The sequence below is a fragment of the Cellulomonas chitinilytica genome, from assembly GCF_016862675.1.
GTDB classification, from domain to species: domain Bacteria; phylum Actinomycetota; class Actinomycetes; order Actinomycetales; family Cellulomonadaceae; genus Cellulomonas; species Cellulomonas chitinilytica.
Map to the genome: position 1 here is coordinate 57,672 of NZ_BONK01000006.1, position 57,671 is coordinate 115,342.

The 57,671-nt window shown below is 69.5% G+C and carries 50 protein-coding genes, 1 tRNA gene and 2 riboswitches (2 of these 53 cut by a window edge); of the genes, 25 read left to right on the forward strand and 26 right to left on the reverse strand.

Translation table 11 applies throughout. From position 1 onward, the window contains the following. Window positions 1–496 carry the 5' portion of a uracil phosphoribosyltransferase gene (gene upp, locus Cch01nite_RS09915; protein WP_203752449.1) on the reverse strand. 140 nt of this gene lie to the left of the window's left edge, so the window shows 496 of its 636 coding nt (coding positions 1–496); its start codon is at window positions 494–496; its stop codon lies beyond the left edge, outside the window. Window positions 497–578: 82 nt separating this feature from the next. Between upp and Cch01nite_RS09920 the strand changes: the two genes are divergently transcribed. Beyond that, window positions 579–1,073, forward strand: a complete 495-nt coding sequence (locus Cch01nite_RS09920) for a nucleoside deaminase (RefSeq protein WP_239070235.1) — start codon at window positions 579–581, stop codon at window positions 1,071–1,073. 3 nt (window positions 1,074–1,076) lie between these two features. Here the strand turns inward: Cch01nite_RS09920 and Cch01nite_RS09925 are convergent, their stop codons facing one another. Continuing rightward, on the reverse strand, window positions 1,077–1,931 hold the full coding sequence (locus tag Cch01nite_RS09925; protein WP_203752452.1) for an NAD-dependent protein deacetylase: 855 nt from the start codon (window positions 1,929–1,931) through the stop codon (window positions 1,077–1,079). A gap of 89 nt (window positions 1,932–2,020) precedes the next feature. Here Cch01nite_RS09925 and Cch01nite_RS09930 point away from each other — a divergent pair, with 89 nt between their 5' ends. Then, window positions 2,021–2,833 carry a DUF4241 domain-containing protein gene (locus Cch01nite_RS09930; protein WP_203752455.1) on the forward strand — a complete coding sequence of 271 codons (813 nt, stop codon included), beginning with the start codon at window positions 2,021–2,023 and terminating at the stop codon, window positions 2,831–2,833. 46 nt (window positions 2,834–2,879) lie between these two features. Next, window positions 2,880–2,969, forward strand: a tRNA-Ser gene (locus tag Cch01nite_RS09935). Between the two features lie 23 nt (window positions 2,970–2,992). Here Cch01nite_RS09935 and Cch01nite_RS09940 read toward each other — a convergent pair. The 7 genes from Cch01nite_RS09940 to Cch01nite_RS09970 form a co-directional block, all read right to left on the reverse strand. Beyond that, window positions 2,993–4,240 carry a tyrosine-type recombinase/integrase gene (locus tag Cch01nite_RS09940; protein WP_203752458.1) on the reverse strand — a complete coding sequence of 416 codons (1,248 nt, stop codon included), beginning with the start codon at window positions 4,238–4,240 and terminating at the stop codon, window positions 2,993–2,995. A 39-nt stretch (window positions 4,241–4,279) separates the two neighbouring features. Continuing rightward, on the reverse strand, window positions 4,280–4,459 hold the full coding sequence (locus tag Cch01nite_RS09945) for a helix-turn-helix transcriptional regulator (RefSeq protein WP_203752461.1): 180 nt from the start codon (window positions 4,457–4,459) through the stop codon (window positions 4,280–4,282). A gap of 1 nt (window position 4,460) precedes the next feature. Beyond that, window positions 4,461–5,939 carry a replication initiator gene (locus Cch01nite_RS09950; protein ID WP_203752464.1) on the reverse strand — a complete coding sequence of 493 codons (1,479 nt, stop codon included), beginning with the start codon at window positions 5,937–5,939 and terminating at the stop codon, window positions 4,461–4,463. 92 nt (window positions 5,940–6,031) lie between these two features. Beyond that, window positions 6,032–7,429, reverse strand: coding sequence for an FtsK/SpoIIIE domain-containing protein (locus tag Cch01nite_RS09955; protein ID WP_203752467.1), 1,398 nt, complete (start codon window positions 7,427–7,429; stop codon window positions 6,032–6,034). 107 nt (window positions 7,430–7,536) lie between these two features. Then, window positions 7,537–7,863: a hypothetical protein gene (locus tag Cch01nite_RS09960; protein WP_203752470.1), complete on the reverse strand. Its 327-nt coding sequence runs from the start codon at window positions 7,861–7,863 to the stop codon at window positions 7,537–7,539. Window positions 7,864–7,922: 59 nt separating this feature from the next. Continuing rightward, window positions 7,923–8,348, reverse strand: coding sequence for a plasmid replication, integration and excision activator (locus Cch01nite_RS09965; RefSeq protein WP_203752473.1), 426 nt, complete (start codon window positions 8,346–8,348; stop codon window positions 7,923–7,925). An 85-nt stretch (window positions 8,349–8,433) separates the two neighbouring features. Further along, entirely contained in the window at window positions 8,434–9,252 is an 819-nt protein-coding gene (locus Cch01nite_RS09970) for a GntR family transcriptional regulator (RefSeq protein WP_239070236.1), read from the reverse strand. A gap of 59 nt (window positions 9,253–9,311) precedes the next feature. Between Cch01nite_RS09970 and Cch01nite_RS09975 the strand changes: the two genes are divergently transcribed. From Cch01nite_RS09975 to Cch01nite_RS09985, 3 genes are read left to right on the forward strand one after another with little or no spacing between them, the layout of a single operon-like run. Beyond that, complete coding sequence (locus tag Cch01nite_RS09975) at window positions 9,312–9,773, forward strand: NUDIX hydrolase (RefSeq protein WP_203752476.1); 462 nt, start codon at window positions 9,312–9,314, stop codon at window positions 9,771–9,773. Between the two features lie 58 nt (window positions 9,774–9,831). Further along, the gene (locus Cch01nite_RS09980) at window positions 9,832–10,836 is read left to right on the forward strand and encodes a protein NO VEIN domain-containing protein (RefSeq protein ID WP_203752479.1); all 1,005 of its coding nucleotides are present in this window, start codon (window positions 9,832–9,834) and stop codon (window positions 10,834–10,836) included. Between the two features lie 55 nt (window positions 10,837–10,891). Beyond that, window positions 10,892–11,473 (forward strand): hypothetical protein, encoded by a 582-nt coding sequence (locus Cch01nite_RS09985; protein ID WP_203752482.1) that lies wholly within the window; start codon window positions 10,892–10,894, stop codon window positions 11,471–11,473. Here Cch01nite_RS09985 and Cch01nite_RS09990 read toward each other — a convergent pair. The 6 genes from Cch01nite_RS09990 to Cch01nite_RS10015 form a co-directional block, all read right to left on the reverse strand. Continuing rightward, the gene (locus Cch01nite_RS09990; RefSeq protein ID WP_203752484.1) at window positions 11,470–11,703 is read right to left on the reverse strand and encodes a hypothetical protein; all 234 of its coding nucleotides are present in this window, start codon (window positions 11,701–11,703) and stop codon (window positions 11,470–11,472) included. The two genes, Cch01nite_RS09985 and Cch01nite_RS09990, sit on opposite strands and share 4 nt — an antisense overlap. 37 nt (window positions 11,704–11,740) lie before the next feature. Beyond that, window positions 11,741–12,520, reverse strand: a complete 780-nt coding sequence (locus tag Cch01nite_RS09995) for a nuclease-related domain-containing protein (RefSeq protein ID WP_239070239.1) — start codon at window positions 12,518–12,520, stop codon at window positions 11,741–11,743. 591 nt (window positions 12,521–13,111) lie between these two features. After that, window positions 13,112–14,494, reverse strand: coding sequence for a 5-methylcytosine restriction system specificity protein McrC (locus tag Cch01nite_RS10000; RefSeq protein WP_203752490.1), 1,383 nt, complete (start codon window positions 14,492–14,494; stop codon window positions 13,112–13,114). Window positions 14,495–14,669: 175 nt separating this feature from the next. Further along, window positions 14,670–16,421 carry an McrB family protein gene (locus tag Cch01nite_RS10005; protein WP_203752493.1) on the reverse strand — a complete coding sequence of 584 codons (1,752 nt, stop codon included), beginning with the start codon at window positions 16,419–16,421 and terminating at the stop codon, window positions 14,670–14,672. A 37-nt stretch (window positions 16,422–16,458) separates the two neighbouring features. Continuing rightward, window positions 16,459–19,692: an Eco57I restriction-modification methylase domain-containing protein gene (locus Cch01nite_RS10010; RefSeq protein ID WP_203752510.1), complete on the reverse strand. Its 3,234-nt coding sequence runs from the start codon at window positions 19,690–19,692 to the stop codon at window positions 16,459–16,461. After that, window positions 19,689–22,958, reverse strand: coding sequence for a helicase-related protein (locus Cch01nite_RS10015; RefSeq protein WP_203752513.1), 3,270 nt, complete (start codon window positions 22,956–22,958; stop codon window positions 19,689–19,691). Before Cch01nite_RS10015 ends, Cch01nite_RS10010 begins: the two co-directional genes overlap by 4 nt. A gap of 296 nt (window positions 22,959–23,254) precedes the next feature. Here Cch01nite_RS10015 and Cch01nite_RS10020 point away from each other — a divergent pair, with 296 nt between their 5' ends. Beyond that, window positions 23,255–27,703 (forward strand): protein NO VEIN domain-containing protein, encoded by a 4,449-nt coding sequence (locus Cch01nite_RS10020; RefSeq protein ID WP_203752516.1) that lies wholly within the window; start codon window positions 23,255–23,257, stop codon window positions 27,701–27,703. A 206-nt stretch (window positions 27,704–27,909) separates the two neighbouring features. Here Cch01nite_RS10020 and Cch01nite_RS10025 read toward each other — a convergent pair whose 3' ends face one another. The 3 genes from Cch01nite_RS10025 to Cch01nite_RS10035 are packed head-to-tail and all read right to left on the reverse strand — an operon-like array spanning window position 27,910 to window position 29,725. Then, complete coding sequence (locus tag Cch01nite_RS10025) at window positions 27,910–28,341, reverse strand: hypothetical protein (RefSeq protein WP_203752519.1); 432 nt, start codon at window positions 28,339–28,341, stop codon at window positions 27,910–27,912. Further along, window positions 28,338–29,369, reverse strand: coding sequence for a putative T7SS-secreted protein (locus tag Cch01nite_RS10030; protein WP_203752522.1), 1,032 nt, complete (start codon window positions 29,367–29,369; stop codon window positions 28,338–28,340). Before Cch01nite_RS10030 ends, Cch01nite_RS10025 begins: the two co-directional genes overlap by 4 nt. Next, window positions 29,366–29,725: a hypothetical protein gene (locus Cch01nite_RS10035; protein ID WP_203752525.1), complete on the reverse strand. Its 360-nt coding sequence runs from the start codon at window positions 29,723–29,725 to the stop codon at window positions 29,366–29,368. The genes Cch01nite_RS10030 and Cch01nite_RS10035 overlap by 4 nt, the downstream gene beginning before the upstream one ends. A gap of 562 nt (window positions 29,726–30,287) precedes the next feature. Here Cch01nite_RS10035 and Cch01nite_RS10040 point away from each other — a divergent pair. Both Cch01nite_RS10040 and Cch01nite_RS10045 read left to right on the forward strand, forming a co-directional pair. Then, window positions 30,288–30,473 carry a hypothetical protein gene (locus tag Cch01nite_RS10040; protein ID WP_203752528.1) on the forward strand — a complete coding sequence of 62 codons (186 nt, stop codon included), beginning with the start codon at window positions 30,288–30,290 and terminating at the stop codon, window positions 30,471–30,473. Between the two features lie 333 nt (window positions 30,474–30,806). Further along, entirely contained in the window at window positions 30,807–31,571 is a 765-nt protein-coding gene (locus Cch01nite_RS10045) for a hypothetical protein (RefSeq protein ID WP_203752531.1), read from the forward strand. 3 nt (window positions 31,572–31,574) lie between these two features. On the opposite strand, the gene Cch01nite_RS10050 is transcribed toward Cch01nite_RS10045, so the two are convergent. Then, window positions 31,575–31,991 (reverse strand): TIGR03668 family PPOX class F420-dependent oxidoreductase, encoded by a 417-nt coding sequence (locus tag Cch01nite_RS10050; RefSeq protein ID WP_203752554.1) that lies wholly within the window; start codon window positions 31,989–31,991, stop codon window positions 31,575–31,577. A gap of 1 nt (window position 31,992) precedes the next feature. Then, entirely contained in the window at window positions 31,993–32,844 is an 852-nt protein-coding gene (locus tag Cch01nite_RS10055; RefSeq protein ID WP_203752557.1) for a L,D-transpeptidase family protein, read from the reverse strand. A 160-nt stretch (window positions 32,845–33,004) separates the two neighbouring features. On the opposite strand from Cch01nite_RS10055, the gene Cch01nite_RS10060 reads away from it, so the two are divergent. After that, a complete protein-coding gene (locus Cch01nite_RS10060; RefSeq protein WP_203752560.1) occupies window positions 33,005–33,529 on the forward strand; it encodes an SRPBCC family protein in 525 nt (174 codons plus the stop codon). A 187-nt stretch (window positions 33,530–33,716) separates the two neighbouring features. Continuing rightward, on the forward strand, window positions 33,717–34,136 hold the full coding sequence (locus tag Cch01nite_RS10065) for an HIT family protein (RefSeq protein WP_203752563.1): 420 nt from the start codon (window positions 33,717–33,719) through the stop codon (window positions 34,134–34,136). A gap of 204 nt (window positions 34,137–34,340) precedes the next feature. Here the strand turns inward: Cch01nite_RS10065 and Cch01nite_RS10070 are convergent, their stop codons facing one another. Then, complete coding sequence (locus tag Cch01nite_RS10070) at window positions 34,341–35,537, reverse strand: NAD(P)-binding domain-containing protein (protein WP_203752566.1); 1,197 nt, start codon at window positions 35,535–35,537, stop codon at window positions 34,341–34,343. Between the two features lie 213 nt (window positions 35,538–35,750). Between Cch01nite_RS10070 and Cch01nite_RS10075 the strand changes: the two genes are divergently transcribed. From Cch01nite_RS10075 to Cch01nite_RS10110, 8 genes are all read left to right on the forward strand, one after another. Continuing rightward, window positions 35,751–39,197, forward strand: a complete 3,447-nt coding sequence (locus Cch01nite_RS10075; protein WP_203752569.1) for a 1,3-beta-D-glucan phosphorylase, GH149 family — start codon at window positions 35,751–35,753, stop codon at window positions 39,195–39,197. Window positions 39,198–39,560: 363 nt separating this feature from the next. Further along, window positions 39,561–39,684, forward strand: a riboswitch (SAM riboswitch). Between the two features lie 226 nt (window positions 39,685–39,910). Beyond that, window positions 39,911–41,068, forward strand: coding sequence for an LLM class flavin-dependent oxidoreductase (locus Cch01nite_RS10080; protein ID WP_203752573.1), 1,158 nt, complete (start codon window positions 39,911–39,913; stop codon window positions 41,066–41,068). Continuing rightward, the gene (locus Cch01nite_RS10085; RefSeq protein ID WP_203752575.1) at window positions 41,065–41,664 is read left to right on the forward strand and encodes a GNAT family N-acetyltransferase; all 600 of its coding nucleotides are present in this window, start codon (window positions 41,065–41,067) and stop codon (window positions 41,662–41,664) included. Before Cch01nite_RS10080 ends, Cch01nite_RS10085 begins: the two co-directional genes overlap by 4 nt. 5 nt (window positions 41,665–41,669) lie before the next feature. Continuing rightward, window positions 41,670–42,737: an amino acid ABC transporter permease gene (locus Cch01nite_RS10090; protein WP_373309919.1), complete on the forward strand. Its 1,068-nt coding sequence runs from the start codon at window positions 41,670–41,672 to the stop codon at window positions 42,735–42,737. Continuing rightward, on the forward strand, window positions 42,734–43,501 hold the full coding sequence (locus Cch01nite_RS10095; RefSeq protein WP_275407189.1) for an amino acid ABC transporter ATP-binding protein: 768 nt from the start codon (window positions 42,734–42,736) through the stop codon (window positions 43,499–43,501). Before Cch01nite_RS10090 ends, Cch01nite_RS10095 begins: the two co-directional genes overlap by 4 nt. A gap of 39 nt (window positions 43,502–43,540) precedes the next feature. Next, a complete protein-coding gene (locus tag Cch01nite_RS10100) occupies window positions 43,541–44,539 on the forward strand; it encodes an ABC transporter substrate-binding protein (protein ID WP_203752578.1) in 999 nt (332 codons plus the stop codon). Window positions 44,540–44,617: 78 nt separating this feature from the next. Continuing rightward, window positions 44,618–45,895, forward strand: coding sequence for an FAD-dependent oxidoreductase (locus Cch01nite_RS10105; protein WP_275407190.1), 1,278 nt, complete (start codon window positions 44,618–44,620; stop codon window positions 45,893–45,895). Next, on the forward strand, window positions 45,892–47,088 hold the full coding sequence (locus Cch01nite_RS10110; protein WP_203752581.1) for an LLM class flavin-dependent oxidoreductase: 1,197 nt from the start codon (window positions 45,892–45,894) through the stop codon (window positions 47,086–47,088). Before Cch01nite_RS10105 ends, Cch01nite_RS10110 begins: the two co-directional genes overlap by 4 nt. A gap of 191 nt (window positions 47,089–47,279) precedes the next feature. Here Cch01nite_RS10110 and Cch01nite_RS10115 read toward each other — a convergent pair whose 3' ends face one another. Beyond that, complete coding sequence (locus tag Cch01nite_RS10115; protein WP_203752585.1) at window positions 47,280–47,864, reverse strand: flavin reductase family protein; 585 nt, start codon at window positions 47,862–47,864, stop codon at window positions 47,280–47,282. Beyond that, window positions 47,861–48,424 (reverse strand): NADPH-dependent FMN reductase, encoded by a 564-nt coding sequence (locus Cch01nite_RS10120; protein ID WP_203752587.1) that lies wholly within the window; start codon window positions 48,422–48,424, stop codon window positions 47,861–47,863. The genes Cch01nite_RS10115 and Cch01nite_RS10120 overlap by 4 nt, the downstream gene beginning before the upstream one ends. Before the next feature lie 16 nt (window positions 48,425–48,440). Continuing rightward, window positions 48,441–48,557, reverse strand: a riboswitch (SAM riboswitch). A gap of 97 nt (window positions 48,558–48,654) precedes the next feature. Between Cch01nite_RS10120 and Cch01nite_RS10125 the strand changes: the two genes are divergently transcribed. From Cch01nite_RS10125 to Cch01nite_RS10135, 3 genes are all read left to right on the forward strand, one after another. Then, complete coding sequence (locus tag Cch01nite_RS10125; protein WP_203752590.1) at window positions 48,655–49,476, forward strand: tyrosine-protein phosphatase; 822 nt, start codon at window positions 48,655–48,657, stop codon at window positions 49,474–49,476. Window positions 49,477–49,614: 138 nt separating this feature from the next. Then, window positions 49,615–51,483 carry an AAA family ATPase gene (locus Cch01nite_RS10130; RefSeq protein ID WP_203752603.1) on the forward strand — a complete coding sequence of 623 codons (1,869 nt, stop codon included), beginning with the start codon at window positions 49,615–49,617 and terminating at the stop codon, window positions 51,481–51,483. 9 nt (window positions 51,484–51,492) lie between these two features. After that, window positions 51,493–52,422 (forward strand): Fpg/Nei family DNA glycosylase, encoded by a 930-nt coding sequence (locus Cch01nite_RS10135; RefSeq protein ID WP_203752606.1) that lies wholly within the window; start codon window positions 51,493–51,495, stop codon window positions 52,420–52,422. A gap of 3 nt (window positions 52,423–52,425) precedes the next feature. On the opposite strand, the gene Cch01nite_RS10140 is transcribed toward Cch01nite_RS10135, so the two are convergent. The 3 genes from Cch01nite_RS10140 to Cch01nite_RS10150 are packed head-to-tail and all read right to left on the reverse strand — an operon-like array spanning window position 52,426 to window position 54,165. Further along, entirely contained in the window at window positions 52,426–53,265 is an 840-nt protein-coding gene (locus Cch01nite_RS10140) for a hypothetical protein (RefSeq protein ID WP_239070242.1), read from the reverse strand. Next, complete coding sequence (locus Cch01nite_RS10145) at window positions 53,262–53,921, reverse strand: DUF1684 domain-containing protein (protein ID WP_203752609.1); 660 nt, start codon at window positions 53,919–53,921, stop codon at window positions 53,262–53,264. Before Cch01nite_RS10145 ends, Cch01nite_RS10140 begins: the two co-directional genes overlap by 4 nt. 58 nt (window positions 53,922–53,979) lie before the next feature. Next, window positions 53,980–54,165, reverse strand: a complete 186-nt coding sequence (locus Cch01nite_RS10150) for a hypothetical protein (RefSeq protein ID WP_203753365.1) — start codon at window positions 54,163–54,165, stop codon at window positions 53,980–53,982. Between the two features lie 63 nt (window positions 54,166–54,228). Between Cch01nite_RS10150 and Cch01nite_RS10155 the strand changes: the two genes are divergently transcribed. The 3 genes from Cch01nite_RS10155 to Cch01nite_RS10165 all read left to right on the forward strand — a co-directional run. Continuing rightward, window positions 54,229–55,173: an LLM class F420-dependent oxidoreductase gene (locus Cch01nite_RS10155; RefSeq protein WP_203752612.1), complete on the forward strand. Its 945-nt coding sequence runs from the start codon at window positions 54,229–54,231 to the stop codon at window positions 55,171–55,173. Window positions 55,174–55,531: 358 nt separating this feature from the next. Beyond that, window positions 55,532–57,241 (forward strand): glycosyltransferase family 2 protein, encoded by a 1,710-nt coding sequence (locus tag Cch01nite_RS10160; protein WP_203752615.1) that lies wholly within the window; start codon window positions 55,532–55,534, stop codon window positions 57,239–57,241. Then, window positions 57,238–57,671 carry the 5' portion of an efflux RND transporter periplasmic adaptor subunit gene (locus tag Cch01nite_RS10165; RefSeq protein WP_203752618.1) on the forward strand. 298 nt of this gene lie beyond the right edge of the window, so only the first 434 of its 732 coding nucleotides appear in the window; it begins with the start codon at window positions 57,238–57,240; its stop codon lies beyond the right edge, outside the window. Before Cch01nite_RS10160 ends, Cch01nite_RS10165 begins: the two co-directional genes overlap by 4 nt.

The following is a 57,671-nucleotide window of genomic DNA, read 5'->3' on the forward strand; positions in this document are numbered from 1 at the left end:
GGCCCTCGGGGGCGGCCAGCAGGCACACCGCGGTGACGTCACGCGCGCCGCGCTGCAGCAGGTAGTCGATCGCCGCGACGAGCGTGCCGCCGGTCGCGAGCATCGGGTCGAGCAGGAAGCACTGCCGCCCGGACAGGTCCTCGGGGAGCCGGTTCGCGTACGTGATCGCCTCGAGCGTCGTCTCGTCGCGCTGCATGCCGAGGAAGCCGACCTCGGCCGTCGGCAGCAGCCGCGTCATGCCGTCGAGCATCCCCAGACCGGCGCGCAGGATCGGGACGACGATCGGGCGCGGGTACGCGAGCTTCACACCCTGCGCGGCCGTCACCGGCGTCTCGATCTCGACCGTCCGGGTGTGCACGTCGCGCGTCGCCTCGTACGCGAGGAGCGTCACGAGCTCGTCGACGAGGAGCCGGAACGTCGGCGACGGGGTGTTCCTGTCCCGCAGGACGGTGAGCTTGTGGGCGACCAGCGGGTGGTCCGCGACGTGCAGGCGCATGCGCACAACCTACCGGTCGTCCATCTGGTGGACATCGCCTCGCGCCTCTTCCGTCAGCGGGCCGGTGCGGGATCATGGCGCGATGACGGACGGAGAGCCACGGCGGGCGGTGCTGGATGTGGACGCGTGGGCGATGGGGCTCGCGCTCGACGAGGCCCGCCGCGCGTCGCTCGCCGGCGACGTGCCCGTCGGCGCGGTCGTCGTCGGGCCGGAAGGGACCGTCGTCGGGCGCGGGCACAACGTCCGCGAGGTGCGTGCGGACCCCACCGGGCACGCCGAGATCGTCGCGCTCCGCGCCGCCGCGGACCGGCTCGGACGGTGGCGTCTCGACGACTGCACGCTCGTCGTGACCCTGGAACCGTGCCTCATGTGCGCGGGGGCGATCGTGCTCGCCCGCATCCCGCGGCTCGTGCTCGGCGCATGGGACCCGAAGGCCGGCGCGTGCGGGTCGCAGTTCGACGTGGTGCGCGACCGGCGGCTCAACCACCGGGTCGAGGTCATCGGCGGCGTGCGCGGGGACGAGGCCGGGTGGCTGCTGCGGGCGTTCTTCGACGCGCAGCGGGAGAACGGGTTCTGACGCCTACCGGGGCGTCGGCAGGGACTCCGCCAGGTCCGTCAGGGTCTCGGACGTGCCCGCGTCGAGCGTGACCGTCGCGTACCTGTCGCCGCGCGTCGCGCCACGGTTCACGACGACGACCGGCTTGCCCGTCTGCGCCGCGTGCCGCACGAACCGCAGCCCCGACTGGACGGTCAGCGACGACCCGGCGACGAGCAGCGCGTCACCCTCGTCGACCAGCGCGTACGCCCGCTCCACCCGCTCCCTCGGGACCGTCTCCCCGAAGTAGACGATGTCCGGCTTCAGCATCCCCCCGCACTTGGCGCAGTCCGCGACCTTGAAATGGCTGGTCTGCTCGATGACGGCGTCCGCGTCCGGGGCGATCTCGATGTCCGCCACCACGTCGTCCACGAAGTGCGGGTTGAGCTGGTCCAGCCGTGCCGCGAGCTCGCTCCTCTCGACGACCGTGCCGCAGCTCAGGCACACGACCCGGTCGTAGCGTCCGTGCAGGTCGATCACGTGCCTCGACCCCGCCGCCTCGTGCAGCAGGTCCACGTTCTGCGTGATCACCCCGTGCACCACCCCGCGGTGCTCCATCTGCGCGAGGGCCCGGTGGCCCGCGTTCGGGAGCGTCCGGTGCACGTGCCGCCACCCCACGTGGTTCCGCGCCCAGTAGTGCCGTCTGAAGGCCTCGTCGCCCGTGAACTGCTGGAACGTCATCGGGGTGCGCTGCGGGGAGTTCGGGCCGCGGTAGTCGGGGATGCCGGAGTCCGTCGAGACGCCCGCGCCCGTGAGGACCGCCAGGTGGTGGCCGCTGAGGGTCTCCACGACGTCCGCGAGAGAGCCGGCGGTCAGCTTGCGGGCGTCCGTGGTGCTCATCCGTCCACGGTAGGCCGGTCGGGGCATCCCCGGCATCGCTCGTGGTGTTCTCGCGTCCGACGCACGTCGAGTGCGGCATGGTCATGCCCGTGAGACGTCCCGCGGTGGTCTGCGCGCTCCTCCTCGTCGTGCTCGTCGGCGGCTGTGCGTCGATCGCGGACGAGCCGCAGACGCTGGAGCCCACGCCGTCCTCGTCGGTCGAGCAACCGACGTTCGCCGCGTGCGACCGGGAGGCCGCCGACCCGTCGAGCACGAACCTGCGACCGAGCGTGCTCTCCGCGGCGGAGCTCGCGATCGTCGCCGCGTGGGACGACGGGTGGGCCCCCGACGGCCAGCTCGTGGTCGAGCACGCCACAGACCTGCTCCTGCCCGCGGGCCAGATCGGGTTCGGCAACGGGTACGAGGCCTCCACAGGGTGGGTGGAGTCCCAGCGGGTCGCACCGGACGGCACGACCGCACCGGTCTCGCTCGCGGTGCTCGACAGCCCGTCGTCCGGCCGGCGGGTCGCCTTCGTCGAGGTGCGGGTCTCGCCCGCGCCGCCCGTCCGATGGGACGAGGTGCCAGACCTCGGGTTCGTGACCGACGGCGGCGACGGCGGCGTGCTCGCGCTGCCGTCAGGCGAACCCCCGTTCGTCGAGGACCAGGCCGCGTTCGACGCGATCGAGGCGATGTACCCCGGCGGGGACTCGGCCTCGGGCACCGTGTGCGTGCTCAGGTCCGTCGGCGCCGTCGTGACCGGGGTGCAGTTCTCCGCCGGGTGGGGCGACGGCGGGTACCCCACGTTCCTCGGGTACGACGACACCGACCGCGTCGTCAGCGCCGTCTCGTACGGGGCGGTGCTGCCGTGGTCGCTCAGCGGGCTGCCCGGCGTGCCGCCTGAGGGCATCGACGGGGTGGGCTGACCGCCGATTCGGAGCACCGCCTCCGACCGGGTACTCTTCTCCGCGAGGTAGCGTGTCCGAGCGGCCTAAGGAGCACGCCTCGAAAGCGTGTGTGGGTGAAAGTCCACCGTGGGTTCAAATCCCACCGCTACCGCCACACGAAGGGCCCCACCCGCATGATCATGCGGAAGTGGGGCCCTTCGTCGTTGGGGCCACTCCCTTTTCACTCCCCGTTGCGTCTTCTGACGCCTGCGACACCAGCTGGTCGATGACCATCCGGAGGTCCGGAGCCACGCTGATCCGCTGCACGTAGTGCCGGGCCGTCGTCATCTCGTCGGCGTGCCCGAGCAGGGCCGTCGCGTTCGCGAGGGTGGTCGCGCGGGCCACCTGGGTCGCCACGGTGCGGCGGAAGTCGTGGGGTGTGACATCGAGGTCGACGTCCTCGAGCGCCTGCTTGAGATGGTCGCGGACATGACTCGGAGCGCGCGGCGTGGCCCTCGTCGTCGGGAAGACGAGGTCGTCCGGTCCGCCGTCGAGCTCGAGCGCGATCGCCTCGCTCAGTGCGGTTACGACGAACGACGGGAGCGTGATCGTGCGCCGCGACGAGTCCGACTTCGGCTTGGACTGACGCACCAGCTTGCCGTCGTTCCTCACGACCGTCCCCGTCACGGTCAGCGTGGGGATGTCCGCGTCCAGGTCGAGGTCCTCGATGCGGAGCGCCAGACACTCGCCGATCCGCACACCGGTGCCCAGCATCGTGTCGACGATCTGCGGCAGGAGCGTGATGTTGCGCCGTCCCCGGATCGCGGCCGGCCGGTCCTCCCACTCCCGGACCGCCTTGCGCAGCAGGGCGATGTCCTCGAGCGCGATGGTCCGGACGGCTGCGCGCTTGGGCTTGCGGACCGTCACGGCATCCCGGACGGGGTTGACCGGTGCTGCGCCGTAGCGGACGCACATCATCATGACCTGGGACATCACGTTGCGGGCCTGGCGGGCGGTGTCGAACTTCTGCGCCTGGCTGAGCGCCAACAGCATGCGGTTCACGGCCACCGGCGTCACCTCTCGCACCCTTAGGGCTCCGAAGGCCGGACGTAGGTCGTGCTCCAGGATGCCGAGGTACGTCCTCAACGACTGGGGGGTCACCTGCCCCTCGACCCGCTTCTCGACGACCCACTGGTCGAAGACGACGCTCATCCGTGTGTCGGGTGCGATCGTGCCGGCGCCGGTGATCATCCCGGCGCTGCTCGCGTTGTGGAGCTTGTCTTCGAGCCGGCGCTGTGCCGCGGCGCCGGACGGTCCTCGCGCCTCGAGCTTGTGCAGGACGCCGGCGAAGTCCCGGAACTTGGCCTGCGCGCGCCAGACGCCCGGCGTGAGCTCCCTACGGGAGATGTGACCCCAGCGGCCGGGCTTGATGGGTTCCCGCGGCACGGGTCATCCCTCGTCCTGGTTGTCGGTGATCCGGTCGAGCTACTCGTCGACGTCGTCGGGCCGGTAGCGCAGTCGGGCACCTACGCGAACCACCTTCGGTCCGCCGCCGCGGCTGGACCAGGCGTAGACGCAGTGCTTGGTCACCCCGAGGTAGTCGGCCAGCTCGTCCGGCGTCCAGAGACGCCTGCGGGTCGTCGGTCCCGCGCTTGTGGTGCTCATCTCAGATCCCCCTGCTCGTTCGTACTGTCGTTGGCTTGTCCTGTCGGTTGTCGCTGGTGCGCGCATGGCGTTGCTCGGCTCGCCACTTCGCATACTCGCGGGCCCGCGACGCGGCGGCGTCGGCGAGTGCCTTGTCGCCGGCGCGCGGCCAGCCGGAACCGTCGTAGGCCCAGGTGCCGATGACCAGCGTCGTCTCTTCGTCGTCTGCCATGAGCTGGGCCTCGAGCGCACGGGTGTCGAGGGGCGTCGCGCGGCGCCTGGCCTCGACGGTCAGGCTCTGGAAGCGCCGACGAGCGCGGCGTAGAGCACCGAGGGTGACCGAGTACCGGCGTGACTTGGTCGAGAAGTGGCCGCGGAAGCCGAGCATCGAGGCCCATCGCCCGAGCAGCGCGTACGGGCTCTGAGCGCACTTGCCGCACAGTCGCGGGTGCCGGTCGCCCGCTCGCTTGTCGCACGCGAAGGGGCAGCCGGCCATGGCGCGAGCGGCGAGGGCTCGGCACGACTCCATGAGGTTCGCCAGGTGGGGAAGAGGGTGCCTCGGGTCGACTCCGGCCGACTTCGTCGAGTACTTCGCCAGGTAGGCCGCAACCTGCTCGGTGGTGATGTGGTCGCCGCCGGCGAAGCCATCGCGAACGATCCTGACGTCCGTCTGGGCCCCGAAGCGCAGGATCCGCTCGACGTCTCGGTCGTCGAGGGGCGCTGCGGCGCAGCGCACTGTGCTCACGGCGTGACGCACGGCTTCGTGGAGCCTGGCGGCGGCGACGGGTGCAGGAGAGCCCGGACCGTCCGGTCCGTCGATCCGCACGAGAGCGTGGAAGTGGACAAGGCCGCGCGTCTGGAACTCGGCGACCTTGGCGTACTCGAGTCTTGCGTGGTGCTTGAGATCGTGGTCCCGCACCCCGAGCTCGGCAGCCAGCTGGCGACGCAGCGCGATGGTGAAGCGGCGCCACAGTTCTGGCGCGTGCCACTGCCAGATGATGGCCGAGTCGGTGTCGTAGCACTCGCGGCACAGCGGAGCGCCGACCCGGGGGTCGTCGGCGTCGTGGTGTGCCCAGCAGGTCAGCCGGCGGCCGTGCGGGCACCACGCCAACCGGGTGCGCGGGTGGCAGGGCTGCTTTCCGTCGCGGACTCCGTGGACGAGTCCGAACGACGGCGCCGTCAGCGTCACGAACAGCAGCGGGCTTGCGTTGACCGTGGCTGGGACGCCCTTGCCACCGTTGAGGCCGGTAGAGATCAGCTCGAACGTGTCGCGCGCGTAGATGCGCGAGCACGACGCGCACACCGACTCGCGACGGTTGCCGCACGGCTTGTAGAGCAGACCCAGCGGCTCGTCGGCCGAGCGGAACGTCTCCACGATCTCGCCCGTCCGCAGATCGACGGTCTCCGATCGTCCGACCAAACGGACCGGGTGTGCGCAGTTGCCGGCCCTGGAGATCGTGTCCGCGAGAGCTGGCATGGTGCCGTCGCTGAGGCGTCCCATGATGGACTCCACCTCAGCCAGCGCCAGGTGGTCCAGGTCGAGTGGTGCGTCAGGCCCGTGACCTCGAAAGCCGGTGCGAGTTGCCCTCGTCATCACGCCACCTCGGAGTCCTTGGGCGTGCGAGGGGTGCGAGGAGTCCGCCGGCGCGGAGCCGATGCCTGCTCGTCGACGTCCGGAGTGACCACGGAGACCAGCTCGTCCAGTGCATCGTCCTCGACGGCCTCGACGGCCTCGACGGCCTCGACGGCCTCGACGGCCTCGATCGGCACGGGCGGTGCCGGGTAGCACTGCGCAACCATGCGGATGACGTCGTCTGGCCAGAAGTCGGCACGGACCCGCTCGACGGCGCCGTCATCCCTCACGACGTAGCCGGCGCCCGGCATCGTCCGGTCGATCCAATGAGCCGGGGCCAGGTCGCCGTAGCCGTCACCCAGCACCATCCGTGTCTCGGAGGACGACGCGAGCCGCAGCGCGATCGTCTGAGTGGACAGCTCGCGCATGCCCACGGTCTCCTTGCGCGGGTCCTGCACGAACGCCACGACCATCACGCCGAGTGCGCGCCCCTGGGTGAGGATCCTCTTGAGCAGGGAGCTCGCCTCGTTCACGACGTCCCGCGACGCGTACGCGGTCAGGACAGCGAGCTCGTCAATCAGGAGCAGGTGCACTGGATCGCCCTGGGACGGCGTGAACTGGCGCGACAACCCGCGCATGACCGTCTGCCGCTCGGCGATCACCTGATGCAGGGAGTGCAGCAGTCGCAGCGCGGTCTGCTCGTCCATAGCGACCGACGAGAACATGCCGGCGCCCACCGCGACCTCGACACCGCCCTTGAGGTCGATGCCCCAGAGCCGCACCAGGCCCGCGTGAGCGGCCGGAGCAAGGTTGCCGGCGATGCCCCACAGGATCGACCCCTTGCCGGCTCCCGACCGTCCGACCACGAGTGTGTGGAGGCCGTTCAGCTCGAGCCGCCACGGTGACCCGTCGGAGCGCCGGCCGAGGGTCACCGCCTCCGTCTCGAGCTCGGAGGGAACCGGCGCGGTCGTTGGCTGGTGGAGCAGCTCGCGCATCGCCAGGACCATCTCTACGACGCCCGGCCCCACCCGACGTGAGTCCGCAGACTCCGCCCCAAACGCCGTCGCGATGGCCTCAACGGCGCCGTCCAGGTCGTCAACGGTCTGACCGACGGCGGCACGAACGCGCAGCGTGAGCATGTTCCCGCTCGTCCGCACCTTCAGCAGTCTTGAGATCGTTGGCGGCTCGTCGGTGGTCCGGCGCGACGCCAGCCCGCACCGCTCAGCGACCCGGTCCCATCCCTTCCGCACTCTGCGCCGCCACGCGCGCCGGCGGAGCGGGCCACCGAGCGCCGTCTCGTACGTCAGCGGGCTCACGGCCTCCCAGACCGCGCGGACCAGGCTCCAGGCCGGGACGAGCCAGAAGACGACGACCCCCGCCGCCTCGTGATCGGCGATCACCAGTACGTTGCCGATCACGAGGCAGACGAGGACCGTGCGCCATGACTGGACGGTCCAGGACACGAAGCGCCGGCACGCGCGGCCCAACCGCCTCAGCACGAACCAGACGACCCGGAGACCAGCCATCACGCAGCCCGGCCAGTGGTCGTGTTCGCGACCGCCGGAAGCTCGCGGCAGGGGAACGTGCGCAGCGGCGGCACCAGGTCGCCCCGGCAGAACACCTTGAACTCCGCCTCGGGCCACTCACCGCCGCTCCAGACCGCGAACCCGTGGCACGTCCTGGTCGGCTCGTAGGTCGTGACGCGGTCGAGGGCGAGCCGCCATGCCAGGTACTCGGCGGCCGCCTGGCAGGTGACGTGCACCGACACGATGCCGTGGCCGACGTCGGTCGATCGCACGTGACCGTCGACCATCGCCACCACGTCGGAGGCCATGGTCAGCAGCTCGAGCATCGTCGGCCCCACTTCGACTGGCGCGCTCTCGGTCCGTCCAACGGCGATGAGCTCGGACATCACGCCGCCGCCTTCGGCTCCCCGACCTTGACCTGCTGGCCGGGCGTGACGAAGCCCTGCGCACGGAACGACCACGCGATCCGGGGCCGCTTGCCCGAGTCGTCGACGTACGGCAGCGCAGTCAGCCCGACGAACTCCACGGGCGTCCACGGGAGCGGCGAGGTGTTCTTCGGCGGCACCGGCTGGACCTCCGCGGCGAACTTCACCGTCACACCGATCTCGCGTCGGCCGGCCTCGTCGTCACCGTCGATGACCGTGCACTGCCACAGCCGCAGGCCGCTCTCCTTGTCGTGCTGCTGGGGCCGCGACCCGTCCGGACGCTGCTCGGCCTGGAAGTCCGTCACGGGCTCGACCAGCCCGCGCAGGTAGGCCCCGTTGGGGAACACCGTCTTGTGGGCGATCTCGAAACGCTTGGCGATGGCCATGATCCCGACTCCTTCACTCGACTAGAGCAGTTCTCTGCTCGCGTCCAGCGAACCACTCATCTAGAGGAGTGGCAAGGGTTCGGGATCACTCAGCGGGGAACCGGTACTCCAAGACGTAAGCCGGAGCTGCCTTCACGGTGTCGGTCGTTTCGACGGGCACCCCGTCCTTGCGGAACGCGATTCGCCGGACGGTGAGCACGGGCGTGCCCTCGGGAAGCCGGAGACGCCGCCGTTCCTCCGGCGTCGGCATCCGTGCAGCGACCTCCTCGGTGAACTCTGCGAGGTGGTGGCCGTTCTCCTCGAGCCGCGCGTACACGCCGCCGGGGCCGGTGTGGCGCTCCTCGATCGGCGTCCCCTTGGCTAGGTCTGCCGGCACGAATGTCTGCGCCAGCTCGACCGGCTCGCCGTCGAGCAGGTACCGCCGGCGCCGGGCCAGCACCTTGGCGCGCGAGCCGAGAGCCAGCGCCTCGCGGACATGGGGGAGTGCGGTCTCGTACCCCACCTCGAGCTCGTCGACGCTCGGAGCGCCCACACCCTGAGCCTCCGCGATGAACGCCGCTTGGCCGGCCTCGCGCTGGCGGCGTGCGAAGCGGTCCGACGCAACGCGCCGGACGACAGGCCGCGCGCGGACGAACACCCCGCGGCCATGCTCGGCGACCAGCAGCCCTTCGGCCTTCAGGAGCGCGAGCGCCTGGCGCACGGTCATGCGCGCAACCTGGTACGACGCCATCAATTGCGTCTCGGAGGGCACCTTGTCGCCCGGCCCGAGCTGTCCCGCGATGATCTGCGCGCGCAGCGAATCCGCGATCTGCCTGAACAGCGGGCGGTCGGAGTCCTTGTCGAGAGCCGCGCCGGAGGAACCGACGATGTGCAGGCGCGCTGCACGGTTCTCTTGGCTGTTCACTCATACTCCTGTAGACGTGTGTAGTTCCTACACTGGCACAGACGGGAGGTGGGCCACAGATGCCGACGCCCCAGCACTCAGTCAGTGCAGCGGGGATCGTGCTCGACGCCAGCGGCACACGCATCCTGCTGATCCACCGCCGCGACAACGGGCGGTGGGAACCGCCCGGGGGCGTACTCGAGCTGGGCGAGACGATCGAAGATGCAGTCATCCGCGAGGTCGAAGAAGAGACCGGCGCGCAGGTCGAGGTCGAACGACTGACCGGCGTCTACAAGAACATGCGCCAGGGGATCGTCGCCCTCGTGTTCCGCTGTCGGCTCCTCTCTGATCCGGTGTCGCAGACCGACGAGGCACGAAACGTCGCGTGGATGGAAATCGACGACGTCCCCAGTCTGATGAAGCCCGCCTACGCCGCCCGAGTACTCGACGCACTCGGCGACGACGTCCATGTTCGCGCGCACGACGGCGTCGATCTTCTACCTGACTCGGCGATCAGCCCGATCCATCGAGCCCACGGGTGACGCTCTACACCGGCCCGAACACCTCCCTTGAGCCTCACTTCCGGGCAAAATATCGCCCGTGGCGATCAATGAGTGGTGGGCGTCCGACGCGAGTCAGCGTTTCTGGATGGAGATCACGGACCGCGAAGACCTCGGCGCTGATCTTTTCGCTCCGGTCACCGACGGCAGTGGTCGACCGTATTGGGGCTACGAGCTTGTCACCTACGTCCAGCCCGGCGACATCGTCCTCCACTGGCACAAGACGCTCGCGGGTGAGCCTGGCATTGTCGGGTGGTCTCATGCGACCGGCGCATACGAGGAGACCGATATCTCGTGGCAGGCGCACGGATCGGTCGGTCGAACCCGGGGAACACTTGTGCCGCGTCCTGCGTGGCGGATGCCGCTACTGAGCTACACGCCCCTCGCTAGTCCAGTCCTCATCACCCAGGTTCGGGCACTGGAGCCCCAGCTACGCGCGGCTCAGCGAGATCTGAAGGCGCGGTACCCCGACGGAAGGCTGTACTCGCCGTTCCAGTTCAGCGACAAGCGCGAGTTGCGGGCGCAGCAGACGTACTTCGTAAAAATGCCGCGCGAAATGGCTGTCTTGTTGTCTCTGGACGAGGTAGGCGCGTCGGCGCGCGTTGCGGCGCCGCCGGCGAAGGCCAGGGCGACGAAGCGTGTCGGCAGCGGCTACATTGCGGACTCCGCTGTCCGGGCCGCTATCGAGTGGCGAGCCGTCAACCTTGCGACCGAGGCCTACCGAGCAGCTGGCTACCGCGTCGAATACACCGGTGCCTCAGAGTCTTTTGACCTGGTTGCGACCAAAGCGGGTGCGGAACGTCACGTCGAGGTCAAGGGCTCATCGGGTGCTGCGCTTCACGTCGAGCTCACTATCGGGGAGGTCCGAAACTCGCGCGACTGGACCGCGACCGACCTGTACGTGGTCGATGGCATTCGGTGGTGGCGTGAATCTGACGGTGCTGTCCGCGCCGACGGTGGAGACGTTCGGTGGTGGATGGATTGGACCGCGGAGGAAGGTCGACTGGATGCGATCCGCTACCGATACAGGCTTCCCGAAATCTAGCCTCATTGCCCCGGACCCCACCAAAGTGTCTGCGCCCCGCTGTACGGTCTCGGCCGTGCGCAAAAACTGGGTCCTCGACTACACCGCCGCCTGGCATGACACCTGGGAGATCATCGGCGCCTTCGCCACGTTCGTTGCCGTTGCCCTGGCCCTGGTGGGCTTCTGGTTCGAAGCCAGACGGGCACAACGAGCCGACGCCCGAGCCGAGGCCGCAGAGGCGGGCCGAGCCGCAGATCGGGCCGCCACGGACGCTGACCGCGCCGCTGCGGACGCCGCGCGGATAGCCCGAGAGCGGCGCGCCCAGGCGCTGCTCGTTCTCGCGTATCCGGAGTGGCATGAAGAGCACCGCGGCCTAGGCGGAAGAGCGGTCGGGCACTGGCGCGTTCGGCACGGGAACTACTCCGCTTCACCGATATTCGACGTCTTCGCTCAAGCGTTCGTCGGCTCGGCAGTAGACTCAGAGATGACCAGTTCCGTCCTCGTTCCGGGCGGAGCTGGTGATTTCCTGACGACAGCGACGGACAATGCCGCACCGCCTGTGGCCGTCATCTTCTTCCGGGATCTCGCCGGCGTGCGTTGGAAGCGTTTGCAGACCGGTGAGCTGATAGAGGTGGACGAGAACCGTCGTCCGATCTAGCTCGGCTGGACGTCGCTCACCTTGAATTGCAACCGCCCGAGCCCGGGGCGGTCCAGGCCGTCGCTGACAGCGCGGACCAGCAGGGCCAGGATCGCGACATTGGGCTCCAGCTCGATGTCAACAACGCTCTCGTCGCCGGGACTGACGCCGCGCACCGGGCCGATGGTCGCCGCCAGGGCGCCGACGTCGTCGACCTCGACCGAGCCTGCGATCGTGAACGTGTAGCGCATCGGCCTGTGCTCTCCCTGTCGACTCGGTGTGTAAGCCTTAGGCGATCGGGAACGCTGTAGCGACTCGTCGATGGATTTCGTCCACCTGACCGGCGGTGAGCGCGCCGTCGCGGTTGAGCAGTTGCGCGGCCTTCTTCGGCCAGAGCACGTCGACTTCGTGAATGGAGAAGGCGCCACCGACCAGGGGCCAGTCGGCGTCGACGAAGCACAGCATCCCGCGCACCCGTGCCTCTGGGTACGACGGCGCAAGAGCAGCGGCGACGAGCTCGACCTGGCCGCGAACCCCGGCCACCAGCCGAGTGGAGTCCCGACCACCAACGGTTAACGTGAAGCTGCGAGGCCGCAGAATCCCACCCTCGACCTTCAGATCGGGCCGGCCGGTATAGCGCTTGGCATCGATGACATAGACACCGGTGGGCGCGACGGCGATGTGGTCGATGTTCGCCTTCGTGCCGGGGATCCGCCGGTCGTGCAGAACGCGCACGTGGTCTCTGGACCACTTGGCCAGGCTTCGAGCGACGACCTGCTCGCCTTTCGCCCCGGCACTCCACGCGCGGGAGCTCTGGGGCTCCTCGGTCAGCGCGAGGATCATGCCTGCAAGTCTCGGATGCGCGGCGCGGATGCGGTCCTCGCGTTTGGTCGCCCGCCGATCGTGCTCGCGCTGCGCCGAAGCCCCGGCATTGCCGATCTCAGGGACAGCCAACGGCGAAAATACCCGGGGCGCTTCCGTGCCGAACGCCGTGCTGACGCAGAAAGCACAGCGAATCGTCTTCGTTGCGCGCTCGTAGACGGCACTCTCGCCCACGCGCAGCTGCACGCCGCACAGGCGGCATGTCCCGGCAAAGCGCAAGCGCATAGCCTTGTCGGCAGCGCCCCCTGCGTCCCTGCCACTCATGGCGGCTGCATCGGCATATTGTCTCGATGACCTGAGTCGGTACGGCCGCCACGTCGCCTAGCGACCGGTGGGCTTCGCCGTGGCCGGTCCGGTTCACGGCCAGCCCCTCGCATGGCACGGGCACTCCGCCGCGCCGAACGCCTAGAAGTGCTGACATGCGCCAAGCTCGACGGCGTCACGTCCGCAAGACGCTGCCCGCGCTGGGCTTCACCCTCGCGGTAGCCTGCGCAGTGTGCCTGCGCCGACCACACGCAGCTGCAAGCGTTGCGGCCGACCGCTATCTTCGAGCGCGCGCCGGGATGCCAAGTTCTGCAGCAGCGCGTGCCGGCAAGCTGACTATCGGGCGCGCGCCGGGCAGAACGCTCCGCCTCAAGCCGAGCGCGAGAGTCCCCGCGAAGAGTAGTCCAACTCCGCCCTCGGCAAGTCGACGTGCATCGAGGCCGCCCGGCTCGAGCTCGGACTACGCGGCGCCGGGCGGAGTCCCATCGGACGCCACTCGCCGTTCGTGCGCGTTTACTCGAAGACCGGCGCCAAGCCAGCCGGCTGGTCCGACGTTCCTGCCTCAGGACGTGAAGCGATGCCCTGCAATCCCAGCTCCAGCGCGTCCGCTAGCCGCCGCAGGTAAGATTTCCATGCGACATCGGAGCCAAGATCGGACGGCGCAGGAAAGGGCAGACCCAGCAGCCTCGCTTCGTAGTTTGGCGCAGTCGCCCGGCGTAGCCGGCGACCGCCCAGCCGCCCGCCATAAATCGAACCAGGGGATCGCGAGGGGTACAAAATGGCTGCAGCATCCGACAACCTGCCGTTCGTGCCGCTGCGCGCCGTGTGACTGTACGCGAACACCTGATATCCGTCGCCGGCTGCCAACGCACCGCTGTTCAGCTTGTATTTGGCGTCGGCAATGATGGTCGCGCCGCGAAGTTCAAACATCAGGTCGACGTGCCGCGTCTTTTCTTCTTGGGACGATGCGTCAAGACTGTCGTCCGCTGGGCTCTCGTCCGCGTCCAGTGGTTCATTTCCCCTTATTTCGATCCAGGGTGACGGCACAGGAACCTGTTCGAGAACGCTTCCGCGATCGGCAAGAATCCGAAGTGCACCCGCGAGGCACTGTTCCCACCACTTATCCATGTAGAGACTGACAGCTACCGCGTGCGTCGACCGTGCCCGTCCGGGTCGCGGCAGTACCGTCCTTCGCTCGAGCACCTCGTTGGCGAGCTCAACCGTCCGCAACCAGGGCCGATCCAGCGGCGTCAAGACGAGACGCCGAACGGCTGCGAGGGCACGCTCGCGATCAAGAAGGGCCACGCTGTCCATTTGACGCGCCAGTGCGATCGCCCGCATCCGCGTCGGCGCAGCGAGGTTCCCAAATAGCGATGGGCAAGGATCAGTAGCCACCACACGGAGGCCAGCGAGCACAATCCTTAGCACCGTCGTGTCCGTCGAGAGTTCATCAAACCTCGACTCTATTCGCGGTCGACCTGTATGTAGAGCCAACGCCAAGCTCGTAGCTTCAAGACGGCCGCGCGGAGCTGCCAGGACCTCGACGCATTCTCGATATGCAGGCCGGGCTCGGCCGACCACACGCCCGACCTCGTCGACAAACATGCGATGGGTGACGAGTCTCAACAACGATTCAGCAGGGTCGCCGGTGTATCCCGCGCCGTCCAGTGCCCGATACTGGTGCCGCGCAAGCAGCATGAGGTGAACCAGGTCAACAAAGTCTGTTTTCCGGACTCCTTCGGAGGGAAATTCCAAGCTACCTGTACCATCTTCCGCGCGTACAAGTTGGAGAAGGTTCGCCTGGCTGCCTGCACGGGCAATCTCTAGCGCCCCACTCGCGAAGCTGTTAACGACGCTCTGCGTCGTATCGAGTTGAACAACGTCGCCCTCGAACATCGAAACGTGGGTCGACTCGCCCGGCCGGTGTTCGAGAAGGTGACGGCGGGGACTACTAGCCGGCGCCCAAGGCTCGGGCAGGACCGTCAGTGTCAGGACGCCGCCGCATCCGTCAGCCAAGACCGCAAAGCCAGTGCGAGTTCCGAATGGACTGGCTCTGAGCGCAATTCGAGACCTAGCCTGCACTTTCGCGAGCGCTTTCGTCATCGGGTGCGCTTTGCTGTGCGAGGTCGGATCCACCATCCCTATCGACCACAGCATCCCCTTGGGCACCGACATCCCCGTCGGCACCGACGTCCCCGTCGGCCACAACGTCCCCGCCAGCCACAACATCGCCGTCGGCCACAACGTCCCCGCCAGCCACAACGTCGCCGTCGGCCAGAACATCCTCGCCAGCCACAACATCCCCGCCGGCACCGACATCCCCGCCGGCCACAACGTCCTCGATCAAGAGGCCGCTCGACAGTCCGTGCCCGGCCTGCACGATCTCGAGGAGCAGCACGTCCTTCAGAAACCTGTCGAAATCGCCGAAGGCTTGAGAGACTTCATCCTTGGCACTATCGGGCAGGTTGTCCTGTATCCACGTCTGCCGCAGCTTTGCGATTAGCAACTCTGGCACGAACGCTTGACTTACCGTCTCGATAAGCTGCGGCAGCACCAGGAATCTCCAGACGTCGCGTTCACCACCGTCGCCACGAATCGCGCGATCCGTGCCAAAACGGCCAAAAGCGCGAGTCGTGGCCGGCCATGTGTAATCGGATCGTTCGACAAACGTCGCCAGCACGTCGTCTTTGGCGCCGTTGAACGGTACGTACTCCAACCGGACCTGCCGGTGACCATTCGGCGCCCAAACCATGACTCCATCGTTCATTGTACGGAATGGGAGCCGGGTCCCATGGGCGGAGAACCGGACGTTCCCTGCGGTTGGATTCTCAAGGCGGACGCCTGTGTAGATATGTCCAGAATACTCAACATCGAGTTCGACAGCCGTTCCGGGGCGATTAATGCTCTCATCCGGCGCTACGGCAGCCAAGAGCGCCGATGCCCAATCTATTGTCAGCTGGAACTGTGACCCCGTCTGTGTCGACGAATTGTCGGCCTGTATCCAGAATCTAACATCCGACGCGCGACCGTCGATCTGGAACAAGTAGCTATGGCCGAGCATCGCGTCCGGCCCTAGCGCCAAACGGAGCGCGCGATTCACGGAATCCAGCGCTTGCGCTGATCTCTGAAGCACTTCATCCCCGATTCTGGGCAAGGCGTCCTTCAACTCCCCCAGCAGCTCTTCGCCCGCCAGCGGCGATACTCGAACAAACGCGAATCGACGACGCAGTGCCGAATCCAGCGGTGCGATGGATCGATCCGATGTGTTCATCGTCGCCAGCACGTAAAGGTTGTCCGGCACACCGAGAAGCTTGTTGGAGTACGGGAGCTGAGTCCGCGCGCCCCCTGACCAGCACGCCCCGTGCCTTGCACCGGTCCGAGTGCACGCCGGGTCGTGGTGCAGTCGCTTGGTGGACTCCAGAAGAAGCAGCAGGTCACCCAGGACCTTGGGGACATTGGCGCGGTTGATCTCATCGATTAGGACAAGAAAATCCGAATCTGGCTCGGAAAGCGCGGCTCGAATCCACTTCCGAAAAACGCCAGACCTCAGCTCGAAACCGCGCGGCTTCGCCGTCGCCGGTGTGGTGCCAGAGGTGGCTACTCGCTTGGGATTGTATCGAATTCCCTCCACGAACTCTTCGTAGCTAGTGCTCGGATGGAACGTCACCGCCCATTTTCCGTCGCCTGCGCCGAGCAGCCGCCTCGGCCACGAACCGGCAATTTCAGCCACGGCGAACGACTTGCCAGTTCCGGGCGGGCCCTCAAGAATTACGTTCTTAGAGAGCTCAAGGGCCGCCAGGGCCTCCTTGACAGCCTTCGTCATTTCGGTTCCATTTCAACTCGAGGGCCTGGGCAGCAGGTCAGGCGCCTTCTCCGGAAGGCAGGGACGTAGCGGCAGCGTTCGCTCTCGCCTTAGCTGGGTCGTGCCGCAATGTGCCCGGTCGCTCGCCTGTCGGCTTATAAGCGCAGTAGTAGGCATGCTCCAGCGCGGGAAGAAGGTCGGCATAACCCAGCTCTTCGGCGAGCACGGCATCTATTCGATCGGTGATATCGCGCATTTCGGAGTGGACGTAGTTGCCCATCCATTTGCCGGCGTACTTAGTGAAGGCGACATGGTTCCCGAAGTCAGCGACGAGTTCGTCGGCGAGCTCTATAAGGCGCCTCTTGGCGTCGGCCGACAGCGCTCCGACGTTGATCGGGATGTTCCTGAGGATCTCGCCTGTTACGTCGAAGTCATCGCCCGTGCAATACCACCACACGAGCCCATATTTGGACGCAGTGATGGCAAGGCCGATCTTGGCGTCGTTCTCCGTCGCAAACGCAATACGGCCAACTTTGGTCTGTGCAGTGGGTGTGTAGTCGAGCTCGTACGCGGGTGGATCGTTCAAAAAGACTGACAGCCAATACAGTGCGGTCGTCTTGAATCCGATCGTGCTGCCCCCGCGAGCGGCGATCTGTGAAAGGCGTTGCTTGGGAACGGTTCGGGCGTAGAGATTCGCGACGTTGTCATCCACGAGACGGATCCACCCTGCATGCGGTCGAACGGCGTTGGCGTTGACGTAGCTGAGAGTCTCGAAGAGTGCAGGGCGGTAGTCATCGAACCAGCGATGGGTTTTCGTTACGTGGAGGGTATTGCCCTCTGTGCCGTCTCCTGCCCCAACGACGATCGTCGAGCGCACACCGAGTCCAGCCGAGAAGAGTGCCGCGGGGTTCCGGGAGAACGTGCTGACCCACAGATGTGTGAATCGCCCCTCGAGGAACTTGCGGAGGTCAGTAAAGTCAGCTCCGAACTGTGCGGAGATCGGAACGATAAGAGTCATGCGACCGTCGGGGCGGGTGATCTGTGCGGCCCGTTCAGTACACGGTGCATAGATGTCAGGCGTCCCGTCGGTGACGAAGCCACTGAAGCTGTAGGCCTTGATCTTGTTTCGGTTCACGTACGGCGGGTTGCCGATTAGTACGTCAAAACCGCCCTCGGCGAACACTTCGGGATATTCGATGAACCAGTGAAACGGCGAATGAGTTCGCAGCCATGTCGGGAGCGACATGCGAATGCCACGAACCGAGTGGTAGTGCTCGTTGACGATGCCACGAACCTCGGAAAGTAGCGCCGCTAGGGCGTCGCGGGCACTCTTGACGGCGGTTGGGTCGCCTGACTCCTGAATATTGCGAAACTCTCTGTAGGCAGCGCTCACGGCACTAGCCTTCTCCACCACCGCTTCGATGGTTTGCTCCGCGAAGAGGTCGGTGGTGTCCTGTATTTCCTCGACGGTGCGAGCGCCAACGAGCATATTGCCCGACTTGATATTGAAATCCAGGTCCGGCAAGGGCTCTAGATGCTCACGGTCGTCGATCGCTGACACCAACTTTAGGAACAGCCGGAGACGCGCAATCTCAGTGGCTTCCTTCATGAGATCGACGCCATATATGTTGTTCAGGGTGGCGTGCTTCAGGATGAAATACGTCTGGTTTGCGTGCTTGTCTACTTCTGCAAGAAGCGCCCGAAGCTCGGGGTCAGATGAGGTGACCGCGTGAGCCCGAGCCGCATCCAAAACGGCGTCGTAGAGCTCGAGCAGGATTTTCAGCGCGGCAAACAGAAAGGCCCCCGAACCGCACGTCGGGTCGATGATCTTGAGATCCGTCAGGATTCGCCAGGCGGCGACGACGTTGCCCGGCGAGTCCATCCCGTCGATGACCGCTGTGGCGAGGCTTTCGAGGTCGATATTCCACGTGACAGCTTCGTCCACATTGTTGATGGTGCCCGTCTTCGCGTGCTCCAGCACGCGTGTGTAATTTGCTCGACGCTGCTCGACTTCCCAGATCGTCTCGCCAGGAAGCCCATGGGTATCAGGAGCACGGCCGTTCCATGCTGGCCGTGGGAAGACGTGGCGCTGCTCCTCCACGCTGTCGGGCATCGGTTCAGTCAAACCGTAGACAAGGCTATCCCACACGAACGCACCTGGCTCCTGGGCGACGTAGTCCCAGGGGTTGATCCCGGTTCGGGCCTGCAGCCGCTCGAGGAACACGGGCAGAAGCGTCGACGACGTCATGTAGTGCGTGACGTCATCCTTTGTATAGTAGGCGCCTTGCTCTTTCTGGTTGATGAACTGTTCGAAGATGTAGCCGAGCACATCGGGGTTTATTTCGTTCTGATTGCTCGTTGGTCGCTCGTCGAGGTGCCACTGATAAGAGTCGAAGAGGTCGAAGATCGACTCGAATACGGCGTCAGGAATCGAGATGTTGCTATGTGCGGCTTCGAGCTCGTGCACGGCAAAGATGCCACCGTTGATAAACGGTATATCTCCGATGAGAGACTTGATGAATGGATCGCTCACGTGGAGGCCAGGTGCGCCAAGGCCGTCGTGGAACATCGGCAACAAGAAGTCACGGTAGAAGGTGTACTGCTTGTGGCTGCCGTCTCCGCCCTGGCCATGCAGCGTATTGAGCCGCGTGCGCAGGTAGTCACGGTCGTTGTCCATGAAGCCCTTGCGCTGCATGAAGTAGGTAAACATGAGCCGGTTCATCAGGAGCGCGGAATACCACTTGCGATCGCCCTCGACGTCGAGACCATAGATGGCTCTGACCAATGCGTCGTGCTGTTTCAGGAACTTCTTGTAGAACTCGTTGGTGATCTTGTCGGCGTCAAAAGCCGATCGCATGCGACGTAAGACCTCGGGTACGCTCGGAGATTCGTTGAACCCGATCTCGATCATGGCTAGCCGCTGGTCGAGAGCTGCATTGTCGCTACCGACTGCATGGTTGTGGGTGACTAGTCGAGCCTGTCCCGAGCCCTGGGTATTTCCCACTTGCGGCCAACGCCATGCCTGTACATGACCATCGGAGAAGATCACAAGACGCTCGTCGGAGACTCGTCGAAGCTCGGCGTCGATGAGTCTCTGCGCGCGGTTGTCGGGCATGCTGTTGATCTGCCAGACGCGAACTCCCTTGTAACCGGCTACCTGCCGGGCTTCATGTGTCGTACCGTCGACTTCGACGTTGACCGGGACTGTGATGTCGGGCCGGTTCCAGCCGAGCTCTTCGAGAAATAGCCCCCGTATATCCCCTCGGTTGACGTAGTCGAGACGGGTTGTCACTCGCTCACTCCCATCGTGCAAACGATTCGGATGGGGTCGCTCCCGGCAGTGTCAGGAATGATTAGTCTGTTGTCCCGATGCAGGAGGGCGACGAGGTCTGCTAGGTCGTCGTCGTTCGCTCGGGTTGCGAGCGCAGACTTGAGCCGTCGCTCGGCGTCGCGTGTCAGGGGACGGCGGAATAGCGCTTCGAGTGCGTCGCCGACGCCGGGGTTGAGACTTACAAAATTGCCGTTCAGCCGGCTCCAGACACGCTTACGGATGCCACGCAGCCGTCCCTCGATAGTGGTGGGCTTTGCGAGCGGGCCACGTGCGAGAGCAGCCGTAAGCTCGAAGTGGTCGACGCGTAATTCCATGCTCGGAGTGTTCACCTCGGCACGGAACACACGGAGCGCCTCATGGCCCGTCAGGAGTCTCTGGTCGCCCGACTTTGATGCGAACCCGAAACCATCGGTGCCGTTCTCGGTGCGAACGTAGCATGCGACGCCTGAGAGGTCGTCCGCTGCCGTGGATGCGCGGGTTGCGTGGACGAGGTCGGGTAGTTCGGTGACCTTGTGGGCAATTTCCGGCGTCTCGTTCTCGGCTCGTGACCAGACCTCGTAAGCCAGGCTCGAGGCGTCGACTTCGGTATCAACTTCGGTCTCGTCAAGCTTGCCGTTGTAGAGGTCTTCGATCGCCCTGGTCTCGTCCTCGGTGCCGAAGAACACCTCGTCTGAGCCGAACGCCTCGGCGTTGGCTGCGAGGCGATCCTTGATCCGTTGACGTAGGGAGATGACGTTCTCGACTGACTCATGAAAGAAGGAGTAGATGAGAATCTCTTCGGCCTTTTGCCCGACGCGGTCCACCCGGCCGGCACGCTGAATGAGCCGGATGATGGCCCAGGGAAGGTCGTAGTTGACCACGATGTGAGCGTCTTGGAGATTTTGCCCCTCCGAGAGGACATCGGTGGCGATGAGGACGCGGTTCTGCGCCGTCTCGCCCAGCTCGATTTTTGCCTCGTCGTTCGGCTTCCGGTTGGAAATTGGGGCGAACGCGCGGACTGCCGAGGTCGGGTCTTCAGTGTCGCCAGTCACCAGGGAGACCTTGTCGACATGGGCCGCTCTTAGGGCTCTGGCTACGTACTCGGCGGTGTCCTTGTATTCGGTAAACACGAGGACCTTCTCGTCAGCGTGCGTCTTGCTGACAAGTTCGACGAGCGCTGCAATTTTGGAGTCAGCGCCGACGGTCCACTCGCCGTATGTACTAAGCAAGTCTCGCAGCTCGTCGGAGTCGAGCTGAATGTCCGTGGCGAGCGCCCGCTTGAAGATTCCAGCACGGACCCAAGTCACACTGCTTGGGTTGCGCTGCCTGAGAGCCTCGTAGTCCGCCTTACCGTTCCCCAGAGATCGGTCGCCTTCGTCGGCTTCGCTTTCGTCGTCCTGGGCGCTGTTGAACATCGCGTCGAGCACGGTGCCCACTGGCAATGGCAAATCGTTTGCTATTGCGTAGAGCCACATGTCGTTTCGGGCCAGGTGACGGGTTACCGAGAGAACGTACGAGTGCCCACATGACGAAAGCCGCTTGTACAAGCCGGTGCGGATAAAGCCGGTCAAGTGACCGCTGGCGCGCTGAAGGCGCTCGACGAGGTCTGTTTCCTCCGTAGTCCGCTGCGACTTCGGATTCACATACGCCCCGAGATTGTAACGGGGCAGGCGCAATCCATCGATTGTGTTGAGCGTGTTATCCGACGCCATGACCGAGGCGGGGTCGTCCACGCCAAACGAGTGATCGATGGGCTTTGGCGTGCGCTCGGGGAAGTAGAAACGGCTACCGTCCGGGTACAGAAGGTAGTCGCGTCCGTTCTCGGCGTCGGTTCTGGCGTAGTTGTTCCGCACAAAGGACCGTGTCCGCCGGACGAGGTGCTCAGACATCAGCCGCTTCCAGTCGTCCGCCTGTTCCGACCTGCGGAAGGCCAGCAGCGTGTTCGTCTTGAAGTCGACCTGCTCCGCGAGCCGGGGGTCGAGAAGCATCGCCGAAAGCGGCTGCAGTCCGAGATCGTCGTCGTCGTCGATGTAGAGCCCCAGCTGGTTCGCAACGTCGGTGAATCGAATATTGTAGGGAGTGGCCGTCAGCAGCAGGACCTTGCTGCCTGCGTTCTCGATGTAGTCCTTGATGGCGACGTAGTCACGGCGCTTGTCGGACCGGAGCGTGTGCGACTCGTCACAGATGACGAGCTGATACGCGCGCATGTCGGGCAAATCCCGATGCGCCTGCGTGTATGAAACGACGCGTCCGGGCACGTCGTAGGCATCGAGGTGCTCCTGCCACATCTTCACGAGGTTCTTGGGGCAAAGGACGAGTGTCGAGTAGCCGTACTCCTCCCGGAGCATCAGCGCCGCCGCAACAGCCGTGAGGGTCTTGCCGAGTCCCACGACGTCGCCAAGCATGGTGCCGCCTCGAGTTACGATCCGCCGCGCGAGGGTCTGCACTGCGTTGACCTGGTACTCGAGCAGCTTCTCACGCATGGAAGGCGGCAGGCTGTACTCGATGAGGCCCTCTCGAACATCCCTGGATAGGTGCCAACAGACCTTCAGGAATACTTCGTACGGTGTGAGCGGATCTTCGCCGGCCCAGGACTCATCGATCAGCGAAATCAGGTCCGCGGTGATGTCGATGGAGAACTTGTCCTCCCAGCGGGCGATAAACCACGCATCCAACTTCTTGGCGGCGTCGAAGTCGAGGACGTCCACGTTCAACTCGTAGTTGTGCCGCAGGCCGGACATGGTCAGGTTCGAAGAGCCGACAAAGCCGACGATGGGCAGATTGGCATCCTGCCGATGGCACAAGTACGTCTTGCCGTGGAGCGGGCGGCGGGTGAACAACTTGATCTTCACACGGCCGTCTGCGAGGTGTTGCCGGAGTCGTCGGAGGCTGTGCTGGTCGTGGGCGTTCGGGATGCCGCGCATCAGTTGCGTACGAAACTTCATGACCGCCGCCTGCCGGCGCGCGCGCGCGACGTCGCCGTCGATGCCCTCGTCCTCGTCTGTGCCTTCCAAGTCATCCTGGAGGGCACGGAGCAACTGCTCGTCGGGATCTGCAAGGGTCATCCCCACCAGCACACGCATCACGGGCTCGTCACTCACGGCTGAAGCGTCGACAGCATCCGCAAAGGTGGCCCAGCCGCGCAGGTTGAAGTAGCCGACAGCAGCATCCATACGCTCCGACGCACCGAAGGTCTCGATCAGGTGGGGACCGAGGTCGGCGTCGATGTTGTCGAAGATCCGGGTCATGCGCTGTGGTCCCGCTCTCTATGTTTCATACTTCCGTCGATGCGTCGCGGGGGCTGGCCCTGCAGACGTCACGATAGGGCCGAGGGCGCCCGGACGACCGAAGGGCGCACACACGACTCCGCGGCCACGCCTCTCCCTAGCTATGACTCCGTCCGCCGCCTGACTTCCATCTCACGCGACCAGCGCCTCGTGACAGCAGCTTCCCGTGACGGGGACCGTAGTCCTCCCGACCGACATCCTGGGATAGGACTTGGCCGACCTTCGGATGACCGTCCGCCGCTCGGACGTGCTGGTCAATGACCTCGATCCAGCCGCGGCAGGGCCAGACGTTGGCTCGCACCGGCCAGGGCGGCACCAGGGGTGCGTCGGGTGCGGTGGGCCACGGTTACCAGATCTCGAAGCCGGTCGCGGACCCGGAAGCGGACCTGGACATCGCTGAGCACGGGCATTCTTGGTCTGACGGCGAGCGGAGGTCGGGCATGGACGTAGCAGAGCATCTCCGGAGCGGAGAGTTTCAGTCGATCCGAAGTGCCGTACGCGACGGCAACTCCGATCACGCGCGCAAGCAGCTGAGTGAGCGAGGCAAGGCTCAGGAACTCATCCGACAGCAGTACTCCGGGCGCTACCCCTTCGAACTGCTCCAGAACGCCAACGATGCCGCCAAGGAGAGTGGCCTCGAGGAGGGGCGCAGTGCCTACTTCCTTCTGACCAGATCTGCGCTCATAGTGGCGGACAACGGTGCTGGCTTCGGCGAACGCCAGATCCGCTCGATCTGCTCGTTGGGCGATTCTTCAAAGGGTCCTGGTACGGCGATCGGGCACAAGGGCCTTGGCTTCATGTCGGTCGGTGAAATCACGGCGCGTCCGCAAATCATCTCCACCGGAGCCGAGTTCCAGTTCGACGGCGAGCAGGTGCGCGAGAACGTCGAGAAGATTCTCGGCGCACTGCCCAATAACCAGCGGTTCCCGGTGTACGCCTTCCCCTTCCCACTGACCGACGATGACCTCGGCGCCGACGCCGATGAGGTCCAGCGACTCCGCAGCGAGGGCTACACGACGGTCATACGGCTGCCGTTCGCCGAGACGGTGGCACGGGAGACCGTCGAGGGACACCTCCTGCAGCATCTCTTCCCAAACTTGTTGCTCTTCCTACCGAGCATCCAGACGATCGAGCTGCACGGCACGACCAAGGACTTCGCGGCGACAATCGTGCATGAACGGGACGGAGTCGCTTCGAACGCCTTGCTCGAGTACGGCAGCCAGGTCGAGCAGTGGCTCATCTACCGGCATCAATTCTCGCCGGCACGCGAGCTGCTCGAGCCGCTGGGCGACAGCTGGACCGACATCGAAGTGCTCCACATCTCCATTGGGGTGCCACTGGACGACGCTGGGCAACCCAAGACCCGGACGCCCTATCCGCTGAGCGTCTACTTTCCTACCGAGGTCTTCGCGGGTCTGAGGGCATCGATCCATGCAGAGTGGGTCCTAACTCTTGACCGCAAGCACATAGCCGACACGCCAGAAGCCAGGCCGCTCAACAATGTCATCCTCAACGAAGTCGCGAACTTCGTGGCCGACACCTTCGCCGTCGATCTGGTGGAGCGGTTCGAGGTCAGTCGCGCAGCCGTCCACTCCCTCACGCCGGGACTCGATACGGCTATCTCCCCAGGCTCAGGCAGCGGGCTCCGCGAGCTGTGGATCGAGGCGCTGGCGCGGTCCGCATTCATCCCGACCGCCGGCGGAACGCTCCGATCGCCGGCCGAACTCCGCATGCTGCCGCCGGCCATCTCGGATGCCTTGTCTGCGCACCGCTTCCTCGACCTCGACCCCAACACCATGCTGCGGCCAGACCTGGAGGGTGTGCGGGCAGTCCGCCAACTCATCAGGAGGCTGGCACCGCATGCCGAGCTTGGCACCGACGAGTTCGTCGCCCAGCTGCGCGCCGTCGAGCCGGACGAGCTGGCCGACTACTACCAATTCCTGCTGGCCTGCCGTGAGGCGATGGGCGGCGTGTTCACGAGCGCACTCGCGAAGGTTCCTTGCGTACTGACTGCTCGCGGCGAGTGGGTAGCGCCCGGCCAGACGCCCGTCTTCCTACCGCGAAGCCGAGGCGAAGCATCGATACCCGAGGGCATTCCGGTCCCGATCGCCGTCCTGCCGGACGACGTGAAGGACTTGGACAAGTTCCTCGAAGCGCTGGGCGTCAAGCCGTTCCAGTGGCGCACGATTATCGAGAACTACCTCATGGATGTCCTTCGCGATCCGGCGGCCGACAGTGGGCTCCGACATGAGGCACTCGCCAGCCTTGAGGCCTACAACCAGCAACGCATCGGTGAAGCCGTGCCAGCGGTGCTGGCCGATGTGCTGCTCCCAGCCAGAAGCGCAGACGGTACCCAGCGGCAGTTGCGACGGAGCGGTGACCTGTACCTCGGCCGCTCCTGGACGGAGTCGACCGACCTCGAAGTCCTGTACGGCCCATTCGGCCAGGCTGAGTTCCTCGACGTCGAGCCGTCCGAAGACGCAGACGAGAAGGAGGAGGCGCTCAGGTTCTACGAGATGCTCGGGGTCGTTGGGCACCCGCGCATCGAGGGAGAGACCACCAACCACGTTGGGTGGGCCCATCCGCATGGGCGGGATCCGGTGTTCTCCGAGTGGTGGAACCTGCCGAGGACGCGCGAGCTAGCAAGCAAGTGCCAAATGGGCCATCCGGCGTCTCAGCGGCTCAACAAGTCGTACCGACTCGACCGCCTTCCGGAGATCCTCGATTCCCAAGACAGGCACCGGCTGACAACCCTGTGGCGGCAGTTGGCCCTGCACCGGGACCTGTACAAGCCGGCCATGACTGCGACTTTCCACTGCGTGGCGAGTGTCAGTCACACCGGTCCGCGAGACCGAACTACTGACTCGCTCCTTGCATACACCCTGCGCTCGCGCGCTTGGGTCCCAGTCAGGCGCGGCGACGCGGACGAGCTCTCGGTGCCCGAGGATGCCTGGTACGAGGCGCCAGACACGCCGCGCGGCATCCGCGTCCATCTGCCGCTCATTTCCAATGATCTACGTCAACTCAAGGGCGGCACGATGCTCGCGGCCGATCTCGGCCTAACGGATGTTGCTCGACCGCGCATCGATGACCTGCTCACTCTCCTCGGCCGCCTCTCCTGCGACGCGGACGACGCCGGCGAAGTGAGCAATGAGGTTGCCTACGCTGCCCGCTGGGTGCAGCGCCGGATCAACGACAACCTGCACCGAGACAGCAAGCCACACCCCGCACCCGAAACCGTGCGACTACTGGCAGTCGAGAGCGGCGTCAAGAAATTCGTGGCTCAACCGGCCTATGCGGTCGACCGCCTCATGCGCGAGGCGTGGGAGAAGCTGGAGCCGGTACTCGTGTCGGACAACCAGCCAAGTCGGCTGGCCAGGTATCTGACGCTCCTCGACCTCGGTGAGGTGGTTGACACCGTCCCGGATGCCGTCATCGGGGACTACGAGCGCGGCAGCGAGCCCGATCGCTGGGTCCGTCAACGGATCGACGCGCGCAAGCCTCACACCTTGGCGCTGATTAGGGCCGAGAATCCAGGTTCCGACGAACGTGCTCAACGGGACCTGCGTTGGCTTGAAGTCGTCGTCTGCGAGGACCTGGCGCTGCGCTACAAGCGCGGCGAGATCGAGATCCCTCGTCCGACAGCGCCCTGCTTCATTGATGCCCGAGTCACTCGCGTTGGAAGCGTCAACCATCGAGTCGGCACGGTGTATCTCCGCCTGCAGCCTGGACCGAGGCCCCAGCCCGATTGGCACGCCTTCTCAAGCCAACTTGCCGAGTTCCTTGGCGTTCCGACATTGTCGGACGCCATCGCCATGATCTTCACCACCACCCGTGAGAACCGGGACAGCATGCTTGCCCAACATTCTGTCGAGCCAGTCGACGTCGCCGAGGCACGTCGTCGGCTGGAAGTGTTCGAGGAACTCGACGATGAGCGGGCCGACGCACTCAACGGCCTACTCCCGACTTCGCCGGGGTTCGACTTGCCGGTGGCGGCCGCCACGAACCCAGGCACTAGCGTCACCGTCGCCATTTCGGCAGTGGGACCAGTCGCCGGGGGCGAAGTGTCTCCGACGCCTTCAGCCGCTTCCGAACCTCCTCAGCCGATTGTCGTCACGCCGCTCACCCCTCCAGCGGTCGACCTGTCCAAGGTCACGATTGTTGACGCAAAGCCAGGAGCAACCGTCTCGTCAATGCCGCCCAAGCCAAGTGCGGGCAGCTACGGCGGCGGTGGAGCCTCTTCTGCGCCGACAGCAGCCGAGAACCAACGCAATAGAGACGTCGGCAAACATGGTGAGCGGATCGCCTACCAAAAGGAGATGGCGCGGCTCGTCGAGGGCGGGTTCGACCCGTCGCAGGTTAAGTGGGAGTCCGAGCACAACGAGCTGGCTCCATATGACATATCTAGCATTGATGGCGGCCAGATCATCTACATCGAGGTCAAGTCGACGACCGCTTCTGATCCCGTCGAACCGTTCGTGATTTCGTACAATGAGCTCGTGTTGGCGGGCGTTAAGCGAGATCGGTACTTCATCTACCGCGTGACAGACGCGCTGAGCGAGACACCGACGATCACGCGATTCCGCGACCCCTTCGGTTTGATCCTCGACAAGAAGGGCGAGTTGCACCTGCGCAACGCCACGATGTCTTTGACGGTCGAGCCAGTCGACGACCGTGACGAAGAGGCGACCGACGGGATTGACTAGATCGTGTCTCCCATAGGTGCGTCCAGGGATGTCCGCGGACGACGAAGCTCGTCGGTCGAACAGCGCTGCGGCGGTGACGCCCTCACGCGCTCGAGTGGGCTCGTGTCCTGCGTCAGGTGATGCGCGACAGTTGTCCGCCACCTGATGTGCGACATCTGGGCTAGGGAATTGAGGTGTTCAGGACGGCCACGAGGCGCAAGACCGGTCTACGCAGTCAGCGGTTCGATGTCGCAGTTGTCGAGCTGGAACTCGCGCAACAGAGCGAGCATCCGCTCGGAGACGGTGAGGTCGCCGAGGTTTCCTGACCATGCGTCGTCGCGGTACGCCGCGCCGGTCAGACGCAGCCACGCCCACTCGGGAAGCGCCGGCGAGCCCGTGTCCTCGAACTGCTCGCTCCTGGTCACCGTCACCGAGTCGAAGGAAAAGCCGGTCAGGCCGGAGGACTCCAATGCCCGGCGCAGCCGGTCGGTGACGATGTAGACGGGGAACGTCGTCACCAGATCGTCACCCAGCCAGCCGTCGAACTCGTAGACGAGCCTGGACACGATCGGCGGATGGAACTCGCGATCAACGACCGTTCCGTCGCCCCAGCCGCCAGCGACCTCGGGCTCGAGCACGTAGAACTTGGACTCGCTCACGGTGCGACTGCTCCTTCGATGGCGGGGCGGAACTGTGTGCCGTACTTCGCGTCAAGGTACGTCGCGTGGTCGAGCAGGTCGTCGACGGAGGCTGTCGGGTGAGTCCGGTAGAACGAGTTCCACTCCTTGCGCAGAGCGCTCAGGTGGAGCTCCGGGTTGATGTCGCTCGGGATGCCGCGCAGGTTCTCGAGGGAGTGCATCTGCTGACGCGTCACGATGTCTGGGTAGCGGCGGAAGACCTGCTGCTCGACTGCATGGTGCACCACCACCTTGCCCTCCAACTCGGGATGGGCCTGGAAGAACGTCCCCTTGTAGTTCGCCGTCGCGGACTCTCCGAGTGTCGCGCGCGGCACCCGGGCGATCATCACCTCGGCCTCGGCCGACTTTGCCAGGGCGGACATCTCGCCCGGGCCCACAGCCATCATCGCGAGCGACGCGGTCGCGCCTGCGGCCACGGCGCCCTCGACATGCCACGGGTTCGCATCAGCCTTGCTAAGACCGAGCGCGACCGCGAGCACGTTGGGGCCGCCGATGCCGAGTTCGGCCAAGCGATTGAGGGCGTCCGCCGTCTCGGTCACGGACGCGTCGTAGGTAGCCTTCACGCTCTCGAACCGCGCCACCGCGGCCTGCTGGTCAGGCGTCAGACCTGGCTGAAGTCCGAGCTGGAACGGGGGAACGCACGCCGGAGCAGACGCCGCCTGGCGGTAGTTGTGCAAGCACTCTTCGACACGCTCTTGCGCCCAGGACACGACGCCCGCGTGAGTCGTGAGGACCGATGCGGCCTGGTCGACGACGTCGGCGCCGTAGGTCAACTTTGCTGCGAGGAGCGCCGCAGACTCCCCGTACTTGCGTGCCGTCTCACCCGACCAGGGCGTCAGGTCGATGTGGGTGACCGAGTGCGCCTTCTCGCTGAGGACTCCTCCGAGTCGACGCAGCGCGAGCGCATCGGAGAACAACGCTTCCGGTTCTCCGGGGATGATCGCCTCAGCGTGTGCCGCCGAGGCGAGAGGGCTCGGGAACGCCGTCATAGGGCGTCACCAATGCCGTTGAACCGTTCCGCCTGGTACTCGTCCATCACCTCGTAGTGCGTCGCGTTGTCACGCAACTTCTGAGCATGGTCCTGGGCTGACGCCGACGCGTTCTGGAGGCTCAGCGACCAGTGGCGCGCGAACCGGTACGCGGCTGAGATGACGGCACGCGCGCCGTACGAGGGCCGATCAAGGAGAAGCCCGGCGCGCTCGGCCGCAGAGATGTCGTCGGACAGCGAGTCGTAGAGTCGGGCGCCGGCACGGAGACGATCAGGCGAGACGTGAAAGCCGTCATCCACCCTGACGCCACGTTGCCGGATCTCGCCACCTGGGGTGACGTAGAAGTCGCCGTCCATGCCGCCTCCGTCAGTCGTTCCGAACACGTGATGGTAGGGGAGGCGCACGAGTTCGCGGCGACCGGGTCGCCCGGGATGCCGAACCGGCCCCGTGTCGCACATCAGCTGGCAGACGACTGTCCCGCATCACCCGACCGAGGACACGTGTCTGGCGAGCGTGTCTGGCGAGCGCCTCGTGAGTACTTTCCTTACTGACTCAAGGCGCGCGGCTCCGCCGCGCGCGGTCGGCCTCCCGGGCGGGGCCCCGCGCTCCGCTCGCAAGCTCGCTGCGCGCACCCCACCCGTCCAGCCGACCACACACGACGAAAGCGGCCCCGAGCCATCCCCGGAACCGCTGCTACCCACCGCCGACTTGCACCGTCCTGACCGCCCGGCCCCGCACCGACCGCCGATCGTCCGGCCGTCTCCGGCCCGCATCAAGGGCGCCTACGGCGTCGCTCCGCGATGGCTGCGCCACCCTTGACCCGGACCTCCGACGACCGAGGGTGCTCCGCTATCGGTCCGATGCCTCCGAATGGCTGACCTCGTTGATCCCGCCGGCACGAGATGCGACTCTCCGTCCGTGACGACAGGCAAAGCTGCCAGGACGGGTTTCTGGCACCAGGTCGGCGGGCCGTTCCGAGCCATCGGCCGCGCCGTTGCCCGCAGGTGGACCGTCTTCGACACCATCGACCTGACCGTCGCCGTCGGACGAGGCATCGCCTGGGTGTTCCGCGCGCTCGGCCGAGCGATCTCCGACCGGTACTGACACCCACCCCGTACCCACATTTGGCCTCCAGTTTCCAACCCGAGCGCGACGGACAACGTGTAACGCATTACACGGCCAAACAACACGTACTCCCAGGTCAGCGCCACCTCGTCACCTCCCGTCGACCCCATCAAACTCGAGCCCATCAACCCCACCGCTACCGCCACTCGACAGCCCGAACCCTGGACCAGGGTCCGGGCTGTCGACGTTCCGGGCACCACGCCGCACCCGGCACGTGCCCCACGTCCGGGCGTATCAGGCCGAACGACACGGTCCTCCTTGCCGGTGGCGCCGCGTGCGGTGCGCGGTGCCACCGTGACCGGGAGGCACGCTGTGAGCACCACGGACGACCCGAGCGAGGACGCCGGGCGCATCCCTGAGGGACCGGCCCCGAGCAGCGACGACGTCCGGGCGGCGACACCCGCGCCGCCGCCCCCGGTCGGCCCGCCCGGGATGGGCGCGGAGGACTGGCGCGGCGGTCGAGGAGCGCCGGGCTGGTCGGGTCCCGGGTACGGGCAGCCCGACCGGTCGTCGAGCCGGAGGTCCTTGCTCCTCGGGGTCGCGGCGGGTGCGGGCGGGGTCGTCGTGCTGGGGGCGCTCGCGTTCGCGCTGTGGCCGGACGGTGCGCCCGACGCGGGCGCCGCGGCGCAGCCCGCCGCTGTGACGAGCTCGGCGCCGGCTCCCGCGAGCCCGTCTCCAACGGCCGCGCCGACGACCCCGACGGTCGCGGTGGTGGACCGGGTCCTGCCGGCGACGCAGGTGTGGACCGCGATGGGTGTCTCGTGCGTGACGGGGGACGTGCTGAGCATCGCGGTGGCCGGGTCGGTGTCGCACGACCAGACGCTCGCGGGGACGGTCGGGCCGACGGGGCTGCTGGACCCGGGCTTCCACAAGTTCAACGTCGAGGGGTTCCCGGACGCGCACACGATGACGGTCATCGGCAGCCTCGGCCAGGACCCGGGCACGTTCTTCGTCGTGGGGGAGGGGGCCACGTACGTCTGCCCGCACGACGGTGAGCTGAACCTCGGTGTGAACGACCGTGGGGTGCAGAACAACAGCGGGGCGTTCCTGGCGACGATCACGCTCACGCACGGCTGACCGTCAGCCGCTGCCCGACCATCCCGACCAGCGGCGGACGGAAGCCCACACCACCGGGCCGGTCGGCGGGAGGGCACGGTACTGCGGGTACCGCCCGACGAGCGCCGCGACGGCCGCCTCATGCTGCGGACCGCCAGCGACGACGACCGCGTCCGCGTCGGCCCGCACCCACCACAGGGCGGACCAGTCGTCGTCGTACCGGTCGACGAGGAACGCGACCTGCGGGTTGTCGGCGATGTTCCGCAGGCGGCGCAGGTCGGTGGTCCGTTTGGGCTTGTGGTCGACGGCGTGGACGACGACGTCGTCGTCGAGCAGCGCGAACGTCACGGGGACGAGGTGCGGTTCACCGCCCGCCCCGGTGGTCGCGAGGACGGCACGGCGGGCGTCGGCGAACAGGTGCCGGCACGAGGCGGGGTCCACGTCAGCCGACGGTGACGACGGTGCCGGCGGGTGCCTGCCAGACGAGGTCGAGCACGTCGTCGCCGACGCGGACGCACCCGTTCGACACCTCGCCGGTGCCGCGCAGGGTCGTGGTGTGGATCGCGGTCACGGCGGTGCCGGTGGGCTTGTCGTAGTGATCGATCGACTCGCTCTGCGTGGACAGCGGCAGGACGCGCGGGGTCGTCGTGCCGGGTTCGAGCCAGCGGACGCCGAGCAGGAACGAGAGCCCGGCGGGGGTGGGGGTCGCGGCGCTGCCGGTGGCCTTGACGGGGAACTGCTGGGTGCCGGCGGGGCTCGTGACGGTGATCGTCTGGCCCGCGGTGTCGACGTGGACGCTCCAGTCGGTGCCGGCCGGTGTGGTGTCGGCGGCGTGGATCCATGCGGTGCGGCCGTTGACCTGGGCGCGGTCCTCGGAGGGGAGCGCGCCGCGGGTCGCGACGAGCACGCGCAGCCAGCCGTCGTGCTCGTCGAGCACGGGCAGGGTCGTCGCCTCGCCGAGGGTGGTCGTCGGGACGACGCCGACGGGGGTGCCCTCGGGCCGGTCGTAGGCGGCGGCGGGTTGCGAGACCACCGCGGTCTGCCAGACGCCGAGCGACGGGTCCGCGTTGCGCCGGGGGGACAGGCCGTCCGTGCCGGGCAGGCCGGCGACGACGTGCAGCGGGTCGACGACCGGCAGGGTGCTGAGGTCCGGGGGCGGGGCGGGGACCGCGGCCTTCTCGACCGTGACGGGCGCGTGCACGACGACGGCCGCGGGAGGCTCGACCGGTCCGGCGCACGCACCGAGCACGGCTGCGGCGACCACGACCGCGCCCGTGAGCCACCTGCGTCGCACCCGTGCACCCCCCGTCGTCCCGACCACAGTCCCGAGGACTGTCCCGACCACTGTCCCGACCATCGTGCGCCAGCCGGGGACGGATGCCCAGGTCTGTCCACCTGAGAGCGTCCTGAGGGGTCCGGGTCGGCGGCGGCGGACGTCGCTAGCGTCGACCCGCATGGGGGTGCCGTCGACGTGGGGTGCGCGGCCGGACGAGGTCGCGCGGCGGTACCCGTGCGACGAGGCGATGCCCGGCGCACCGGCGCGGTGGCTGCGCGCGGTGGACGTCGACGCGCCGGCGTCCGTCGTGTGGCCCTGGCTCTGCCAGCTGCGGCTGGCGCCGTACAGCTACGACCTGGTGGACAACGGCGGCCGGCGCAGCCCCCGGCTGCGTGACCCGCGCTGCGAGGCGCTGGAGATCGGGCAGCGGTTCATGCGGATCTTCGTGCTCGACGCGTTCTCGCCCGGCCAGGAGCTGACGGTCCGGATCGACGACCCGCGGGCGCTGCGGCTGTTCGGGGAGGTGGTCGTCACCTATCGGGTGGACGACGAGCCGGGCGGCCGGTCGCGGCTCGTCGCCGCGCTGCGGGCCGACGACGCGGGGCGGCGGTGGGGGCCGTGGCGGCGACGGGTCCTCGTGTGGGGTGACCTCGTGATGATGCGCAAGCAGCTGCGCACGCTCGCCGCGCTCGCCGCGCGCTGAACGCCACCCGAACGGCCGACCGTCGGTGTTCGTTCGTCCGGCAGGTGGCGTCGGCGGGGTACCTTCTGCCGACTTGAGGTGCGCGAGGCGGAGCGGGACCTTCACGACGAGCTGGCGACGGCGTCCGGACACGAACGGCAGGAGCAGAGGACCATGCGCGGACCGACCCGGGCGGAGGTGCTCTGACATGGCGTGCCTGTTCTGCGAGATCGTCGCCGGCCGGATCGAGGCGTCCGTCGTCCACAGCGACGACCTCGTCATCGCGATCATGGATCTCCACCCGGTCAGCCCGGGTCACGTCCTCGTCATCCCCCGGAAGCACTCGGAGGCGATCACCGACCTCCCGCGGGCCGAGATGGCCCGTGTCGCGGAGGTGGCGGGGACGCTCGCCCGGGCCGTCAGGGGGGCCTTCCCCGAGACGGAGGGGATCAACCTCCTCATGTCGGAGGGCGCGGCGGCGGCCCAGTCGGTGTTCCACTCCCACATGCACGTGATCCCGCGGGTGACCGGTGACGGGATGCAGCTCTCCTCGCCCGCCCGCGCGGTGTCGCGAGCCGAGCTCGACGCCGCGTCGGACGCGGTCCGGCGTGGCCTGCCCGGTGAGTGATCCCGCGGGTCTGCCCGCCGACCAGATCGTCGAGTCGTTCCCGCACAGGCCTCGTCGGGCCGAGCAACCGGTGGACATGGAGACAGCGGGGGCCGCGACCCGCTGACGGGGGGTTGTCAGTGGGCCGCGGTGTCGGTGGCTGGAGCACCTCTTCCGCACATTCCTCGCATAGCGGGCGCCGTGCAAGACGGCGCGCCGATCGTCTCATCCGAGGTGGGCCCGCACGGCGGCGGCCGTCGCCGCGGCGTCGCCGGGCATCCCGACGAGGTTCGACGAGCACCGCCGGACCATCCACCGCAGGCCCATGAACCACAGCCCGGCCAGCGGGGACGCGCCCGAGGTGTGCCGCGGGACGCCGCCGTCGAGCAGCTCGTCGGGCAGCCAGCGGTGGCTGCCGCCCATGCCGGTGCACCAGACGACCGTCGTCACGCCCTCGGCGCGCAGGTCGAGCTCGTCGACGTCCCGGACGGGGTAGTCGAACGGCTCGTCGGGCGCGTCGGGCGGCGAGTCGAGCCCCAGCCGCTCGATCGCCCGGTCGGCCATCGAGCGGGCCCGTTCGGCGAACGCCTCGGCGAACGCGACGCAGTCGCCGACGGAGCGGTCCACGTGCAGGCGGCCGTCGGCGGCGCCCGTGACGCGCCCGACGAGCTCGACGCCGTCGACCGCGAGCCGGCGCAGGTCGAGGTCGTGGTCGCCGCCCGGCGGGAGCAGCGGGTTCGGCATGCGCGTCATCGCCGGGTCGGGGAGGTCCTCGGGCCGCTGGTCGAAGAACCCGGCCTCCCGGAGCCACTCGATCATCGGCCGCCCGCGGTACGGGGTCGGCAGCCGCCCGACCGGTGAGGCGGACAGCAGCACCCGCCGGCCGTCGGACACGAGGTCCTCGACGACCTGCGCCCCGGTCTGGCCGCTGCCGACGACGAGCACCGCACCCGCGGGCAGCGCGCCGGGGGAGCGATAGGACGCGCCAGTCAGCTGGGTCGTCCGGCGCGGCAGCGCCTGGGCCGCCGGAGGGAGGCGCGGGACGTTCTCGGAGCCCGTCGCCACGACCACGGAGCGGGTCCGGACGGGGCCGTCGGACGTCGTCAGGACGAGCTCGCCGTCGTGAGGCGCCAGGCCCGTGACGTCGACGCCCGCGCGCACCGGGCACCGCCCGGCCACCGTGTCGAGGTGCCGGACGACGTCGTCCCGGCCGGTGTACTCGTCGTCCGGCAGCGGGCCGAGCAGCTGGTTCATCGAGCCGGGCGTGTTCAGCCGGAACGAGTCCCACCGGTGCGCGCGCCACGACTCCCCGACCCGGTCGCGCTCCAGCACGACGTGGTCGACGCCCTCCTCGGCGAGGGCCGCGCTCGCGGCCAGCCCGGCGGGGCCGGCGCCGACGACGACGCAGTCGACGGTGCCCATCGCGGTCACCTCCGTGACCAGGGTCCACCCGCGCGCGCAGTGCGTCGAGGGGTGTCAAGACCTGCGCGGCCAAGAATTGGTGACACGTGACACCTCGATTCCATTGCCGGGCCGGTGCCGCGCGTGTCATGGTGTGGGAGCGCGTCCACAGGCGGGCGCAGCGCAGGCCGGGACGGACCACCGCAGCGATCGTCCCCGAGTGAAGGAAACCGCATGTCGTCGCAGACACTGACGTCCGCTTCCACCCCTCCGGACGCCGAGGAGCCGGCCGCGCAGGTCGCCGTCCCGGTGAGCGGACCCGTGGACCTCGACGGGCGCCGGTTCTACCGGATCACCGCGTACGACGAGCTGCCGCCGTTCTTCATGACGCTCATCGGTGCGAGCGACCTGTGGCTGTTCATCTCGAGCACCGGCGGGCTCACGGCCGGCCGTGAGGAGTCGGACCGGGCGCTGTTCCCGTACACGACGGAGGACAAGGTCGCGCAGGGCGCCGGACGCACCGGCGGGCTGACGCTGCTGCGCGTGTCCGCGCCCGACGGGAGCACCCGGTTCTGGCAGCCGTTCGCCGAGCGTCGACCGGGCGACCCCGACGTCGAGCGCAACCTCTACAAGGACTTCCTCGGCACCACCCTCGTGTTCGAGGAGTCGCGCCCCGACCTCGGGCTGCGCGTGCGGGTGTCCTGGCAGACGAGCGCGCGGTACGGGGTCGTGCGCGGCGTCGAGCTCACGTCGGCGACGGACCGCACGGTCGCCGTCGAGCTGCTCGACGGGTTCGTCGACCTGCTGCCGTCCGGCGTCACCGCGCAGACGCAGAACGAGTTCAGCGTGCTCATCGACGCGTACAAGCGGGCCGAGGTCGACCCCGCGACGGGCCTCGGCATCCTGTACATGAACTCGTCGCTGACGGACAAGTCCGACCCGAGCGAGTCGCTCGCGGCGACCGTGTCCTGGCAGGTCGGGCTCGAGGGCGTCGAGCACCTGCTGTCCACGGGCCAGGTCGGCGCGTTCTCGGCGGGCCGTCCCGTGACCGGCGAGCGCGAGGTCCGCGGCCTGAAGGGTGCGCACCTGGTGCACACCCGGCTGACCCTCGCGGCCGGGGAGCAGCGCCGGTGGCGGTTCGTCGCCGACGTCGACCACAGCGCCGCCGACGTCGTCCGGCTCCAGGTGGAGCTCGCCGACCGGACGGAGCTCGAGGCCCGGCTGGCCGCCGACGTCGAGCGCACCCGCGAGGGCCTCGACGGGCTCGTCGCGACGGCCGACGCCGCGCAGCTCACCGGCGAGGAGCTCGCGACCGCCCACCACGGCGCGAACGTCCTGTTCAACGTCATGCGCGGCGGCCTCCCGGTCGACGGGTACACCGTGCAGACCGCCGACCTGCGCGCGTTCGTCGCCCAGCGCAGCCCGCGGACCGCCGCCCGCTGCGCCGCCGAGCTCGTCTCGTGGCCCGCCGCCGCGGACGTCGACGCGCTCGTCGAGCGGGCGCAGGCGTCCGGCGACCCGGACCTGCTGCGGCTCGTGCGCGAGTACCTGCCGCTGACGTTCAGCCGCCGGCACGGCGACCCGAGCCGCCCGTGGAACAAGTTCCGCATCGCGCTCACCGACGACAAGGGCAACCCCCGCGTCGACTTCCAGGGCAACTGGCGGGACATCTTCCAGAACTGGGAGGCCCTCGCCTGGTCGTTCCCGGAGTACGTCGAGTCGATGGTCGCCGTGTTCCTCGACGCCACGACGGCCGACGGCTACAACCCGTACCGGATCTCGCGGTCCGGCATCGACTGGGAGGTGCCCGAGCCGTCGAACCCGTGGGCGAACATCGGCTACTGGAGCGACCACCAGATCATCTACCTCGTCAAGCTCCTCGAGGCGTCGCACCGGTTCCACCCCGGCCGGCTCGAAGGGCTCGTCGACAGCGCCGTGTTCACGCACGCCGACGTCCCGTACCGCATCGCGTCGTACGCCGACACGCTCGTCGACCCGATCGAGACCATCACGTTCGACCTCGAGGCCGAGGAGCGCGTCGAGCGCCGTCTGGCGACCGAGGGCGCGGACGGCCGCCTCGTGCACGGGTTCGACGGCGACCTCGTCCGGGTGACGCTGGGGGAGAAGCTGCTGCTGCTGATCCTCGCGAAGGTCGTCAACCTCGTGCCCGACGGCGGCATCTGGATGAACACCCAGCGCCCCGAGTGGAACGACGCGAACAACGCGCTCGTCGGCAAGGGCGTCTCCGTCGTCACGCTCGCGTACCTGCGTCGTGCGCTCACCCTCGCCCGAGACCTGCTGGCCGACGACCTCACCGTCACGACCGAGCTGTCCGGGCTGCTCACCGACGTGTACGCGGCGCTCGAGGCGCACGTCGGGACGGTCGACGGCGGGTTCGACGACCTCGGCCGTCGCCGCGTGATGGACGCGCTCGGCGCCGCGGGCACCGACTACCGGACGCGCGTCTACGCCGGGTTCGACGGCCGCCGCACCACGGTCGACGCCGCCTCCGTGAAGGCGTTCCTCGACGTCGCGCAGCGGTACGTCGACGCCGCCCTGCGGGCCAACCGCCGCGAGGACGGGCTGTACCACTCGTACAACCTGCTCGACCTGCGCGACGGCCGGGCCGTGGTCGGCCGGCTGCAGGAGATGATCGAGGGCCAGGTCGCGGTGCTGTCCGCGGGCGTCCTGAGCCCGGCCGAGGCGCTCGACCTGGTCGGGGCCGTGCGGCGCAGCCGCCTCTACCGCGCCGACCAGCACAGCTACACGCTGTACCCCGACAAGGAGCTGCCGAGCTTCCTGGAGCGCAACCGGATCACCGCCGAGCAGGCCGCGGCGTGCCCGCTCGTCGACGAGCTCGTGCAGGCCGGCGACACCTCGCTCGTGCTGCGCGACGTGCGCGGCGTGCACCGGTTCGCGCCCGGGCTGCACAACGCCCGCGACGTCGAGGCGGCGCTCGACGCGCTGCCCGACGCCCCGTCGCCGGCCGGGCGGGCCGCGCTGCTCGACGTGTTCGAGCAGGTGTTCCACCACGCCGAGTTCACCGGCCGGTCCGGGTCGTTCTTCGCGTACGAGGGGCTCGGCAGCATCTACTGGCACATGGTGTCGAAGCTGCTGCTCGCGATCCAGGAGAACGTCGAGCGTGCCGTCGCGGACGGTGCCGACCCCGCCGTCGTCGCCGGCCTGGTGGACGCCTACGAGGACGTCCGTCTGGGCCTCGGGTACTGCAAGACCCCCGAGGTGTACGGCGCGTTCCCCGTGGACCCGTACTCGCACACCCCGGCCGGCCGCGGCGCCCGCCAGCCCGGCATGACCGGACAGGTCAAGGAGGAGGTCCTCACCCGGCTCGGCGAGCTCGGCCTGCGGGTCGAGGCCGGGCGCGTCGTGGTGCGGCCCGTGCTGCTGCGGGCGACCGAGTGGACGGCCGAGCCGGACGTGTTCCGGTACCTCGACGTCGCGCAGCGGCCGCAGACGATCGCGCTGGCGGCCGGGTCGCTCGCGTTCACGTTCTGCCAGGTGCCGGTCGTGTACAGCCGTGGCGGTGCGGCGTCGGTCGTGGCGGTCCTGGCCGACGGCTCGCGGGTCGCCGGTGTCGACGGGGCGCTCGACGCGGACGTCTCCCAGAAGGTGTTCCGGCGGACCGGCGAGGTCGTGCGGATCGAGGTGGAGCTGCCCGCCTGACGGATGACGGACGAATGACTGACGGTGCGGTGCGGCGGGTCGGGCAGGGGGCGGCCCGCCGCTCGCACGGTCAGGCGCGGGCTCACCCGCTCGTCGTCCCGACCGTGTGGCGGGCGTCCCCGTGGTGCTCGGCCGGGCGCCCCCGACCACACGAGGACGCCGTCCGTCCGGACGCCGGGCGGGAGCCCGAAGGCTTCCGCGTAGAGACGGTCGAGCGTGAGGAAGCGCTCGATGGCGGTGTATCCGGAGTCGACGCAGCCGGCGTCGGGCACGTCGGCGATCCTGCCATTCGAGCAGGCCGTCTCACCATACGAACTGCGTTTTGACCTGCGGCGTCGTCCTGCGTTTAATTCCGACTAACAAGGTCAAGATTTCCAGCGCGAAGCCCCGGCTTGCTGGACGGCAACCCTCCCGCGCGGCGGGGTGCCCCGGGTGAGGACCTGGTCGTGGACGGACGGTGACGCCCGGACCACGGCAAGCGACGCGGACCGCGCCGGCACTGCCGGTGCACGAGAAGGGACGGAACATGAGCGCACACCGCTCCGTGAGCAGCACTCGCACGCTCACGTGTCCGTCCTGTTGTCGCCGCTGACCTGATCAGCGCGCCGGCCTCCCCGCCGGCCCCCGCGACGCCGCGCCCACCCGCAGCGGCGTCCCTCCGCGCACCCCGTGCGCCCCCTCAGCGACCTCACGCACCGGAACGGACCCTTGCCGTGCCCATCCCCCGACACGTCCACCTCGGCATCGACCTCAGCGACACCGGAGCCCGCGCCGCCGCCTGGCGCGACCACGGTTCCCAGGCCCAGCGCCTCTTCGACCTCGACAAGCTCACCGAGCACGTCGCCGTCGCCGAGCGCGGCGCCCTCGACTTCGTCGTGTTCGACGAGTCGTTCGCGCTGCACCCCAGCCGCAACACGACCCTGCAGGGCCGCCTCGACCCCGCGCTCGTCGCCGCCCGGCTCGCCCCCCGCACCGTCGGGATCGGCCTCGTCGCCCAGCTCGACGCGAGCCTGACCGAGCCCGGGCACGTCGCGCAGGCCGTCGCGACCATCGACCGCGCGAGCGGCGGCCGCGCCGCCTGGCAGGTCGGCGGCGGTGCCCTCGACGGGCGGACGGTCGACGCCGTCGAGAACACGTGGGACGCACCCGCCGCCCGCGAGCTCCCGCGGCCCGTCGACCGTCGGGACCCCCGGTTCGTCGAGGTCGACGGCGTGCACTTCGCCGCCCCGCAGCCGGTGCGCGCGTCGCGGTCGCCGCAGGGCCGCCCGCCCGTCGTCGTCCGGCTCGACACGACCGGCAGCGCGGTCGGGCACGACCTGGGAGCCGACGCGCACGACGTCGACGTCGCCGGGCGCACCGCCGACGTGGTCCGGATCCGGGTCGACGACCGTGCCACCGCGGCCGAGCTGCGCACGCAGGTGCGCGACGCCGCGGCACGGCACGGCCGCGACCCCGACGCCGTGCGGGTCCTCGTCGACGCGTTCCTGCTGCTCGGCCCCGACGCCGCGAGCGCGCAGGCCCGCCTCGACCTGCTCACCGAGCTCGGCGACGTGCAGCCGACCGCCGGGTCGCTCGTCGCGCTCGGCACCGCCGTGGACGTCGCGTCGCTGGTCACCGAGTGGTTCGCGCTCGAGGCCGCCGACGGGTTCACGTTCCGGCCCGCGTCCGTGCACACCGACCTGCCCGGCCTGGTCGACGCCGTCGTGCCGCGGCTGCGCGGCGCCGGGGTGTTCCGCGACCGGTACCCCCGGACGGCCACGCTGCGCGGCACCCTCGGGATCGCCCGCCCCCCGCGCCGTACGGCCGCGCGAACCGTCGCGGCCGGGGCGCGGGTCGCCACCGGGGCCGGGCGCTCGGCGGCCGCCCGATGAGCGGGACGTCCGCCGTCGTCGCGGGCGCCCGGTTCCGGTCCGTGCCGCAGCACCACCCGAGCGTGCGCCCGATGCTTGACGAGCTCGCCGTCGAGTACGCCACCCGGTACGCGGACGAGTTCAAGATCGCCGAGCTGCGCGCGGAGCTCGGGCGGTACCCCGCCCACGAGTTCGCCCCGCCGCGCGGCGAGCTCGTCCTGCTCATCGAGGGTGGCGGGGCCGTCGCCGGCGGCGCGTTCCGCCGTCGGAGCGAGCCCGAGGTCGGCGACATCGCCCTGTCCACCCGTCCCGGCGGGCGCGACGACCGCGGCGTCCCCGCCGTGCCGACCGCGGAGCTCAAGCGGATCTGGACCCACTCGGCGCACCGCCGCCGCGGGCTCGCGCGGCGCGTGCTCGCCGAGCTCGAGCGCCGCGCGCTCGCCGCCGGCTACCCGCGGATCTACCTCACCACCGGCCCGCGGCAGCCCGAGGCGGCCGCGCTGTACGTCGCCACCGGCTACACGCCGCTGTTCGACGCCACCGCCGACCTCGAGCAGCTCGGTCACCTGCCGTTCGAGAAGTGGCTCGTCCCCCACGTCCTGCCGACAGAGAGCTGACCGCCGTGTCCACCGTCTCCCTGCACCACGAGGAGCCCCGCCTGCTGGTCGGCGAGGCCCCGAGCCGCCCGACCACCGACGAACCGCGGGTCATCGGCGCACGCCACCCCGGCCGGTGGGTCGCCACCGTCGTCGTCGCCGTGCTCCTCGCGATGGTCCTCAACTCGCTCGTCACGAACCCCAAGTGGGAGTGGAGCGTCGTCTGGCAGTACCTGACGTGGCCGTCCGTGCTCGAAGGGCTGTGGGGCACCCTGCGCCTCACCGCAGTCGCCGCGTTCATCGGCTTCGGCCTCGGCACCGTGCTGGCCCTCATGCGGCTGTCCCGGTCGCCGCTGCTGCGCGGCGTCTCGTGGCTGTACACCTGGGTGTTCCGGTCGGTGCCGCTGATCCTGCAGCTGCTGCTCTGGTACAACCTCGCCTACCTCTACCCGCAGATCACGCTCGGCATCCCGTTCGGCCCGTCGTTCACCGGGTTCGACACGCTCGACGTCATCGACAAGTTCGGCGCCGCGATCCTCGGCCTCGGGCTGTCGCAGGCGGCGTACTCCGCCGAGATCGTGCGCGCCGGCATCCTCGGCGTCGACCAGGGCCAGCACGAGGCCGCCGCCGCGCTCGGCCTGCCGCGGTCCGTGCAGCAGCGGCGGATCATCCTGCCGCAGGCCATGCGGACGATCGTGCCGACGGCCGTGAACGAGATCATCGGCCTGGTCAAGGGCACGTCGGTCGTCTACGTGCTCGCCTACAGCGAGCTGTTCTACATCGTCGGCGTGATCTACGGCCGCAACCAGCGGGTCGTCCCGCTGCTCGTCGTCGCGGGCATCTGGTACCTCGTCATCACGACCGTGCTGACCGTCATCCAGTTCTACGTGGAGCGGCACTACGCGAAGGGGGCGCTGCGACAGCTCCCGCCGACGCCGCTGCAGCGGGCCCGCTGGGGGCTCGGCGTCGCCTGGTCCCGGATCACCGGGGCACCGCTCCCGTCCGACCTGCCGCCCGGGTACGGGTCGCGGTCGCTCGCGGCCCGCGGCGTGCTCACCCGGACCCGTCGCACCGAGATCGGGGGCGTGGCATGAGCGCCGGGCTGGTCGAGGTCCGTGGCGTCCACAAGGCGTACGGCACGCTCGAGGTGCTCGACGGGATCGACCTGGTGGTCAAGCCCGGCGAGGTCACCGTGATCCTCGGGCCGTCCGGCTCCGGGAAGTCGACCCTGCTGCGGGCGATCAACCACCTGGAGAAGGTGGACCGCGGGTTCATCGAGGTCGACGGCGAGCTCATCGGGTACCGCACCCGCTCCGACGGCGCTCTGCAGGAGCTCAAGGAGAAGGAGATCCTGCGCCAGCGCACCCGCATCGGGTTCGTGTTCCAGAACTTCAACCTCTTCCCGCACCTCACGGCCCTCGAGAACGTCGTCGAGGCACCCGTCTCCGCGCAGGGCCGGCCCCGCGCCGAGGTCGAGGCGGAGGCCCGTGAGCTGCTGGAACGCGTCGGGCTCGGCGACAAGATCGACGCCTACCCGCGCCAGCTGTCCGGCGGGCAGCAGCAGCGGGTCGCGATCGCCCGGGCGCTCGCCGTCAAGCCGTCGGTCGTGCTGTTCGACGAGCCGACGTCCGCGCTCGACCCCGAGCTGGTCGGCGAGGTGCTCGACGTGATCCGCGACCTCGCGGCCACCGGCACGACCCTCGTCGTCGTCACCCACGAGATCGGCTTCGCACGCGAGGTCGCCACGACCGTCGTCTTCATGGACGGCGGGCGGATCGTCGAGCAGGGCAGCCCCGCCCAGGTGCTCGACGACCCGCAGCAGGAACGCACCCGCGCGTTCCTCGACAAGGTCCTCTGACCGTCCCCCCACCCCCACCGAGAGAAGCGAGAACTCCCCGTGAACGTCCCCTTCCGACGCGCCAGGCTCCTCACCGCGATCGCGGTCGTGCCCCTGCTGGCGCTCGCCGCGTGCGCCGGATCGAGCGCCGACGACGACCCCGCCGCCGACAGCACCCCGAGCAAGGCCGCAGGCCTGGAGATCAGCACCAGCCCCGACCAGGACCGGATCCACACCACGGTCGCGGACGACGCCGTCGCCCTCCTGCCGGCCGACGTCAAGGCGTCGGGCGTCTTCAAGGTCGCGACGACGGCCGGTGCGGCGCCGCCGCTCGGGTTCCTCGCGGACGACGAGAAGACGCCGATCGGCAACGAGACCGACATCGCCCAGCTCGTCGCCGACGCGCTCGGCCTCAAGCTCGAGCTCGAGCAGAAGGCGTGGGCCGACTGGCCGCTCGCGCTGCAGTCGGGCGACGTCGACGCCGTCATCTCGAACGTCACCGTGACCGAGGAGCGCAAGGAGCTCTACGACTTCTCGTCGTACCGCAACGACCAGCTCGGCTGGATCACGTCGGCGAGCAGCAAGGTCAAGGAGATCAAGGAGCCCAAGGACATCGCGGGCCTCACGGTCGGCGTCAGCTCCGGGACCAACCAGGAGAAGATCCTGCTGGCCTGGAACGAGCAGAACATCAAGGACGGCCTCGACCCCATCAAGGGCGGTGAGCCCGAGTACTACGAGGCCTACTCCGACGTGCTCCTCGCCGTGCAGTCCGGCCGCCTCGACACCTACGTCGGCCCGAACGCGAGCCTCGCGTACAGCGCGGCGACGGCGCCCGACCAGTTCAAGGTCGTCGGCACCCTCAACGGCGGCTGGCCGCTGACGGCGCAGATCGCCGTGGCCACGCTCAAGGGGTCCGACCTCGCCCCCGCGGTGACGGCCGCCCTGCAGCACGCGTTCGACGACGGCACGTACGCCGACGTCCTGGCGCGCTGGGGCCTGACGGCCGAGGCCATCGAGAAGCCCGAGACGAACCCGCCGGGGCTCCCCAAGACCGAGTGACCCGACCGGTCGCTCGCGGTGGTCGGCCGGGGTCGGGGGACACCCGGCCGACCACCAGTTCTCTTTCCCGTCGTCCCCTTGGAGGAGCCCGTGCAGGTCGTGGACCACGTCGTCGTCGGCGGCGGTGTCATGGGCTCGGCGGCGGCCTGGCAGCTCGCGGCCCGCGGGCGTGACGTGCTGCTGCTCGAACGCTTCGAGCCCGGGCACGTCCGCGGCGCCTCCCACGGGGCGTCCCGCATCTACCGGACCACGTACGACCGGCCCGAGTACGTGGACCTCGCCCTCGAGGCGCTCGACCTGTGGCGCTCGCTCGACGACCCGTCCGTCCTCACCCTCAACGGAGGCGTGAGCCACGGCGTCCGGCACGAGGGGGTCGCCGCGTCGTTCGCCGCCCGCGGCGTGCCGCACGAGTGGCTCACGCCCGCCGCCGCGGGGGAGCGCTGGCCGGGTCTGCGCTTCGAAGGGTCCGTGCTGCACGAGACGTCGACCGCCGGACGGCTGCACGCCGACCGGGCCGTCGCCGCGCTGCAGGGGTCCGCACGGTCGCACGGTGCCGACGTCCGGCACGAGGTCCAGGTGCACCGGGTCGTCGCCGACGGGTCCGGTGTCCTGCTCGAGACGTCGACCGGTGACGTCCGGGCGCGGTCGGTCGTCGTCGCCGTCGGGGCGTGGACCGCGGGGCTCGTCGGGCCGCTGCTCGGCGTCGACCTCGCACCCGCGCTCGTCGTGACCCAGGAGCAGCCTGCGCACTTCGCGGTGCTGCCCGGTGCGCCCGACGAGGACGCGTGGCCGTCGTTCACCCACCAGCCCCTCGGCACCTACCCGTGGCCGAGCGGCACTTACGGGCTCGCGACGCCCGGTGAGGGCATCAAGGTGGGGTTCCACGGCGTCGGGCCCGTGACCGACCCCGACCGCCGGTCGTTCACCCCCGAGCCCGGGCAGCTCGCGGAGCTGCAGCGGTACGCCGAGCTCTGGCTGCCCGGTGTCGACCCGTCCGCCCCCGCGCCGATCTCGTGCACCTACACGACGACGCCGGACAGCGACTTCGTCCTCGACCGGCGCGGACCCGTGGTCGTGGCCGCCGGGTTCTCCGGGCACGGGTTCAAGTTCGCACCCGCGATCGGCCGGGTGCTCGCGGACCTGGCGTCCGAGCCCGTCGACGCGCCCGCTCGCGCCGCCGACCCCGCCTTCGCGCTGGCCCGTCTCGCCGGCGCGCGCCCGACGGGTGGCGGTGCGGCCGGCGCCCGTCCTGCCGGCGCCCGTCCTGCCGGCGCCGCCGTGCGGCCCGTCGCGTCCGACCGTCCCCCCGTCAGCACCGTCAGCACCGTCAGCACCGTCCCCCAGGAGATCCGATGACCGACCCCCGTCCCGTCCCGCTGTCCGTGCTCGACCTGGCCCCGGTGCGGGCCGGCGGCACGGGCGCGGAGGCGCTGCGTGACGCCGTCGCCCGTGCCCAGCTCGTCGAGCGGCTGGGGTACCACCGCGTCTGGTTCGCCGAGCACCACCTGGCCCCGGGGGTCGCGTCGGCGGCGCCGGGGGTGCTCGCGGCGCTCGTCGCGTCGGCCACGTCGACCATCCGGGTCGGGTCCGCGGCGGTGCTGCTCGGGTCGACGAGCCCGGTGGTCGCCGCCGAGCAGTTCGGGACGGTGGTGGCCCTGCACCCCGGGCGCGTGGACCTCGGCCTGGGGCGGGCGTCGTTCCCGCCGCCGTCCGTCGCGGGCGGCGCCGACGCGCCCGCGCCCCGCCGCCCGCGGTCCGAGCCGACACCCGAGCGGGTCGTCGACGGGCTGCTCGTCCCGGCGACGCCCCCGGTGTCGTTCGGGGAGGGGCCGCTGCTCGAGCGGATCCTCGCCCAGCACCGTTTCGTCGGGGCCGGTCGTACGCCGGGCGGGTTCGCGGCCGAGCTCTCGACCGTGCTCGACGTGGTCCGCGGCACCGCCCGGACGGACGCCGACCGAGCCGTGTCGGTCCCCGCCGCGCAGGGTGCGGACCTTGCCCTGTGGGTCCTCGCGTCCAGCGGCGGCGAGAGCGCCCGGGTGGCCGGGGAGCTCGGGCTGCCGCTCGGGGCGAACTACCACGTGAGCCCGTCGACGGTGCTGGAGACGGTCGAGCAGTACCGCGCGGCGTTCCGCCCGGGAGTCCTCGACGAGCCGTACGTGGTGGTCTCGGCCGACGTGCTCGCCGCCGACACCGCCGCACGCGCGCATGAGCTCGCGGACCCGTTCGCCGAGTGGGTCCTGTCGATCCGCCGCGGCGAGGGCGCGATCCCGTACCCGGCGCCGGGCACGACGACCCGGTGGGAGGACCGCCCGGCGGCCGAGCGGGACCTGGTGCGCGACCGCGTCGACACCCGCTTCGTCGGGACGCCCGACGAAGTCGCCTCCGGCCTGTCCATCCTGGCCCGTGTCACCGGCGCCGACGAGCTCCTGCTCACCACCATCACCCACGACCCGGCGGACACGGCGCGCTCCTACGAGCTCGTCGCCGCCACCTGGCCGGCCACCGCCACCCCCGCCCTCACCCCCACCCTGGCGACCGCCTCGGCCTGACCCCGCCGCCGGCCTCCCGGCAGCTCGAGCCCGTCACTTCGGGGTGAGAACGGCACTTCAGAGTGCCGTTCTCACCCCGAACTGCCGTTCTCACCAGCGGCGACGGCCTGCGGCGCCGGGAGGGGCGGGGAGCGGGGACGACGAACGCCCCCGGCCCGTGAGGGGCCGGGGGCGTTCGCCGTCGGGCGGGGTCAGATCGAGTAGTCGTCGCCGATCTGGTGGTACGTGCGGTCGTGGTAGACGAGCGGCGTCACGTCGTGGGTCCCGTGGGACAGCGCCCGCACGGAGATGAGGTACGACCCCCCGACGGGCGTGCGCTGCACGACCCGCCCCCGCACCCACGACACGGCCCCGTCGATCACGGGCTCGCCGGTGGGCAGCGCGGACCAGCCGCCGGCGGCGAACCGGTCGATGCCGTGCGTCGCGAACCGGGCGGACACGTCGTCCTGCGACCCGGACAGGAAGCTGATCGCGAGCGTCCGGGCCCGGGACACCGCGGGCCAGGACGACGACGTCGACGCGAGCGAGAACGCGAGCAGCGGCGGTTCGGCCGACACGGAGATGACGGACGTCGCCGTGAACCCGACGAGCCGCACGGGGTGCTCGGCCCCCTCGAACGAGTCGAGGCCCGGCTCCTGCGCGTCGTCGACGAGCGCGACCACCGCGACACCCGCGGGGTGCCGGCGGAACACCTCCTTGTACTCGTCGGGCGTGAGCTGCTGCTCGTCCTGCTGTGCGAGGTCGGCGTCGAGGGCGCGCAGGATCTCGGCGGTCACCGGAGCACCTCCGCGAGGGTCGCGACGCCGCCGAGGGAGCGGCGCAGCGGCTCGGCGGCCCGGTCGAGCCAGCGGTCGACGGCGGGGTCGAGGTCGGCCAGGTCCGCCTCCGTGACGGTGAACGACCGGGCGGGCACGGTCGCGCCGAGCTCCACGAGCAGGGGGCGCAGGTGCACCTCGCCGACGAGCGCGTGCGCGGGGTTGCCGGACACCACGACGGGCACCGCCGTGACACCCGCGAGGCCGTCCGGGCCGTAGGCGTCGAGGAACGACTTGAGCAGCCCGGTGTACGACGCCTTGTAGACGGGCGTCGCGACGAGCAGCACGTCCGCGGCGGCGACGAGCCGGAGCGCCTCGTCGACCGCGGGCCGCTCGGCCGCGAAGAGCTGCGGCGCGAGGTCGGCGAGGTCGACGGTCGCGAACGGCACGGGCTCGTCGAGCGGGACGGGGGCGAGCGCGGGACCCAGCCGCTGCGCGAGGTGCTCGGCGGCGGCGCGGGTGCGCGACCCGGGTCGGGGGTTGCCGACCAGCGCCACGACGGACGGATGGGGGTGGACCACGGTGCAGCTCCTTCACGATCACGAGTTGCCGGCACCCCCCGGTGGGACGCCGACCAGGTCATCTCCCGGAGCACCCCGTCGTGACAGGGGTTGCTGACCAGCGAGCCGGGGCTTCGCGCTGGTGCTCGTGACCTCGCCGCGGTTTGTACCAGCGGTCGCGCCGCCGACAAGGGCTTGTGCCGGACGTCTCGCACTGCGGACACCAGGGCCGTCGTGCCAGCATGCCGAGCATGACCGCGATCCCCGGCGACCCCGTCGACGTCCCGGACCCGCACGTCGTCGCGTCGGTGGCGGTGCAGAACCTGCGGGACCTCGGCGGCCGCCCGACGGGCGACGGCGGGTCGGTGGCGCGGGGCGTGGTCTTCCGGTCGGCGGAGCTCGCGTCGGACGGCGTCGAGGACGACCCCGCGCTGGCCGCGCTGGGCATCCGCACGGTCGTCGACCTGCGGACGGAGGCGGAACGGGAGGCCCGCCCGGACCACGTCCCCGCGGGTGCGGACCATCGGGTGCTCGACGTCCTCGCGGACCTGCCGACGGCCGCGGCGACGCAGGCGGCGGCCCTGGTGTCGGCCCCGGCGGGTCTGGCGGGGGCGCTCGCGGGGACGGACGTCGCCGAGCAGATGCGCGCCACGTACCGCCGGCTCGTCGTCGGCGACGCGGCCCGGGCGGCGTACGCGGCGCTCGTGCGCACGGTGCTCGACGCGGACCGCACCCCGGTGCTGGTCCACTGCACGGCCGGCAAGGACCGCACGGGCTGGGCGGCGACGATCCTGCTGCTCGCGGCGGGCGTGGACGAGGACGGGGCCACCGAGGAGTTCCTGGCCGTGAACCCGGCGGTGCGGGCGGTGTTCGCGCCGATGCTCGCGCACCTCGACGCCCTGGGGGAGGACTCGTCGGTGCTCGTCCCGTTCCTCGAGGTGCGACCGGACTACCTGCGGGCGGCGCTCGACGAGATGCGGGCGACGTACGGCGACTTCCCGGGCTACCTGCGGGACGGCCTCGGCCTGAGCCCGGTGGAGGTCGAAGGGCTGCACCGCACCATGCGTGGGTGATTGAGCCGTTCGGGTGGTCCGAATTGTCCGGCGTTGCCGTCCGGTTCGTCCGGTTCCACGATGGTCCGGACGCGCCCGTCGTGGCGTGACTCGCATGTGCGCCCGCCCATGCGCGCCGGACCACGAAAGGCGCACCTCGTGCACGAAGAGCTCGTCTCCCCGATCCGCCGTGGTGCCCACGACATCGCCGTCGACCGCGAACGCATGCGCCGCCGTCGGGTGTACCGGCTGGCGGTCGTGGTGCTCCTGGCGGAGGCGTACGTGATCGCCGCCGCGCTCATGGGTCGCCGCATCGTGCCGCCGATGCCGTCCATCGACCCGCTCGTGCTGGTCCCGGTGCTGTTCTTCGCGGGGCTGCTGGCGATCATGCTGCTCACGCAGGTGGGCTCGGCGCGCTCGCCGCACGTGACGTTCCGGCCCGAGCAGGTCGACGTGCGGCTCGACGACGTCATCGGCATCGACCCGGTCCTCGAGGACGTGCGCCGCTCGATCGACCTGTTCCAGACGCACCGCCGGTTCGCGGACCAGATGGGCGGGACGCCGCGCCGCGGGCTGCTGTTCGAGGGCGCGCCGGGCACCGGCAAGACGATGACGGCGAAGGCGATGGCGGCCGAGGCGGGCGTGCCGTTCCTGTTCGTGTCGGCGACGTCGTTCCAGTCGATGTACTACGGCGCCACCGCGAAGAAGATCCGCGCATACTTCAAGGCGCTCCGCAAGGCGGCCCGGGCGGAGGGCGGCGCGATCGGCTTCATCGAGGAGATCGACGCGATCGGCCTGCGGCGCGGCGGGATGCTCGCGGCGAGCGCCGACGGGCAGCGCGGGTCCGTGACGAACCTGATGACGAGCGAGGGCACCGGCGGCGTCGTCAACGAGCTCCTCGTGCAGATGCAGTCCTTCGACGAGCCGACGGGCGCCGCGAAGCTGGGCGACCGGCTCGTCGCCCGCCTCAACCTGCTGCTGCCCGCGCACCGGCAGGTCCCGCGCCGCCGCCCGGCGAAGGCCCCGATCCTGCTCATCGCGGCGACGAACCGCGCCGACTCGCTCGACCCGGCGCTGCTGCGTCCGGGCCGGTTCGACCGCCACCTGACGTTCGTCGCGCCGGACGCGCACGGCCGCCGCGCGCTCGTCGACCACTTCCTGACGCGCCGGTCGCACGACGTGGAGCTCGACGACCCGGTGGTGCGCGACCGGGTCGCGGCCGCGACGAACGGCTGGACGCCCGTGATGATCGAGCACCTGCTCGACGAGGCCCTGGTGAACGCGCTGCGCCGCGGGTCGCTGACGATGTCGTTCGCGGACGTCGAGACGGCCCGGATCACGGAGATGGTCGGCATCGGCCAGCCCGTCCGGTACACCGAGGCGGAGCGCCGGCTGATCGCGACGCACGAGGCCGGGCACGCGGTGACGGCGTGGCTGGTCGCCCCGAACCGGCACCTGGAGGTCCTGACGATCGTCCGCCGCGGTGAGGCGCTGGGCCTGCTCGCGCACGGCGACTGCGAGGAGGTCTGGACGCACTCGGAGGGTGACCTGCGGGGGCTCGTGCAGATCGCGATGGGCGGCTGGGTCGCCGAGGAGCTGTTCTTCGGCCAGACGACGACGGGCCCGGCGAGCGACCTGGCGGCCGCGACCCGCACGGCGGCGCAGATGGTCGGCGCCGCGGGCATGACGGGGTCGCTCGTGTCGTTCCTCGCGACGGACCGGCCGCTGGTCTCCGCCGTGCTCGCCGACGGCAAGGCCCGCGAGCAGCTGGAGCAGGTGCTCGACGACGCCCGGTCGAGCGTCCGGCGTCTGCTGTCCCGCAACCGGCACCTCGTCGAGGCCCTGCGGGACGCGCTCCTGGAGCGTCACGAGCTGCTCGGCGACGAGATCACGGACGTGCTGCTCGCGGCGCACCTCACGGGCGGTGACCTGCCCCCGGTGCCGCAGCTCGAGGAGTCGTCCACGTCGGACCGCGTGAGGATCGCGGCGGCGTCCGTCGGGGCGCTGCGGGGCTCGGTCGTGAACTAGCCTGCGGGCGTGCCCGAGGGTCATACCGTCCACCGCATCGCCCACCGGTTCACGCGCGACCTCGTCGGCCGGGAGGTGGCGGTGTCGTCGCCGCAGGGCCGGTTCGCGGCCGGTGCGCGGCGGCTCGACGGGCAGCGGCTCGTGCGCGCGTCGGCGGTCGGCAAGCAGCTGTTCTGCACGTTCGACTCCGGTGACGTGCTGCGCGTGCACCTCGGGCTGTACGGGGCGTGGGACTTCTACGGGACCGTCTCCGGCATCGGCGACGGCGACACGTCGGGCAGCATGGGCGCCCCGCGGCTGCGCCGTGCGGTCCGGATGGGGGAGGACGAGCGCGAGCAGCCGTCCGCGGAGGGCGGTCTGCTCGCGCACTTCCCGCCGGACCCGGTGGGCCAGGTGCGGGTCCGGCTGGCGACCGACGACACGGTCGCCGACCTGCGTGGCCCGTCGGCGTGCGAGGTCCTGGACCCCGACGCGGCCCGCGCCGCCGTCGACCGCCTGGGCCCGGACCCGGCGACGGCGAGCGACGTCGCGGCCGCCGGCGAGGTCGTCGTGGACCGGCTCACGGGGAGGTCGGTGGCGGTCGGGCAGCTCCTCATGGACCAGTCCGTGGTGGCCGGGATCGGCAACATCTACCGCGCCGAGCTGCTGTTCCGCGCCCGCCTCGACCCGCACACGCCAGGGCGTCAGGTCCCTCGGGAGCTCGCGCGGGCCCTGTGGGAGGACTGGGCGGTGCTCCTCGCCGACGGCATCCGCACGGGCGTGATGCTCACCCGGGAGGACCTGGACGACGAGGGCCGTGTCGCCGCGGTGATCGACCCGACGCTGCGGCACTGGGTGTACGGGCGTGGCGGCGAGCCGTGCCGGGTGTGCGGGACGCCGGTGGTCGTCGAGGAGATGGCCGCCCGCAAGCTCTACCTCTGCCCGTCCTGCCAGCGCTGAGCGCTACGACGCGGTGTCGAGCCCCAGCAGGTGCCGCCACGCCCGGTGGTGCTCGACGGTGACGCCCTCGTACCCCGGCAGGCCCCCGAACGCGGCCGCGACCTCGGCGGTCTCCTGCTCCATCACCTCGGGGCCCTCGTCGTAGAACGTGAACTGCGGCCCCCCGGCGACCTCCGGGGTGTCGGTCTCGACGCCCACGGTGAACGGGTGCCCGGCCGTCGACGCCGCGACGACGGCCGGCCCGGCGAGCGCGATGATCCCGTCCGGCCCGTGCGCGTGGTCGGCGAACGCCACGACGGCGACCCGGTCGCACCGGTCGAGCACGTCGTCGAGCAGGGTCCGCCCCGGGGTCTGGCCGGGTTCGTGCGCCAGCCACCACGGGGTGTCGACGCCGAGCGGGACGCCCGGTGGCAGGGCGGCGCGCACCTTGCGGATCAGCGTCAGCCACCGGCGCACCACCTGCGCCCGGTACGTCGTCCAGGACGGCGTGGTCCACGGCTCGACGTCGAGCTGCACGAGGGTGGCGGTGGGCGCGGCACGCAGGGCCGTCGTCGCCCACTGCACCGCGAGCGCCGGGTTCGTCAGCCAGCCGGGGTCCCCGCCGAGCGCACCGACCCGCGCCCCGGTGCCGGCGACCGCGGCGCACGCGTCGGTGAACCACGTGCCGACCGGGCCTTCGTCGGCCGCCCACGGCGCACCGAGGAGCACCAGCCCGAGCTCCCGGTCGACGCAGAACCCGGCGAGCGGGCCGGGTGCGGCGGGCGCGTACCCGCGCCCGCGCGCGTCCACCGAGGCGGGCACGGGGTTGTCCCACGCCCACATCGACGTCAGCGCGCTGGTCACGGCGACGCCGGGGAGGAGAACACGCGCTCGCCGACGGGCACGGGTGCGGCGAGCGTGTTGGCGCGGGTCGCGAGCGGGCAGCTCCACGACGGGTCGTACGCGCAGGACGGGTTGAACGCGAAGTTGAGGTCCACGACGAGCAGCCCGTGGGCGACCCCGAGGTCGGCGCCCTTGATGGTGTCGAGCACGTACCGCCCGCCGCCGAACGTGCCACCCTCGTGCCCGGCGAGGGCGTCCCGCACCGGCAGGAACAGCCCGCCCGCGTACCCGTGCATCGCCCACACGGCGAGCGCGCCGAGGTCACCGAGCTCGACGGTGCCGATGCGCTCGTACGAGATCAGCCCGTCCGTCTCCGTGCTGATCTCGAGGCGCTGCGGCTCGGACGGCCGGACCTGGACCTCGAACCGGTAGGCGGGGTCGTAGGGGGCGACGTCGAGCCCGGCGAAGAACGCGCGCGTCGCGGCGTCGAGCGGTGAGGCGGGGTGCTCGGCGAACAGCTCGTCGCGGCGCTGCACCCACACGGCGTGCGCCTGCGCGGGGTCGGCGGCCGCGAGGTGCCGCACGTCCGCGTACGCCTCCGCGACCCGGCGTCGCCAGTCGGCGACCGCGAGCGCGTCGGAGGCCGGCCCGGGGAGGGTGCGGGGTCGGTGCGGCACGTCCCCACCGTGCCATGCCGTCCGTCATCCCGTCTCGTCGGGGGACCCGGCGCGTCAGTCAGCGCGGCGCGTGCCGTTGCAGCGCCCGCACCTCCCGCACGGCGATCGCGGCGGCGACGAGCGCGACGACGAGCGCCCACCGCCGCCCGCGCAGCGCGGCGGCCACGCACACGAGCACGACGACCACGCACAGCAGCACCGTGAGCAGGCTCGCCCACCGGATGCGGGGTCGTGAGATCGGCACGCTGCATCGTCGCCCCGCGGACGGGGAACGGGCCACCCGACCTGCCGTGCCAGGGTGTGCCGCATGGATCTGCGCATCTTCACCGAGCCCCAGCAGGGCGCCACCTACGACGAGCTGCTCACCGTGGCGAAGGCCACCGAGGACCTCGGCTTCGACGCCTTCTTCCGGTCCGACCACTACCTCGCGATGGGCACGGACGGCCTGCCGGGCCCCACGGACGCCTGGACGACGCTCGCCGGGCTGGCGCGCGAGACGAGCCGGATCCGGCTGGGCACCCTCGTGTCGTCGGCGACGTTCCGGCACCCCGGCGTCCTCGCGGTGCAGGTCGCGCAGGTCGACCAGATGTCGGGCGGCCGGGTGGAGCTCGGGCTGGGCACCGGCTGGTTCGCGCGCGAGCACGAGGCGTACGGCATCCCGTTCCCGGAGAAGCGGTTCGGGATCCTCGAGGAGCAGCTCGAGGTCGTCACGGGCCTGTGGGGGACGCCCGTCGGCTCGACGTTCGGCCATGCGGGCGAGCACTACACGCTGGTCGACTCCCCTGCGCTGCCCAAGCCCGTGCAGGCCTCGCCGCTCGACCCGACGAAGGCGGGCGTGCCGGTGATCGTCGGCGGCTCGGGCCCCCGCCGGACGCCGGCGCTCGCGGCCCGCTACGCCGCCGAGTTCAACCTGGCCTTCCCGGCGTTCGACGAGATCGACGGCAGGCTCGCCAACGTCCGTCGGGCGTGCGAGGAGGCGGGACGGGCGCCTGAGACGCTCACGCTGTCGGCCGCGCTCGTGCTGTGCGTGGGCCGCGACGACGCCGAGGTGGACCGTCGCGCGCGGGCCGTCGGCCGCGACCCGCAGGAGATCCGCGGGCAGGGGATCGCCGGGTCGGTGGCCGAGGCGGTCGACCGGCTCGGCGAGCTCGCCGCGCACGGCATCACCCGCGTCTACCTGCAGGTTCTCGACCTCGGTGACCTGGACCAGCTCGAGCTCGTGGGCGGTCAGGTGGCCCCCCAGATCGGGTAAAACGTCCACAGAACGAGATGGACGCGCGATGAACTCGAGACGTCGCGCGACCGCCCCGGACATCGCCGCAGGTGGGAGTGACCTGCGGCGATGTCCGTTTCACCCGGGACCTCCGTCCCCCCTGTGACCCGGCGCACTACGTCGTTTCCTCGACAGCCCCGCTCGACGGGTCTGTAAGTTCGTAGGTATCCACAAGGGGCGGCGACGCCTGCCGAGGACACCGGATCCACCAGGGATCCACCGTCCTCGCGAGCCGCCGCCCTTCGTGCGCCCGGCGCCAGCGTCGCCGTCGCATCGGTCAGGTGGGCCCACCCGGGTCCGCCCGGCCGTCCGACAGGACGACCGAAGGGGGCTGGACGTGACAACCACGTTCGACAGGCTCGTGATGGAGCCGCGAAGAACCGAGCAAGTCAAGATCAAGTCGACCGGGACGAACGAGAACGAGTCGTCCCAGAGCCCGTCGCTCATGCTGCTGGTCCTGCTGGCCGCAGCGGGCATCATCATCTACGCGGCGTTCCTGCTGAACCCCGCGAACCGGGGTGACTGGCTCCCCTACGTGCTGGTCATCGTCGCCGAGTCGGTGCTGGTCGCCCACGGCCTGCTGGCCATGTGGACCGTCCTGTCCAGCGGGTTCAACCCGCGCGGGTTCTCGTTCAACCTCGCCCAGGACAGGCTCTACGACATCGCGGAGATCATCCGCGACGGCGCCGAGGACAAGCCGAACGAGTGGCGGATGTACCTCCAGGAGTGGCCGATCTCGATCGACGTCTACATCACGACGTACGGCGAGGCCATCGAGTCCATCCGGAACACCGTGACCGCCGCGGTCGCCATGCAGGGCAAGCACGACACGTACGTCCTGGACGACGGCCGGTCCGACGAGGTCCGTGACCTCGCGGCCGAGCTCGGGGCCCGCTACATCCGCCGGCTGTCGAGCAACGGCGCCAAGGCGGGCAACATCAACCACGCGATGTCGATCACGAAGGGTGACTTCTTCGTCATCTTCGACGCCGACTTCGTGCCGAAGCCGAACTTCCTGCACGAGACCGTGCCGTTCTTCTCCGCGGACGACGTCGCCTTCGTGCAGACGCCGCAGGTGTACGGGAACCTGCACTCGGTGATCTCGAAGGGCGCGGGCTACATGCAGTCCGTGTTCTACAAGTTCATCCAGACGGGCCGTAACCGGTTCAACGCCGCGTTCTCCGTCGGCACGAACGTCATCTACCGCCGCTCGGCCGCCGACTCCGTCGGGGGCATCTACTCCGACTCGAAGTCGGAGGACGTGTGGACGTCGCTCATGCTGCACGAGAAGGGCTGGCGGACGATCTACATCCCGACCGAGCTCGCGGTGGGTGACACCCCCGAGACCGTCGAGGCGTACACCAAGCAGCAGCTGCGCTGGGCGACCGGTGGGTTCGAGATCATGCTCACCCACAACCCGCTGAGCCGGAAGCGCAAGCTCACCATGGACCAGCGGCTGCAGTACCTGGTGACGTCGACCTTCTACCTCACCGGCATCGCACCCCTGCTGCTGATCCTGGTGCCGCCGCTGCAGATCTACTTCAACCTCACGCCGATGAACCTCACGATCACCCCGCTCCAGTGGCTCCTGTACTACGCAGGGTTCTACGTGATGCAGGTCCTCGTGGCGTTCTACACCCTCGGCTCGTTCCGCTGGCAGGTGCTCCTGCTCGCCGCGGTGTCGTTCCCGATCTACACGCGGGCCTTGGTCAACGCGATCACCAAGAAGGACCAGAAGTGGCACGTGACGGGGCAGAAGGGCGCCTACCGCTCACCGTTCGCGTTCATGATGCCGCAGGTCCTGTTCTTCCAGTTCCTCCTGATCACCACCGTGGTCGGGTTGTGGAAGGACCTCGGGAACGGCTACTTCAGCCTCGCCGTGGCGTGGAACGCCACCAACACCCTGATCCTGGGCAGCTTCGTCGTCACCGCCTGGAAGGAAGGGCGCCTCGCCCGCAAGGCCGCCAAGGCCGAGCGTGAGGCCGACCTCACCCAGCACGACGTCCCTGCCGCACTCGAGACCGCACCCACCGGAGGTGTCGCATGACCTGGGCCAGCCGAATCAGACTGATCGTGGGCACGATCCTCGTGCTCGTCCTCGCCGCACTGGCGACCTACAAGCTGAACGAGACCAAGGGGATCGCCGCGAGCGACTCCGCGCAGATCCTCGCCAAGCACTACACCGTCGGCACCCCGTACGCGGGCCTCGTCGTCGACCAGAAGGTCGACGTCGGGGACACGGTGACCGCAGGCCAGCCGCTGTTCGTCATCGAGTCGGCCGCGCTGCAGTACGACCTGAAGAACGGGTTCGCGAAGTCGGCGACCGAGGCCACGCAGATCGACGACCAGGGCCGCCTCGTGGTCCTGGCGACCGGTGACGGCACCGTCACCAAGGTCTCGTCCGAGCGGGGCACGTTCGTGCAGTCCGCCACGGACCTCGCCACCGTGCAGAAGGCCGACACCCTGTACGTCCAGGC

What these genes read in the sequence shown, in the direction of transcription:
- Cch01nite_RS09920 (WP_239070235.1), top strand. Translation starts at nt 579, where the DNA reads ATGACGGACGGAGAGCCACGGCGGGCGGTGCTGGATGTGGACGCGTGG.
- Cch01nite_RS09925 (WP_203752452.1), bottom strand. Translation starts at nt 1,931, where the DNA reads ATGAGCACCACGGACGCCCGCAAGCTGACCGCCGGCTCTCTCGCGGAC.
- Cch01nite_RS09945 (WP_203752461.1), bottom strand. Translation starts at nt 4,459, where the DNA reads ATGAGCACCACAAGCGCGGGACCGACGACCCGCAGGCGTCTCTGGACG.
- Cch01nite_RS09950 (WP_203752464.1), bottom strand. Translation starts at nt 5,939, where the DNA reads ATGGGACGCCTCAGCGACGGCACCATGCCAGCTCTCGCGGACACGATC.
- Cch01nite_RS09960 (WP_203752470.1), bottom strand. Translation starts at nt 7,863, where the DNA reads ATGCTCGAGCTGCTGACCATGGCCTCCGACGTGGTGGCGATGGTCGAC.
- Cch01nite_RS09965 (WP_203752473.1), bottom strand. Translation starts at nt 8,348, where the DNA reads ATGGCCATCGCCAAGCGTTTCGAGATCGCCCACAAGACGGTGTTCCCC.
- Cch01nite_RS09975 (WP_203752476.1), top strand. Translation starts at nt 9,312, where the DNA reads ATGCCGACGCCCCAGCACTCAGTCAGTGCAGCGGGGATCGTGCTCGAC.
- Cch01nite_RS09990 (WP_203752484.1), bottom strand. Translation starts at nt 11,703, where the DNA reads ATGCGCTACACGTTCACGATCGCAGGCTCGGTCGAGGTCGACGACGTC.
- Cch01nite_RS10000 (WP_203752490.1), bottom strand. Translation starts at nt 14,494, where the DNA reads ATGTTCGAGGGCGACGTTGTTCAACTCGATACGACGCAGAGCGTCGTT.
- Cch01nite_RS10005 (WP_203752493.1), bottom strand. Translation starts at nt 16,421, where the DNA reads ATGACGAAGGCTGTCAAGGAGGCCCTGGCGGCCCTTGAGCTCTCTAAG.
- Cch01nite_RS10015 (WP_203752513.1), bottom strand. Translation starts at nt 22,958, where the DNA reads ATGACCCGGATCTTCGACAACATCGACGCCGACCTCGGTCCCCACCTG.
- Cch01nite_RS10020 (WP_203752516.1), top strand. Translation starts at nt 23,255, where the DNA reads ATGACCTCGATCCAGCCGCGGCAGGGCCAGACGTTGGCTCGCACCGGC.
- Cch01nite_RS10030 (WP_203752522.1), bottom strand. Translation starts at nt 29,369, where the DNA reads ATGACGGCGTTCCCGAGCCCTCTCGCCTCGGCGGCACACGCTGAGGCG.
- Cch01nite_RS10035 (WP_203752525.1), bottom strand. Translation starts at nt 29,725, where the DNA reads ATGGACGGCGACTTCTACGTCACCCCAGGTGGCGAGATCCGGCAACGT.
- Cch01nite_RS10060 (WP_203752560.1), top strand. Translation starts at nt 33,005, where the DNA reads ATGGGGGTGCCGTCGACGTGGGGTGCGCGGCCGGACGAGGTCGCGCGG.
- Cch01nite_RS10065 (WP_203752563.1), top strand. Translation starts at nt 33,717, where the DNA reads ATGGCGTGCCTGTTCTGCGAGATCGTCGCCGGCCGGATCGAGGCGTCC.
- Cch01nite_RS10070 (WP_203752566.1), bottom strand. Translation starts at nt 35,537, where the DNA reads ATGGGCACCGTCGACTGCGTCGTCGTCGGCGCCGGCCCCGCCGGGCTG.
- Cch01nite_RS10075 (WP_203752569.1), top strand. Translation starts at nt 35,751, where the DNA reads ATGTCGTCGCAGACACTGACGTCCGCTTCCACCCCTCCGGACGCCGAG.
- Cch01nite_RS10085 (WP_203752575.1), top strand. Translation starts at nt 41,065, where the DNA reads ATGAGCGGGACGTCCGCCGTCGTCGCGGGCGCCCGGTTCCGGTCCGTG.
- Cch01nite_RS10095 (WP_275407189.1), top strand. Translation starts at nt 42,734, where the DNA reads ATGAGCGCCGGGCTGGTCGAGGTCCGTGGCGTCCACAAGGCGTACGGC.
- Cch01nite_RS10110 (WP_203752581.1), top strand. Translation starts at nt 45,892, where the DNA reads ATGACCGACCCCCGTCCCGTCCCGCTGTCCGTGCTCGACCTGGCCCCG.
- Cch01nite_RS10125 (WP_203752590.1), top strand. Translation starts at nt 48,655, where the DNA reads ATGACCGCGATCCCCGGCGACCCCGTCGACGTCCCGGACCCGCACGTC.
- Cch01nite_RS10155 (WP_203752612.1), top strand. Translation starts at nt 54,229, where the DNA reads ATGGATCTGCGCATCTTCACCGAGCCCCAGCAGGGCGCCACCTACGAC.